Origin of the sequence: Rhodococcus sp. UFZ-B548 (assembly GCF_903819475.1) — a bacterium.
Lineage (GTDB): Bacteria > Actinomycetota > Actinomycetes > Mycobacteriales > Mycobacteriaceae > Rhodococcus_F > Rhodococcus_F erythropolis.
The window spans coordinates 1-54,063 of the sequence record NZ_CAIJDS010000053.1; the positions used below are offsets into that span (position 1 = coordinate 1).

The 54,063-nt window shown below is 58.6% G+C and carries 45 protein-coding genes, 3 pseudogenes and 1 other annotated feature; of the genes and pseudogenes, 38 read left to right on the forward strand and 10 right to left on the reverse strand.

What is annotated here, in order from left to right:
* The first annotated feature begins 248 nt into the window (after positions 1-248).
* A complete protein-coding gene (locus H7C86_RS30300) occupies positions 249-500 on the forward strand; it encodes a hypothetical protein (protein ID WP_084326105.1) in 252 nt (83 codons plus the stop codon).
* Positions 501-578: 78 nt separating this feature from the next.
* Here H7C86_RS30300 and H7C86_RS30305 read toward each other — a convergent pair whose 3' ends face one another.
* The gene (locus H7C86_RS30305; RefSeq protein ID WP_125461381.1) at positions 579-953 is read right to left on the reverse strand and encodes a hypothetical protein; all 375 of its coding nucleotides are present in this window, start codon (positions 951-953) and stop codon (positions 579-581) included.
* An 805-nt stretch (positions 954-1,758) separates the two neighbouring features.
* On the opposite strand from H7C86_RS30305, the gene H7C86_RS30310 reads away from it, so the two are divergent.
* The 10 genes from H7C86_RS30310 to H7C86_RS30355 all read left to right on the forward strand — a co-directional run bounded on the left by H7C86_RS30310 (position 1,759) and on the right by H7C86_RS30355 (position 10,666).
* The gene (locus tag H7C86_RS30310; RefSeq protein ID WP_084326104.1) at positions 1,759-2,859 is read left to right on the forward strand and encodes an ATP-binding protein; all 1,101 of its coding nucleotides are present in this window, start codon (positions 1,759-1,761) and stop codon (positions 2,857-2,859) included.
* On the forward strand, positions 2,856-4,094 hold the full coding sequence (locus H7C86_RS30315; RefSeq protein WP_073513802.1) for a DUF2201 family putative metallopeptidase: 1,239 nt from the start codon (positions 2,856-2,858) through the stop codon (positions 4,092-4,094). The genes H7C86_RS30310 and H7C86_RS30315 overlap by 4 nt, the downstream gene beginning before the upstream one ends.
* The gene (locus H7C86_RS30320; RefSeq protein WP_125053203.1) at positions 4,091-4,285 is read left to right on the forward strand and encodes a hypothetical protein; all 195 of its coding nucleotides are present in this window, start codon (positions 4,091-4,093) and stop codon (positions 4,283-4,285) included. Before H7C86_RS30315 ends, H7C86_RS30320 begins: the two co-directional genes overlap by 4 nt.
* The gene (locus H7C86_RS30325) at positions 4,282-5,469 is read left to right on the forward strand and encodes a hypothetical protein (protein WP_075836621.1); all 1,188 of its coding nucleotides are present in this window, start codon (positions 4,282-4,284) and stop codon (positions 5,467-5,469) included. The genes H7C86_RS30320 and H7C86_RS30325 overlap by 4 nt, the downstream gene beginning before the upstream one ends.
* Before the next feature lie 70 nt (positions 5,470-5,539).
* Positions 5,540-6,841 carry an AAA family ATPase gene (locus H7C86_RS30330; RefSeq protein WP_003941272.1) on the forward strand — a complete coding sequence of 434 codons (1,302 nt, stop codon included), beginning with the start codon at positions 5,540-5,542 and terminating at the stop codon, positions 6,839-6,841.
* Positions 6,842-6,870: 29 nt separating this feature from the next.
* Entirely contained in the window at positions 6,871-7,218 is a 348-nt protein-coding gene (locus tag H7C86_RS37505) for a hypothetical protein (protein WP_003941264.1), read from the forward strand.
* A gap of 142 nt (positions 7,219-7,360) precedes the next feature.
* Positions 7,361-7,576 (forward strand): hypothetical protein, encoded by a 216-nt coding sequence (locus tag H7C86_RS30340; RefSeq protein ID WP_003941254.1) that lies wholly within the window; start codon positions 7,361-7,363, stop codon positions 7,574-7,576.
* A complete protein-coding gene (locus H7C86_RS30345) occupies positions 7,577-7,879 on the forward strand; it encodes a type II toxin-antitoxin system PemK/MazF family toxin (RefSeq protein ID WP_003941269.1) in 303 nt (100 codons plus the stop codon).
* A 28-nt stretch (positions 7,880-7,907) separates the two neighbouring features.
* The gene (locus H7C86_RS30350) at positions 7,908-9,869 is read left to right on the forward strand and encodes a hypothetical protein (protein ID WP_259349332.1); all 1,962 of its coding nucleotides are present in this window, start codon (positions 7,908-7,910) and stop codon (positions 9,867-9,869) included.
* On the forward strand, positions 9,869-10,666 hold the full coding sequence (locus H7C86_RS30355) for a hypothetical protein (RefSeq protein WP_182262816.1): 798 nt from the start codon (positions 9,869-9,871) through the stop codon (positions 10,664-10,666). Before H7C86_RS30350 ends, H7C86_RS30355 begins: the two co-directional genes overlap by 1 nt.
* Positions 10,667-11,074: 408 nt before the next feature.
* On the opposite strand, the gene H7C86_RS30360 is transcribed toward H7C86_RS30355, so the two are convergent.
* Entirely contained in the window at positions 11,075-12,502 is a 1,428-nt protein-coding gene (locus H7C86_RS30360; RefSeq protein WP_182262817.1) for a PLP-dependent aminotransferase family protein, read from the reverse strand.
* A 47-nt stretch (positions 12,503-12,549) separates the two neighbouring features.
* Here H7C86_RS30360 and H7C86_RS30365 point away from each other — a divergent pair, with 47 nt between their 5' ends.
* The 6 genes and pseudogenes from H7C86_RS30365 (at position 12,550) to H7C86_RS30390 (ending at position 19,092) form a co-directional block, all read left to right on the forward strand.
* Complete coding sequence (locus H7C86_RS30365; protein ID WP_182262818.1) at positions 12,550-13,800, forward strand: MFS transporter; 1,251 nt, start codon at positions 12,550-12,552, stop codon at positions 13,798-13,800.
* 184 nt (positions 13,801-13,984) lie between these two features.
* Positions 13,985-14,191 carry a hypothetical protein gene (locus H7C86_RS37510; RefSeq protein ID WP_259349333.1) on the forward strand — a complete coding sequence of 69 codons (207 nt, stop codon included), beginning with the start codon at positions 13,985-13,987 and terminating at the stop codon, positions 14,189-14,191.
* A 389-nt stretch (positions 14,192-14,580) separates the two neighbouring features.
* A pseudogene (locus H7C86_RS30375) lies at positions 14,581-15,714 on the forward strand (IS3 family transposase).
* Positions 15,715-16,224: 510 nt separating this feature from the next.
* Entirely contained in the window at positions 16,225-16,431 is a 207-nt protein-coding gene (locus H7C86_RS30380) for a hypothetical protein (protein WP_220463482.1), read from the forward strand.
* 994 nt (positions 16,432-17,425) lie between these two features.
* Positions 17,426-17,932: a carboxymuconolactone decarboxylase family protein gene (locus tag H7C86_RS30385; RefSeq protein WP_182262820.1), complete on the forward strand. Its 507-nt coding sequence runs from the start codon at positions 17,426-17,428 to the stop codon at positions 17,930-17,932.
* A gap of 920 nt (positions 17,933-18,852) precedes the next feature.
* Complete coding sequence (locus H7C86_RS30390) at positions 18,853-19,092, forward strand: hypothetical protein (protein WP_182262821.1); 240 nt, start codon at positions 18,853-18,855, stop codon at positions 19,090-19,092.
* Between the two features lie 653 nt (positions 19,093-19,745).
* Here the strand turns inward: H7C86_RS30390 and H7C86_RS30395 are convergent.
* On the reverse strand, positions 19,746-20,288 hold the full coding sequence (locus H7C86_RS30395; protein ID WP_397517278.1) for a TetR/AcrR family transcriptional regulator: 543 nt from the start codon (positions 20,286-20,288) through the stop codon (positions 19,746-19,748).
* Between the two features lie 146 nt (positions 20,289-20,434).
* Between H7C86_RS30395 and H7C86_RS37990 the strand changes: the two genes are divergently transcribed.
* The 8 genes from H7C86_RS37990 (at position 20,435) to H7C86_RS30430 (ending at position 28,565) form a co-directional block, all read left to right on the forward strand.
* Complete coding sequence (locus tag H7C86_RS37990) at positions 20,435-20,485, forward strand: hypothetical protein (protein ID WP_397517279.1); 51 nt, start codon at positions 20,435-20,437, stop codon at positions 20,483-20,485.
* 165 nt (positions 20,486-20,650) lie between these two features.
* Positions 20,651-21,118, forward strand: coding sequence for a DUF4242 domain-containing protein (locus H7C86_RS30400; RefSeq protein ID WP_259349336.1), 468 nt, complete (start codon positions 20,651-20,653; stop codon positions 21,116-21,118).
* A gap of 20 nt (positions 21,119-21,138) precedes the next feature.
* The gene (locus tag H7C86_RS30405) at positions 21,139-22,170 is read left to right on the forward strand and encodes an acyl-CoA dehydrogenase family protein (protein WP_182262844.1); all 1,032 of its coding nucleotides are present in this window, start codon (positions 21,139-21,141) and stop codon (positions 22,168-22,170) included.
* The gene (locus H7C86_RS30410; RefSeq protein WP_182262823.1) at positions 22,143-22,871 is read left to right on the forward strand and encodes an ATP-binding cassette domain-containing protein; all 729 of its coding nucleotides are present in this window, start codon (positions 22,143-22,145) and stop codon (positions 22,869-22,871) included. Before H7C86_RS30405 ends, H7C86_RS30410 begins: the two co-directional genes overlap by 28 nt.
* Before the next feature lie 51 nt (positions 22,872-22,922).
* Positions 22,923-24,187, forward strand: a protein-coding gene (locus H7C86_RS30415; RefSeq protein WP_230587585.1) for an IS3 family transposase whose coding sequence is annotated in 2 segments (ribosomal slippage) — positions 22,923-23,226 and positions 23,226-24,187 — 1,266 coding nt in all. Because the reading frame shifts where the segments join, the coding sequence is not laid out codon by codon here.
* Positions 23,222-23,356 (forward strand) — a sequence feature (AL1L pseudoknot). It overlaps the preceding gene by 135 nt.
* Positions 24,188-24,232: 45 nt before the next feature.
* The gene (locus H7C86_RS30420) at positions 24,233-25,399 is read left to right on the forward strand and encodes an ABC transporter substrate-binding protein (RefSeq protein ID WP_182262845.1); all 1,167 of its coding nucleotides are present in this window, start codon (positions 24,233-24,235) and stop codon (positions 25,397-25,399) included.
* A gap of 29 nt (positions 25,400-25,428) precedes the next feature.
* Positions 25,429-26,202 carry an ABC transporter permease gene (locus tag H7C86_RS30425; RefSeq protein ID WP_397517280.1) on the forward strand — a complete coding sequence of 258 codons (774 nt, stop codon included), beginning with the start codon at positions 25,429-25,431 and terminating at the stop codon, positions 26,200-26,202.
* Between the two features lie 1,661 nt (positions 26,203-27,863).
* On the forward strand, positions 27,864-28,565 hold the full coding sequence (locus H7C86_RS30430) for an HAD family hydrolase (RefSeq protein ID WP_259349338.1): 702 nt from the start codon (positions 27,864-27,866) through the stop codon (positions 28,563-28,565).
* A gap of 384 nt (positions 28,566-28,949) precedes the next feature.
* Here the strand turns inward: H7C86_RS30430 and H7C86_RS30435 are convergent, their stop codons facing one another.
* On the reverse strand, positions 28,950-30,191 hold the full coding sequence (locus tag H7C86_RS30435) for a LuxR C-terminal-related transcriptional regulator (protein WP_182262825.1): 1,242 nt from the start codon (positions 30,189-30,191) through the stop codon (positions 28,950-28,952).
* Between the two features lie 196 nt (positions 30,192-30,387).
* Between H7C86_RS30435 and hxlB the strand changes: the two genes are divergently transcribed.
* From hxlB to pgi, 4 genes are all read left to right on the forward strand, one after another.
* Positions 30,388-30,969, forward strand: a complete 582-nt coding sequence (hxlB, locus tag H7C86_RS30440) for a 6-phospho-3-hexuloisomerase (RefSeq protein ID WP_182262826.1) — start codon at positions 30,388-30,390, stop codon at positions 30,967-30,969.
* Between the two features lie 63 nt (positions 30,970-31,032).
* Positions 31,033-31,659 carry a 3-hexulose-6-phosphate synthase gene (gene hxlA, locus H7C86_RS30445; RefSeq protein ID WP_182262827.1) on the forward strand — a complete coding sequence of 209 codons (627 nt, stop codon included), beginning with the start codon at positions 31,033-31,035 and terminating at the stop codon, positions 31,657-31,659.
* 209 nt (positions 31,660-31,868) lie between these two features.
* On the forward strand, positions 31,869-32,771 hold the full coding sequence (gene gnd / locus H7C86_RS30450; RefSeq protein WP_182262828.1) for a phosphogluconate dehydrogenase (NAD(+)-dependent, decarboxylating): 903 nt from the start codon (positions 31,869-31,871) through the stop codon (positions 32,769-32,771).
* A complete protein-coding gene (pgi, locus tag H7C86_RS30455; protein WP_182262829.1) occupies positions 32,768-34,426 on the forward strand; it encodes a glucose-6-phosphate isomerase in 1,659 nt (552 codons plus the stop codon). Before gnd ends, pgi begins: the two co-directional genes overlap by 4 nt.
* A 950-nt stretch (positions 34,427-35,376) precedes the next feature.
* Here pgi and zwf read toward each other — a convergent pair.
* The 4 genes from zwf to H7C86_RS30475 form a co-directional block, all read right to left on the reverse strand.
* Positions 35,377-36,897, reverse strand: coding sequence for a glucose-6-phosphate dehydrogenase (gene zwf / locus H7C86_RS30460; RefSeq protein ID WP_182262847.1), 1,521 nt, complete (start codon positions 36,895-36,897; stop codon positions 35,377-35,379).
* 811 nt (positions 36,898-37,708) lie between these two features.
* Complete coding sequence (locus H7C86_RS30465) at positions 37,709-38,608, reverse strand: dioxygenase (protein WP_182262830.1); 900 nt, start codon at positions 38,606-38,608, stop codon at positions 37,709-37,711.
* Positions 38,605-39,660, reverse strand: coding sequence for a maleylacetate reductase (locus tag H7C86_RS30470; RefSeq protein ID WP_182262831.1), 1,056 nt, complete (start codon positions 39,658-39,660; stop codon positions 38,605-38,607). The genes H7C86_RS30465 and H7C86_RS30470 overlap by 4 nt, the downstream gene beginning before the upstream one ends.
* Positions 39,661-39,870: 210 nt before the next feature.
* Positions 39,871-40,893, reverse strand: coding sequence for a helix-turn-helix domain-containing protein (locus tag H7C86_RS30475; protein WP_220463483.1), 1,023 nt, complete (start codon positions 40,891-40,893; stop codon positions 39,871-39,873).
* Positions 40,894-41,912: 1,019 nt separating this feature from the next.
* Between H7C86_RS30475 and H7C86_RS30480 the strand changes: the two genes are divergently transcribed.
* The 8 genes and pseudogenes from H7C86_RS30480 (at position 41,913) to npcA (ending at position 51,336) form a co-directional block, all read left to right on the forward strand.
* Positions 41,913-42,104 (forward strand): ferredoxin, encoded by a 192-nt coding sequence (locus H7C86_RS30480; RefSeq protein ID WP_182262832.1) that lies wholly within the window; start codon positions 41,913-41,915, stop codon positions 42,102-42,104.
* Complete coding sequence (locus H7C86_RS30485) at positions 42,101-43,243, forward strand: NAD(P)/FAD-dependent oxidoreductase (protein ID WP_182262833.1); 1,143 nt, start codon at positions 42,101-42,103, stop codon at positions 43,241-43,243. The genes H7C86_RS30480 and H7C86_RS30485 overlap by 4 nt, the downstream gene beginning before the upstream one ends.
* A gap of 53 nt (positions 43,244-43,296) precedes the next feature.
* Positions 43,297-44,490, forward strand: coding sequence for a cytochrome P450 (locus H7C86_RS30490; RefSeq protein WP_182262834.1), 1,194 nt, complete (start codon positions 43,297-43,299; stop codon positions 44,488-44,490).
* Positions 44,491-44,755: 265 nt separating this feature from the next.
* Complete coding sequence (locus tag H7C86_RS30495) at positions 44,756-45,166, forward strand: nuclear transport factor 2 family protein (RefSeq protein WP_182262835.1); 411 nt, start codon at positions 44,756-44,758, stop codon at positions 45,164-45,166.
* Between the two features lie 839 nt (positions 45,167-46,005).
* Positions 46,006-46,938: a LysR family transcriptional regulator gene (locus H7C86_RS30500; RefSeq protein ID WP_182262836.1), complete on the forward strand. Its 933-nt coding sequence runs from the start codon at positions 46,006-46,008 to the stop codon at positions 46,936-46,938.
* 778 nt (positions 46,939-47,716) lie between these two features.
* Positions 47,717-48,223, forward strand: a pseudogene (locus H7C86_RS30505) (IS30 family transposase); the annotation flags it as partial.
* A gap of 969 nt (positions 48,224-49,192) precedes the next feature.
* Positions 49,193-49,696, forward strand: coding sequence for a flavin reductase family protein (locus H7C86_RS37995; RefSeq protein ID WP_220463484.1), 504 nt, complete (start codon positions 49,193-49,195; stop codon positions 49,694-49,696).
* Positions 49,697-49,749: 53 nt separating this feature from the next.
* Positions 49,750-51,336 (forward strand): 4-nitrophenol 4-monooxygenase/4-nitrocatechol 2-monooxygenase oxygenase component, encoded by a 1,587-nt coding sequence (gene npcA, locus H7C86_RS30515; RefSeq protein WP_182262839.1) that lies wholly within the window; start codon positions 49,750-49,752, stop codon positions 51,334-51,336.
* Positions 51,337-51,968: 632 nt separating this feature from the next.
* Here npcA and H7C86_RS30520 read toward each other — a convergent pair.
* Positions 51,969-52,415, reverse strand: coding sequence for a hypothetical protein (locus H7C86_RS30520; protein WP_182262840.1), 447 nt, complete (start codon positions 52,413-52,415; stop codon positions 51,969-51,971).
* 113 nt (positions 52,416-52,528) lie between these two features.
* Here H7C86_RS30520 and H7C86_RS30525 point away from each other — a divergent pair, with 113 nt between their 5' ends.
* Entirely contained in the window at positions 52,529-53,059 is a 531-nt protein-coding gene (locus H7C86_RS30525; RefSeq protein ID WP_182262841.1) for an Lrp/AsnC family transcriptional regulator, read from the forward strand.
* A gap of 822 nt (positions 53,060-53,881) precedes the next feature.
* Here H7C86_RS30525 and H7C86_RS30530 read toward each other — a convergent pair.
* A pseudogene (locus H7C86_RS30530) lies at positions 53,882-54,063 on the reverse strand (bifunctional 3,4-dihydroxy-2-butanone-4-phosphate synthase/GTP cyclohydrolase II); the annotation flags it as partial.

The following is a 54,063-nucleotide window of genomic DNA, read 5'->3' on the forward strand; positions in this document are numbered from 1 at the left end:
CCGGTCATATCGAGACGATGCGGGCAGCGCTCCCCGAAAGCCTCTCCTTCGTCCGAAATCTCTTCCAGCCGTAGGTGAATTCATGCGGTTGTCGCAACGATCATCGCCCTGACCGTGCTCGGCTGGGGCCTCCAGTCGAGCGTCTGACATCTTGCGGTTCGTTCAGATGAAAGTGTCGGTTGTGTGGTGGAAATGCGGAGCGGCGACGCCTTCCGATTCACTGGCCACTGTCCAGTAGTGCACAAGAGATGGGCCGCGCGCTCCCACTCGGGCGTGGGGGAGCCTCACGCGCCGATCACGTGAGCATGCGGGTGAAAACGTCCGCGCTCTACATGTCCGGATACCTCGACGGCGTTCTCAAATTCTGGGCACGGATGCACGATGGGCAATGGTTGGCCGGGGTAACCGTGCGCGTCACCGATGCCGGCGGAACCAACCTCGTCGAAATCGACATGCTCGTGACCGCCGACGCCATCGCGGAAGTGCCGGCCACCACTTGAGCGGGGCAAATACGGATACGCGAAAAGGGCCGGTGAGTAATGCGTTCACCGGCCCTACGCGTACGAACTCGACCTATGTCACCAGTTCTGAAGGATGTAGATGTTGTTGTTCCAGATCGCAGGATCGGTGAGCGAGAAGGAGATCTCACCTCGGTGGGACGCTGTTTCCTCGACCAACTGATCGATGCTGGCGTAGACGTGCTGGCCGTCGCCCTTGTAGATCGAGCCTTCGCCGAGGGCGATGCTCCAGTAGTCGTTCGGAACGACCTCGAGGAAATCCGCGGCATTGGTGTCGGCAATGAATTGAGTTTCGTTCGGATCGAATCGAATGCCGACATACCCGTTGCCGGAGTACGGGGTTGCGGCAGATGCGGCACCCGCCCCGAGCAGTGCGACAGCACCGGCCGCGACCGGGACCAACAGCGCAGCTACAGCCATACGTGAACGGGACATGTAAACCTCCTACGACGTGAAGGCTGCATCGGCCGCAACCCACTTTGATGTAACTGACGGTAGCGCAAAACTTGATAACCGAACATTTGCGACAACATGACGTCGGTCACGTCGGCAGTAGCGCGAAAGCCTCGCAATCTGGGCATTCATAGATTATGACTAGGCGAAACAAGGCTGATCGTCCCTAGGTGCGGAGGCGGAAACGGCCCGCTTGCCGCTTTCAGTTCCAGATGAGTAAATGCCTAGCACTCAACCCGGTCGGTCGGATCACCTACTGCATCCGCCTGCCCGGCGGCCGGCCTGCGGTGTCTCCCGAAGAGCACTCCGCTTCGCTCCGCTCTGTACAAGTGAAAAGATCCTTTTTCCTTTTTCTGTCCTTCCGATCCTGATCGACGCGCTCGTCACTTGTGTGGACGCCATCACTGCGGTGCCGGCCACCTAGACGGTTGCGGAGGCGACCGTGATTGTCTCGGGGCTGCGGGATCACTGGTTCTGTCTGGCTCGCTGGGGGTTCAGACGATACGAAGTGTTCCCAAATCCTGGCTCAAGGCCGAACCCAGGCAGTTAGGACCGCAGCTCGATCGAGTGCGAAGAGTTGGCACTCCACGTCGTTGGCGGCCTTTTGTACCTCGTACGCGGTGGTGCCGGCAGTCGGCGAGGTGGTCGTTTCTCACGTCCCCGGCACAGGGTGCGCCGGGGACGTGAGAAACGATTCTAGCGCCTATTTGCGCAGGTCAACCTATATAATTGGGGAGTCTAATTCGGTAGCGGACCTGACCAGTTCGCTCGATTCTGGAGGATTCCTGTGGCTGATTTGGCTACTGCTGTGACTGTGTTGGATGCGAACGGGCGGGCGGGTGTGCCGTCGTTGTTGATTTCGGGTCCGGGGATGGGCAAGTCGAGTTTGGTGCGTGGGTTGGCGGCGGCGGATGGGGTGTTGTGCAAGACGGTGTTGGGGTCGTTGCGTGAGCCGTCGGATTTCGCGGGGTTGCCGGTGGTGCGGGAGCACGGTGTGACGCTGGAGGCTCCGGCGTGGGCGAAGGAATTGGTTGCCGGGGGTGGCGGGTATCTGTTTCTGGACGAGTTGACGACGAGTCCGCCTGCTGTGCAGGCGGCGATGTTGGCGGTGGCGCTGGATCTGACTGTCGGTGATGTGCAGTTGCCGAAGGGAACTCGGGTGATTGCGGGGGCGAACCCTCCGGATTGCGCTGCTGGTGGGTACGAGTTGGAAGCGCCGTTGGCGAATCGGTTCTGCCATGTGGAGTTCACGCCGTCTGTGGATGAGTGGTTGGACGGTATGTCGACGGGGTGGGGTGCACCGCCTGCCTCGCGTGCGGTGGCCACCGATGAGCAGCGGGTTGCGTTGGTGCGCAGTTCGATCACCGGCTTTGTGCAGCGCAATCCTGATGCGTTGGATGCGTTTCCGTCGTCGGCTGCGCAGACCGGTGGTGCGTGGCCGTCGCGTCGTACGTGGTCGATGTTGGCGGCGGTGTTGCCGCATTTGCGGGAGGACGACAACGCGGCGATCAACACGGCGGTGTTCGGGTTGATCGGTGAGGGCGCGGGCGTGGAGTTCTTGGAGTGGCGGCGTAGCGCGGATCTTCCCGATCCGGTTGCGGTGGTGGAGAATCCCGATTCGGCGTTCGATTGGCAGTCGCGTCCTGATCTGGTGTGGGCGGTGCTGTCCGGTGTCACGGCGTGGGCGGCGGGGCGCGGCACGGTGGAGGCCTGGCGCAGTGCGTGGGGTCCGCTGATCGCGGCTGCGGAGGCGGGCGCACCGGACGTGGCGGGCGCGGCGGCGCGCACGCTGGCGAAGGCGCGACCGGCGAAGGCGACTGTCCCGGCGTCTGCACGTCGGTTCGCGCCGATGTTGACCGCTGCGGGTCTGATGGAGGCGGCGGCATGAGCGGGGTTCGGGCGCTCGCGCCGGATGAGTTGCGGGCGTTTCGCCTGGCACGGCTGGTTTCTGCCGAACAGATGCCGTATTTCATGCGGGCGTTGTTCGCGGCGCAGCCTGTTGCTGCACCGGGGTTGGGCACGTTCGCGGTGGATGCGCAGTGGCGGCTGTATCTCGATCCGGCGTTGTTGGTGGGGGCTGGTGCGTGGCCGGTGCCGGTGGCGGGTGCGGTGTTGTTGCACGAGGTCGGGCACTTGCTGCGGGCGCACGGTGCGCGGGGTCAGTCCTTGCCGAAGCCGGTGCAACACGTGGCGTGGAATTACGCGGCGGATGCGGAAATCAACGACGACTTGCTGGCGGCGGGCGTCGGGTTACCGGACGGGGTGATCACTCCACAATCGTTCGGGTGTGAGGACGGCGGAATCGCAGAGGACTACTACACGCACCTGATCGATCCGGCTACGGGGCAACAGTTTCCAGACGACGACGATGTGGGATGCGGGTCCGGTGCGGGGTGCGCGCCGGTGCCGGGGGAGTTGGGTGCGGCAGCGGGGGAGGTCGCGGACGGGTTGGACGGCGCGGAAGCGGATCTGGTGCGCCGTCATGTGGCGCGGGCGGTGCAGGCGGCGCAAGGGAAGGGGCGCGGGAGCGCACCGGCAGGATTGGCGCGGTGGGCTGGTGAGGTTCTCACGCCGCCGACCGTGCCGTGGGATCGGGTGTTGCGTGCGGTGATCCGGCGCGCGCTGGCGGATCAGTCGGGGCGGACGAACTACAGCTATGCGCGTCCGTCGCGGCGCAGCCTGCCGGGGATCGTGGCCCCGGCGATGCGGGGTCCGTCGATCACGGTGTCGATTGTGATCGACACGTCGGGGTCCATGTCGGCGGGTGATCTGTCGGCGGCGATGGGTGAGGTGGCGGGTGTGCTGCGTGCGGGCGGTGTGGCGCGGGAGCGGGTACGGATTCTCTCGTGCGATGCGGCATCGACGTCTGCGCAGGCGGTGCGGTCGGTGGCTGATGTGGTGTTGGTGGGCGGCGGCGGTACGGATATGCGCGTCGGGATCGATGCGGCGAACGCGGCCCGTCCTGCCCCGCACGTGGTGATCGTGTTGACGGACGGGGATACGCCGTGGCCGGATCGGCCGTCGCGGGCGCATCTGGTGTGCGCGGTGATCGGCAACGACACTGCACTGGCACGGACCCCGGAATGGGCGTCGAGTGTGCAGATCCCGGTCGGTGCGTTGTGAACGCGGTGAGCGGTGATCTGTTGCGGTACGCGCAGCAGGTGTTGACCGGTACCGGTCACGCGCCGGATCAGGTGGCGAGCGTGGTCGCCGGTACCGGCGAGGATGCGGCGGCGCGGGCCTTGCGTGCGGGGTGGGAGTGCGCTGCGAATCCGGTGGTCGGGGCGTGCGAACAGACGGAGGACGTGTCGTGAGCGTGGAATGGTTCGATCTGGCTCAGCGTCTCTATGCCGCCGAAACAGGGCGCCCCGTTGCTCGGCTCGCACACACTACGTTCACCCCGTCAGCGTCGGCGCTGGCGGTGCGGGCGACGGTACGCGGCGGCAGTGTGAGCGTGTCCGCTGCGTCGTTCGGTGGAGGTGAGGAAACCGCGTGCGACGAGGCAGGGTTGGCGTTGCTCGCACGGTTGGGCGGCACACTGGCGGCGGATACCCCGGCGATGTTGCTCACCGACGACACCGGCACGATCCCGGCCCTGGTGGGGTTGGCGCGGGCGCACGCTCACCACAGTGACCCGAACATCTCCGGTAGCGCCGCGATGGTGGGGTGGTGGGCAGATCGCGCGGATCATCCCGGCACATCGGCGGTGGTGAATCTTCCGGCCGCCTCCAGTGCCCGCTACGTGCTCGGAGTGGTGCCGGAAGCGCAGCGGTCGGCGCGGGTATGGCGAAAGTGGTTGCAGATCACCGACGAGAGTGTCGCCGGGATGCACGAATGGGCGCGTGCGATCGGCAGTGGCCCGTTGTTACCGCTGCTCGCTGCGATCGGTGAAGACGACGCCTATTCGTTTTCTCGGGCACAGTCCGCACTGGTGGACGGTCACGACTGGTCGCGTCCCGACAACACGGCCAGCGCCGCGATGGGTCTGCGAAGTCGTTGTGACGCAGCAGATGTGATGTCATCAGCCTTGCTCGATGATCCGATGTGGCGCGAGCGCGCATTGCACACCGGCCACGTCGCGGTGGGTGTGGCATCGATGACGCCGCCACCGAAAGGTTCACGTCGGCGCAACGGGTCGTTGTCGGTGACGTGTGAGCGTCTGGATTCGCGCCTGCGGGTCGGATCTGCTGTCACCGGGTGGGTCGGTACACCGCGACGGCGTCCGTTCGAGCAGTTCACTGTCGAGGTCACATCGACCGAGGTTGTCGGCGGGAAGTTGGTGCTCGGACTCGGTTCGGTGGGGATGTATGCGCCGCCGAGTGGCGCGTCGGTGGTGTTGATGCCGCAAGCGGCGTCGCCGCACACGATGCGCGCTGGTCGTGGCCGGTACTGGCGGCTCTACCGAGGGCGGCGGTCCTGGCTTTCGACGGGGCAGACACCCGTCCCTTCCCGGCGTGAAGTGCCGTTGGACGTGCTCATAGCGGGCGCAGAGGAATAGCACCGGCAGCATACCTGCCTTAGGTAAATAGCCAGTTCAGAGACTTTTTTCACGAAAGGTTTGATTCGTCATGCGCATTACTGCCTCGTCGTCCGATATTGCTGCCCCCTCCGGCCCGGTGCCGTCGTCGTCCCGTCCGCCCGTCCCGTCGCTGACGGGGTGGCCGGGGTCGGAGATCATGGCCGACCCGATCACAGCGCGTGTGCTGTTTTCGGTGTGGTCGGGTGATCCGGCGGTGGTGGTGCCGTCCCCTCCCGGTGCGGGCAAGACCCGCTTGGTTGCATTACTGGCTGCGGCATTGGCGCACCGCGCGGATCTGCGCGTGGGGATCGCGGCGCAGACCCGCGAACAGGCGGTGGAGATTGCACGCCGGTTGGGAACACTCACCGACCGCGCCGCCTTGATGTGGAAAGCGAAAGCACCGGCACCGGACAGCGGCGACACACCGGTGGTCTCGGGACAGAAAGTGCGCTGGCAGGGCGACGTCGGTGCAATTCTGATCGGCACGACGGCGCGATGGTTGTTCTCGGACCCAGACCGAGTCGGTGCGGACGTGTTGATCGTGGACGAGTCGTGGCAATGCACCTACGCCGATCTGGGAGCGCTGGGAGCCATGGCGAAACAGGTGGTGTGCGTCGGTGATCCCGGCCAGATCGACCCGGTGGTGACCGGCGATGTATCTCGTTGGGAGGGAAGCGAAACCGCACCCGATCTACCCGCCCCGATTGCACTGTTGGCTGCGCACGGCGACGCGGTGGGGATGGTGCGGTTGGCGCACACCTGGCGACTCGGACCCGACACCACAGCACTGATCGCGCCACTGTTCTACCCCGACCTGCCGTTCACCTCCAAGCGTCCCCCGGAACACCTCACCGATTCGAGCGGAGCCGTGTGGCCCGAATTGGCGCACCGCCCGATCACAGCCTGCGGAGGCCCGTCCGATCCGGCCCTGGTGACCGCATGCGCCGCGCGGGCGGCGGAACTACTGGCAGCGGATCTGGTCACCACCGCAGGCCAGCGGCCAATGACGGCCGCCGACGTGGCCGTGGTGGTCCCGCACGTGACCCAGGCTGCGGCAATCCGTGCCCTACTCAGCGAGCACCCCGACGTACTGGTCGGCACCGCCAACTCGCTGCAAGGCCTCGAGCGCCCTGCCGTCGTGGTGCTGCACCCGTTGGCGGGATACCGGACCGCCGAACCTTTCAACCTCGACGCGGGCCGCACCTGCGTGATGCTCTCGCGTCACCGCGCCCACATGTCCGTCGTCATCGATGACACGACCGCGAGCGTCCTTGCACACGGTGCGCCGTCGCCCGCGCTCGAGGTCCAGACCGCCCTGTTGGCCGCGCTGCACAGCACCCCCGCTGTGTAGCTCACCCGCAAGGGAAAGGGACACAACACATGTCCGAAACAACGAAGCCCGAATACCGTGCACGCGCCTGGGAAGGAATAGACACATTCGACGCAGTCGCGGCATCGACAGCAGGCGGCAGCAAGCACGATGACTTCCGCTACGAGCAAGACCCCGAGTCGCAGATCCACGACAACGGCGTCCGCGCTGTGCGGGCAGCAGACGGAATGATCGCGTATGCCCGCCGCTGCGGAACCGGCACCGAAGAATTGCCCACCGTGTTCGCGGATTTCCTCTCCGATGCGCACCACCTGGCCGACGCGTTGGGCGTCGATTGGGAAGAAGCCACATGCAATGGGGAGGGGCATTACACCGCCGAGTTGTACGGCGCCGAGTAATCGGGGCACTGACGGTCGGACAATCCACGGACGTTCGGCCGGCAGTCCCCGGCACCGGGAGTGTCAGGGGCGGTGGTTGCAAGGAGATGAATGGATGTGGGACTGGTACCGGTTTACATCCCAATTCGGTATCATGATGGTTATGAGTACGCAGATCGCGGTACGGCTACCCGAGGACATCGTGGCGTTTCTCGACAGTGAGGTCAGCGGTGGGCGTGCGAAAAGCCGTGCTCAAGTCGTGCTTCGAGCGTTGGAGCGTGAGCAGCGTCGACAGTTGGCGGTCCGCGACGTGGAGATCCTGTCTGACGGCGCGGGTAGCGATGTGAATATCGCTGCCGCGCACGGGAAGAAGAACTGAGTGCGCCCGATCCACGAGGCGCAACTCGGAGATCTTTGTCCGGTGTTGGTCCTGACGAGGGAATTGGTTCGGCCCCACCTGGGGACGGTCACTGTTGCCCCCATTCGTTCGAAGGGGCGGGGGTTGTCGACCGAACTGAGTTTAGGTGAAGGCAACGGCGTCGAGGACGGATCTGTTGCCGACTGCGACGGGGTGACGACCATCCCCGTGTCGGCACTCGGTGCGAACCGAGGATTTCTCCTGCCGGCTCAGGAAGTGTTGTTGAGCAGGGCGCTGCGATCAGCATTCGATCTCGAATCATGAGGAAATCAGCAGCGAGGATGGGGGAGAGATGGTGGTGAAGAAGTGGGAGCAGATTCCCCTGTTCGACCTCGATCCTCCTCCGGTGCCCGAAGTTCATGGCGAAGGTTCTGAGCTCGATTCTGAACCAGCTCTCTTCGGGATCGAAGACGCCACGGCGCCGGATCCCGATGCTGACGTGATGGATGCCCGTGCGCCGATTGCGGAGGATCGTGTCGCCGCGGAACCAGAGGTCGAACCAGTGGCAGGCGAAAGCGCCCCCATAGCGCGGCAAGGTACGGACTCGTCACGGTCTTCGGATTACAACACGGAAACAGTTGTGCCCCAAAGCGAGCTCACTGCTGAGGTGGATTCGGAACCCACCGAGGCATCTGAACTCGACGCAACCGAATCGGGCACCCTTCCTCCCGCCAGCGAGGCAGCAGACGGCCACGCCGTCATTGTCACAGCAGCCGGCACCTACACACCATCCGGCCACACACTCACCGGCCCAGTCGATTCCATCGAAAAACTCGACAAACTCATCAGATGGGCAACGCTCACCCCGCTGGGCGCACCGGCACAGATCTGGATAGTCGGAATCGAAGCCTGCGAAATGCTCGGATGGATCATCGACCCAGGCAGCGAAGACGATGTCGACGACATGGAAATCCTCCGCACCCGCGCTGCCGAAGAACTCACCGCGATCCTCCACGCCACGCTGACCCCGATGCTGACCGCAGGATGGGAACTCCGCGGAGAACCCGGCCACGTCGTTCACCTCTCCCGCACCACCGGGAACTTCACATCCATGGTCGACATTTTCATCGAACCCTACGTGTGGACCTACTGGAACAAAGACTTCGGATGGGGCAATCGCGTGGGGGACATGGGGATCCTCGGATCACCGGCCGCCGGAACCTACCTCCCCGACGACGACCTCCCCGCTGCCCGCGAACTGGGACGCCGACTCGCCTGGTGCGCACAACACCTCGGCGTGCTACCCGGCCCCACCCCCGCACGCACCGGCGCCGCCATCGTCGACAAGATCAAACGCGACCGCACCCGCAGCGGTAAAGGAATCGTCGTCACTGTCGGTGGACCGGTCCCACCGCTGGACGGCGAACCCCGCGGAGATCTCGAACCTGCCGCCGGATGGACCCGCATCCCGGACCTCGAAGAACTTTCCGACGCAACACAACTGGTATCGATAGACCAACGAGCTGCGTACCTCGCTTCCGCTGGCATGCTCGAATTCGGCTACGGAAAACCTCGACATCTTCGCGGCGAGAACGCGCTCGATGTGGCAGGGCAATCGAAAACCCCGTTCGGGCTCTGGCGTGTAACCCTCCCACCGGGTGACATGCTGGCGCTCCCACCCGCTCTACCGTTGCCTCACCCACACATGCTCGCCGACCAACCTGTGCAGACCTGGATCACCACCGTCAGCCTCGATGCACTTCAATCGGCCATCGCAGATGGCGGAATCGGCGCAGAACTCGACGACCTCGACATCACCGAAGCATGGGTCTACCCCGAACAGGGTCGAGCCCTCGACAAGTGGGCCAAGATCCTCCGCGAAGCCCGCAAAGTTGCCGTCGACACCAGCGACACAGCAATGAAACGGTTCATCGGGGCCTGCTACAAGGGCTACATCGGCCGAATGGTCAACCCCGACATGTGGACCGCCAAACAAATGCAGCACCATCACCAACCGCTCTGGCGGGCAGCGATCATCGCGCACTGCCGTTGGCGGGGTCGCCGTGTCGCGATGCGCATCGCACGCGAAACCGGGCGTTGGCCACTGCGCACCGTCACCGACTCCTGGGTCTACCCCCTGCCCCCGGGTATCGACATCGCAGACAACAGTGACGCACTCGGGAAAATGACTCTGGAAAAGAGCGCCCCGCTCACCGAAAACATAACCGTCATGCTGACCGACGCCCGCGACACCCACGAGATCAACCTCGCACTCAAAGCTGCGTTCACCGACGAAGATGAAGGAAACATATAGTGGCCCTGCATCTTCCGAAACCGCGATCAACCAAACCCGCACAGAAGACCGTCGGCTTGGACGGACTCAACGTATCCGTCTCGACAGCAGCAACAAGCGGTATCGAAAAATCGAAATCGGTCAAAAGTGGGGGATTAGCCGGACTCACCAGCAAAGTCTCCGTACGCCAGATCCGTACCGAAATCGGCAAAGAAGGCCTACGGCAAGCAGCTGTCGACGCCGGAAGAAAGCCCCCCTCGGACCGAACACTGCGCCGCTGGGCGCAGCAAGGACGAATCCCACACCCCGACGTCACCGAACGCGCCAGGCGGCGAGCCGCCATCGAACGCCTCGGCGGAATCGACGCTGTCGCACAGAAAATCGGCCGTTCACGATCAGCGGTCTCTCGCTACCGTTCCGGCGAAACGAACGAACTGCGCGCTGACGCGAAAAAGAAACTCAAAAACGTCAAAGCTCGCGACATCATGGACCGCGCCGGCGTCCTACGACCCGACGGGCAACCCAAAAAAGCCACCATCCGAGTCCGCGGGGGAGTGTCCGTCCGCAACGGCTCCGAAGAAGGTTACGACTATCGAGTGCGTACCCTCGATTTCGCGAACTCCGAGAGCCCCTTCAGTCTCGACGAAACACGAGAACTCGCCATGGCTTTGGCCAACGACGATCATGCCCGGGTGGTTGCCATCCTCGAACGTCACGCCACGATGGATTACCCCGAGAACAAGGGATTCGACCAGTACGGCGACACTTTCGGTTTTCACTTCGATTCCATCGAATCCGTCCACATCGACTGGACATGAAGCGGCCTGCCCCTCGACGTGTTGGCAGGGCCGGGCATCCCGCTCGGCGACGCTTGTGCGAAACACCGGTAGCGATCTCGGCACCAGAGGATGCGTCAGCCAGGTCGGGGACGTATGGCGCTCAGCAGTGCACTCGTGATACGAACCGCGATTGTCGACACCGGTCACCGGCAGCAAGCTAGTCAGCGAGGGCGCCACGGTGCTGCCGGTCACGTGTCCGGGCTTGACCTTGCTGTCGACGGCGGTTGGTGCCTTTGACAGTCAGTTGACACGTGCTGGCCGCTGAATTTCTTAGCCGACAGCGTTCTGGCCGAAATTTTTCTAACGTGAGGGGCAGACCCAAAGCGGCAACACTCCTGGAGTGAGGAGGCGCGCGATGTGGGTGAGATACAGGATGCTTCTACTCCTTCATGGCATCACGCTGCATAGAGCGTGTAGCGCTCCTTCCCAGGCGCTGTCAGACACTGCCGAATAATTGACAACGAGCGCGTCTTGCGCAGTGAAGTGACGGTCCAACATAGGATGGCGAAATTCACCCATACCGCTGACCATTAAACCTTTGTTGGCAGCGGCTTGCAGTACCCAACTCTCGGTTCCCTGAGGGAGTTCCAGCACTGCTTGCAGTCCTGCGGCCATGCCTGTCACACGGACAGTGGGCGCAGTCTGTTTCAGAGCCGTAACCAGATCGTCGCGTCGGCGTCGGTAACTTTGTCGACGAGAACGCACGTGGCGATCAAAGGCGCCGGATGTGATGAATTCTGCGAGTGTCAGCTGTTCGAGTGCGCTGACAGTTTCAACCCTACCCTTCGCTTCTGCGATTAGAGACAGGAGATTTTTTGGCACGACGATCCAAGCGACTCTGAGTGCCGGTGCCAGTGATTTGCTTGCGGTACCGAAGTATAGGACGCGATCAGGGTCTAGGCCCTGTAAGGCGCCTATCGGCTTGCGGTCATACCGAAATTCCCCATCGTAGTCGTCTTCCAGGATTAATCCGTCAGTTGTTCGAGCCCAGTCAAGAACGGACGCTCGCCGTTGAGGGGACAGTGCTACTCCTGTCGGAAATTGATGTGCGGGGGTCAATAGGACAGCACTGACATCCCGCATAGCCCCCAAGTCGCAGGTGCGTGCACCGTTCTCGTCCACAACGAGAGGTGGAATTCTCAGGCCGACATCATTCAGCAGCGCGCGATAAAGACTTAGGCCGTACGCCTCAACGGCAATCGCCTGTGCACCTTGTTCTTTGAGCGCTTGCGCGACTAGCGTCAGGCCGTGGTGGAATCCTGAACATATGACGATCCGCTCGGGCTCGGCGTAAACGCCCCGAACGCGAGAGAGATAGTCGGCGAGTGCGGCGCGCAGTTCGATTCTACCGAGTGGATCGCCATAACCGAAAGCGCTGTGTGGTGCCGTGATCAGAGCTCGGCGCGCGGCGGCGAGCCATTGGGTGCGGGGAAACTCCGCGAAGTCCGCTGCGCCGGGGAGCAGTCCATGGGTGGGTCGGCGCAGTACCCGTGAAGCCTGAGTTTCAACTGTTGTGCTGCGCGGATTAGCCCGCTGGGACACCCTGGTGCCGGAACCCTGTTGAGCAGTAAGCCAACCCTCTGCGATCAACTGGGAATAGCATTCCGTCACGGTGCTGCGGGAGACACCGAGATCGGCGGCCAAGGCCCGAGACGCGGGTAACCGTGTGCCTGGGGTCAATCGGCCTTGACGTACAGCATCTCTCAGGGCATCGGTTAATCCTGCACGTCGTCGAGACCCAGCTAGCTCAAGGTGGAGATCTACACCGGCACCGAACTGATTTGAGGATGTGGAATTGGTATGAGCATCTGGCATGCAAATGGACCTTACATGCACGCCTCTTTGTTCGTAGGGTCAGAACTATGAGCACAGACGAAATTCACGAAGCCTTAGCCGTCACCCCGGGGCGGTCCCGGCTATCGGGCAAGGTTCCCTTGGCCGGTACGGCCCTTGCGTTCACCAGCATGTATCTGGCGGCAGGTGCTCTCACACCGTTGCTGGTGGTCTATCGACAGCAGTGGGACTTCGCGCCTTCGATACTTACGTTGGCCTTTGCCGTCTACGCAATCGGATTTCTTGTCGCGGCGCTCACCCTGGGATCGCTCTCAGATCACCTCGGCCGTCGGCCCGTGCTGATCGGTGCCTTGGCGGTCCAGCTGTTGTCGAATATCTTGTTCCTTGTCGCTCCTGATGTCGGATGGGTAATTGCTGGGCGGATCGTGCAGGGCGTGGCCACCGGTGCAGCAACAGGAGCCTTCACTGCAGCCCTGGTCGAGCATGCCCCTGTCAACAACAAGCGGTTGGGCACAATTCTAGGGAGTATCGGTCTTACCGGAGGTCTTGCAGTCGGGTCGCTACTCACGGGCCTCACTATCCAGCTCACGACTTCTGCGAACACCATCACCTTCGTCGTTCTCAGCGTGCTCACCGTCTGCGGTGCAATTGCCGTTTTTGTATCTCCAGAGACAATCCCGCGTGGAGCAGGAGCGCTGCGCTCGCTTGTCCCCAATATCAAGATTCCACCAGGCGCGCGAGCCGAGTTCTTTGCCGCGGCTCCTGTGGTCGCTGCGGTTTGGATGCTCGCCGGACTCTCCGGGGGCTTAGCCCCCAGCCTTGTTCACAGTGTGTTTCATCTTGACAGTGGCCTCCTTGATGGGCTTGCGGGATTCATAGCACCGGCGGTGTCGGTTGTCATCGGGCTGTCCTTCGCGCGTATTCCTTCTCGCCAGGCTATGACGATCGGGATCTATGCATCCATTATCGGTTCCTTGGGGATTATCTTGGGCGCTTCTGCCGGTAGCCTGACGGCGATGTTCATCGGCCAAGCCGTCGCCGGCGTTGGGTTTGGCGCAGCGTTCACAGCAGCTTTGGGATTGATTGTTCCTCTCGCAGCTGCGGACCAGCGTGCAGGGCTCGTGGCTGCAATTTATGTCGTCTCGTACTTCGGTCTAGGTGTCCCAGTAGTAGTTGCTGGACAACTCACAAACGTCATCGGAGATGTACCCACCGTGGGGTGGTACAGCGCTGTAGTAGTACTCCTCGCGCTCATCAGCCTCGGAGCACAGTTGCGCCTCAAGCAGAGCCTTCTAATGCGCAAGAACGTCGCTACGTGATCCTCGGTGGCGAGCCGAATCTCAAGTAAACAACACGAACGAAGGAAATCTCAAAATGTCCACTACAAAGAATCAGCGCAAAAGCAAGCGTGTGTTTCTTGCTTGAGCCTCCGGAGTTATTGCTCAACGACTGATTCCACTTCTCGTCGAGGCGGGATACGTCGTCGGGGGCATGACCCGGTCGGTGAGCAAGATCGAACTGCTTAAGCAACTTGGAGTGGAACCGATCTTGTGTGATGTATTCGACCGCGCCCGTCTGATTCAGTCAGTTCAAGATTTTGCACCGGGTGTGGTTCTGAACGAACTTACTGACCTGCCAGACGATTTGGTGAACATAGATCCTCACGCCGAGTTGAACGCGCGTATCCGCACCGAGGGGAACAGAACCTGATTGATGCGGCTAGAGCGAGTGGGCGACCGCAGATTTTGGCTCAAACGGTGGCGTGGCAACTGCCCGATGGGCCGGATGCGTTGGCCGTCGCAGAGCTCGAACGATCCGTACTGGCGGAGGATGGGGTGGTGTCGAGTTACGGACAGTTTTACGGTCCAGGAACCTATAACCAAGATGGGGTTCCGCCGGAGCCTCGAGTCCAGATTGACCGCGCCGCCGAACGAACCGTGGCGTTGATGGATGCAGCGTCAGGAGTAGTCGAAATAGTCGATTGAGGACCACGATATCGGCTGATTTCGGCTGAGGCTCAGAAAGCTCTGGAGGACTAGGGGTGTGCACCCGGTTTGGTTGACATCTGACCTGTGAGGATCACTCCTCACCGTGAAAGGATGCTGCTATGCCGAAGCCGTCTTCTCGAGGAGTTCCGCCGCGACGTGGTCGCGGTCGTCCCCAAACGTCAAGCTCCGCTGACCCAGATCGCGAAAGCCTACGGGATCTCCGAGCCACGCCTGCACAGCTGGCTCAAGAAAGCCGACATCGAAGACGGCAACTGACCGGGCATGCCGAAGAAGGAATCCGCTGAGTTGCGCGAACTCAAAAAACGCAGGCGGCTCCTCGAGTAGGAGGATGAGGGCCTGCGTTGGGCCGCGGCATATCTCAGTCAGGAAATTCTCCCAAAATGATGTACTCGCTGGTCCGCGACCTCGCCGCCGACGGAATCGCGTTCTCGACTCAATCGTTCTACAAATGGTGCCAAGATCCTGTGACACAAAGAGATCGGGAAAACGCGCATCTGATCAACGCTGCCTACGACATTCACGCCGACGACCCGGCTTTCGAGTACCGATTCATTGCCGACGAACGACCTGGGCGAGGCATCATCGTGAGTGAGAACCGTGGCGCCCGGTTGTGCTCGCAGCAACGCATCTAGTCGGTGTTCGCGAAGAAGAAGCGACTGACCAGGAAATCGGGGCCACCGGTCCACGGCGACCTCGTTTCCCGAAAGTTCGCCGCACACAAGCCGAACCATTTGTGGCTCACGGACATCACCGAACACCGAACACCGGACCGACACCGGCAAGTTGTACCTGTGCGCAATCAAGGACGTGCACTCGAATAAGATCGTCGGCTACTCGATCGACTCCCGAATGACGGAGACACTGGCCGTGACCGCACTGGCCAATGCTCTCGCTCTTCGTGGCGTGTCCGGGACGATCGTACATAGCGATCGGGGTAGCCAATTTGGATCAAGAAGATTTGTACAAACAGTGTCGGACAACGACTTACGTGGCTCGATGGGCAGAGTTGGGGCATATGGTGACAATGCGGCCAAGGAATCGTTCTTCTCACTGTTGCATAAGAACGTCCTCGACCGGCAACGCTGGTCGACCCAGGAGCAGTTGCGGCTGGAGATCGTGACCTGGACCGAGAAAACCTACCACAGCAAACGCCGGCAACGGCGTCTCGGGAAGCTCACCCCGATCGAGCTTGAGACAATCAATCAGACCGCTCACGCGGCCTGAAACTATCAACCCCACAAGTCAACCGAAGTGGGTGTAGACCCAATTTCTGGAGTCAGCATCGGTTCACTGTGCGAGGGAACTCGAGCCTAGCCACCGCGGGGTACTCCTGCACCGCAGGTGCTTTGGGCCATAGTCCAGTTCATCGAGGACATGCGTGCACAGAATTTCAGGGTCGAGTTGATCTGCCGGGGGGCTCCACGGCCGGCCAAAGACCACTGCTAATCTGCGTCGGAAGGGCCTCTTGACACGGCATAAGCCCTTGACCGCTGGATGTGCGAGGAAGGGTTAGCGGGGTGATCAGAAGTAGGTAGCACAGAACGGCGATTCCCGGCGGCGAGGACAGTCAGCGGGCACCTGACGTGCTCGATCGCGGCATCACTGTCGACGCACCGAACCGCACATGGGTTACCGATTTCATCTAGTGTCAATCGGAGGCGGGGTTCGCCTACCTGTCATTCGTGATCGACTGCTTCCCCACGCGATCGTCGACTGACAGCGAAGCGCACAGCCATGGCTACCACGGTATTGAAGATGGAATTGTGGCAAAGCGATCACGGCGGATATCTTGTCGGTGGTGGGTTGATCCATCACAGGGGCGCCGGCAGTCAATGCACATCAATTTCGTTCGCGGAAATGCTTGTGATGGAAGGTATTGCAGCTACCGTTGGAAGTGACGGCGACGCCTACGGCAACACCGTCGCGGCGTCCACGAGGTGATTGTTCAAGACAGAAGCCGTCTCCAAGATGAGTTCGTTTCTGCGTGGCCCGATCAAGACGATCGACGACATGGATAGACCGCACCACTGGGTAGTCCATTCTATTCTTTGGAGGTCGAACGTGATCCGCGATATTGATCATTTCCGGCCTGGTGCGTGCGTTGGGTTTCGGCTGTGACCCATGATGTTGTTGCGGTGAGGTTTTGGTGGAGTGCTGGAACGGTCTTGTGATGCCCGGGCGCGGTACTTGTCGAATCGGGTTGTCCGCGTGGGTATGCAGTGGCTAAGGGTGCCCATCTTTTGTGGCCACGTCAGTAATCGGACAACTATGGTTGTGCGAAGTTTCATGGCTCACGGGTTGATACGATCCGTCCCTGGCGGCCCATCCTCAATGGGCGGACTACTCCCTGACAACTGCCATATGATCCCGTAGCGTGGCTTTGTTGGCGCACGGCAATGTCGTTGACGCGCAGGGTGTGTCGATGATCCTCCATTGCGTGTAGTAGCACGGAGTCGGAGACTCCGATCAGTGTGCCATCCGATGAGACTCCAAAACACGCAGTCTGCAGCTGTTAACGAATAGCGCACTCACCCTAGTGGATTGGAGAGGATATCAACGCTTTTCGAGAATCCGAGGTCGATCTCCGGCTGGCGTTCTGCCCACGCACTCGTGTCAGTTCGGTACGGAGGGCAACCCTCGATGGTTGGTGGCCGCCGCGGTGGGATGCGACGTAGTTCGTCGGCACTTCAGCGCGTGAGGATAGTGGCGTTATCAGCGAAACTTGAGCCCCGATCGACCGCTTGGCGGGACGGGGTCGGCCGGACACACGTCTGAGTCTCAGGAGAAATCTGCCTTACCGAAGCTTTGGTCCGAGGGAGGGGGCTCTGCGTTCCACCCCCCCGGTGAACGCAATCACACAAAGCAAGAAGTGGTCTGCAAAATTTTGATGGAAATGGCCCTTACATGCATGCCGTGGCGCCCGTAATCTAGGAATATGACAATTAACGAGACCGATAACAGTCAGGCCCTGCTAACTGAGCACTCACCGCGAGCAGACTGGATGGCACTTGCCCCCGATGTCTTTAAAGCTATGATCCGCCTCGATACAGCCGCGAAGGGTGGTGTCGACACCACCTTGCTCAATCTCGTCAAGGTTCGTGCTTCGCAGATTAATCATTGTGCATTTTGTTTGGATATGCACAGCAAGGACGCACTGGCTGCCGGGGAGTCCGTAGAGCGGATCGTCCAGCTCAACGCGTGGACTGAATCGCAGCACTTCTACACGGCGAAAGAGATTGCTGCTATCGAGCTGACAGAAGCAGTGACCGTGCTTACGGACGGGTTCGTCTCGGATGCCGTGTATGCGAAGGCCGCCAGCGAATTTGAAGATACCGAGCTGGTTTACCTGATCTCGGTCATTGTGGCGATCAATGCGTTCAACCGATTCGGTGTCTCGACTCGGATGGTCCCCGGCCATTACACTCCGGGAGCCGCACACTAGGACTGGAGCGCAGCACTCAGTGATCATGGGATAACTTCGCGATAATCTAACGCGCCTAAGATCGCGAGACGGTAGGTCGGGTAACCGCCAAGTCGGACGGTTGCACGGTGTCGGGCAGGTCGGATGGTCTTCGAATGAAGGCCTCGGCCTGCCCTTCCTATTCTTTGGCGGTCATCATAGAGATGTTCGACGTGAAGGGGAGCAGCGTAATCGCTGGCGCGCGGAACTGTGGTGTCCACATTTTCATGAGGCTTGTCGGTCTGAGGCCAGTGCTCGGCGAACTTGTGCGACGCGTCCACAGCTAGGGGCCATATCGGGTTAGCTACGTGGAACTTCGAACATTGCAAAACGCACAGAGTTCATCTTTAGTTGCATCGGCGGCGAAGTCCGCGCAAGCCCGGAGCGAAGTGGTCTGCGTAGAACGTGGCCTCGTGGGATTTCACATGCTCGAGTACCGATCGATGAGCATCGCTCAAGGGGCTCGGGGAGTCGGATAGCTCTACGTTGGTACTGGTGCGCTTGTGGTAAGTCACGGGAACGTGCAATGCCACGACTCATTGAATGTAGCGAGCAGGATTGGATCCTTACTCGCACGGTGTTCGGCAAGCCACGACTTGTATCGAGCGCCAGTCCGGGTCCGTGGCGGTCGGTGCCCGGATGCTCCGATGAGCGAGCCAAGGACGTACGGGACGGCTTCGAGAACGATGTCTCGCGGGCTATGATAACAATCCTATGTGACCGTCGGGGTCGAATGGAGATTCGTCCTGAATGTGCCTCAGTCGTTCTTCACAATCACGCTTCGCGCTGGTCAAGCCTGCGCTGAATGCGCCACGCAGGCATGGTAACCCTAGCCTGCACTCAGGTGCGAAGAATCGCGCGAGTAGAGACTTTGGGAAAACTGCTCCGGTGTGGGGTCCCCGTTGAGCAAATTCCGTCGTGACGCAATGCTGCTCGCCGTGTACCTCGCGCAATTCGAAGCCACAGTGGAAGCAGCTTCTGCTCCGGCGGCTTCTGTGACTTCCCTTACTGTGGATCAAATAGAAGAGTGGCGACTCGACTACATCACAGTATTGGGACTGGTCGACGTAATCACCTACGACGACAACGATATCCAGGTGCTCGGCTTGCTACAGCGACGGTACGGATTTCCCTCGGGGTAACTGAGAAAATGTGAATGATCGGGCGTTGGTCCGACCGTACGGTAAGTGTCAGCGTTCGAACCCTCTCGACTTTTGATCTGCGGGCCATTCCACGCCTAGCCAAGGTTGCGCTTCTGGATTGTATGTCTGTTGCTGGCCGTGATCTGGGGGCGTCCCTGCAGTTTCTGTCGAACCGCTGCGGTCCTTGACGTTATCCACGGTGTCGAGAACATCGCACGCGAGTGGGCGAGGCTACATCAGAGCCGTGTTGTCTGATTGCCTCAGTCCATCCTAGTAGGAGCTACTCGGTCAGGTGGCGAGCGGCTCTGAGGAGAAGACAGTGCGTGTTAGAACCCTGCGGTTCTTGAGTGTGAGGTGGCCCGGCGATCGAACAGTTAGATCTGCGGACTGTCTGTAGAGTACTTGCGCAATCTCGGCGTAGGTGGCAGGCGCTCGCGGATATGAAGACCGACCTTCAGTAATCTCAAGTTAATCCAGCTGCAATCCTGATCCCGATACCGGGGCATCGAAGTCACTTGTCATATGTACCGCCCTCGTAACTACATGGTTCCGGAATTGCAGTGGAGTGCGCCAGTATGTGTTTTTTCAAAGCCGTCTGTCTTATAGCTGGTTTTTAAGCTTCAAGCCGCCGCTACGGAACCTGGCGAGGAGCGTCAGCATGCCTGAGTGATGGCGATTTGCGCCAGCGATCGTCCAAGTCTGATCGGCTCCGAAGAGTTCTCAAACTTGGATCCCACGAGTGCGCCGTCGTAGATCAGTCGTAACGAATAAGCCACCTCCGTCGGCCGTGGACAGCCGAGTGATGTGAGCAGGTTCTCTATCGTGTCGAGCACCCATGCGCGATGGGCTTGAACGGCGGGCGGTGGGTCGTCAGGGAATTCTGTTGCGGCGTTGGAGTATTGACAACCGCGAAATCCTCGGCCCGGCGCGGAGTCAATAGCGAGATCGAAGAAGGCGAGGATTTTGGCACCTGGGTCGACGATGCGGTCCGTGGCGTTTTTCCAGCGCCTGCGGTCCTGCACATCCAGTCGCTCGAGGTAGGCGGCGATCAGAGCTTCTTTCGAACCGAAAATCGTGTACATGCTGGCCCGTGCCACACCTGCATCGGCGAGGATGCGATCAATCCCGACGGCGCGGATACCGTTCCTTGAGAAGAGCTCGGTTGCCGCGTCGATCAGTCGATCGGCAGGGCTCACCTTTCCTGTCTGAGATGTCTGTGTAGGTGGATATCGATTGGTGGTTCGCACCAGCATAGGCTAGCTGAACGAGCAGATGGACAGAACGATCTGTCTATCGTATTGTGGTCTTCGTGACCCACAGCTTTCTGACCCGCCGCTTGCACGTGGACCTCGTGCGCCTGGCCGGTTCTGTGTGTCGCTCAATCTGCGGCTGACGATTGCGCCGCATCCTGGCGTTCGTCGTGTGACGAAGTTCCCTGGTGAACTTTGAGGACCTGACGGCGCCCTACCTTTCCTTTCTTCTTCTGCCGGAAGGCTTTATTGTGTCGCTCTACCTTTATGAACTCGTTCCTGGCGCTGATCAGCGCGCGGAAGCAAAGATTTCGATCGAGGAGTTTTCTCGGCAAGCGGCACGCGCTGGCGGCGAGCTGATCGAAACTCAAATCACCGCCGGCGGCGAGCGGATCTTTGCGATCGCCGAATTCGCTTTCGGTACGGCTCCGAAACTTGAGGCTGACTTGTTGGAAGTCTCAGAGTTGGACGGACCTCACGAGGTTCGTCTGGTCGGAGTTGACCTTGACCAGATCAAGGCTGCCCGTCCTGCAGCTGGATACCTTGTCGAGTGGGACCTTCCCGCAGACCTTGACATGGAGTCCTACCTCGCGCGCAAAAAGGCGAACTCGCCCAAATACGCAAACGTACCTGAGGTAAATTTTCTGCGTACGTATGTCCGCGAAGACATGGACAAGTGCCTGTGTTTTTACGACGCACCGGATGAGGCTGCAGTGCGGCGGGCACGGGACGCGGTCAGCACGCCGATTGATCGTGTTCACACCCTCGGAGGCTAAGTCCCGTGGCCGAAGCAGATATGAAGTCGAAACTGGAAGTGCTAGAACAGGTTTCGTTGAGCATTGACGGTCGCGCCGAAGCCCTAGACCGAGGTGAGGCAGATACTCGAGCTGACATCACCTCGGTTGGGAACGCCGGACTTCTTGAATTGGGTGCGACTGACTTGTGCCAGATAGTCACAGTGCTAGAGGAGATCTCCGGGCGCAGTTTGGCCGCAGGGTTCTCATTGTGGGCGCAACGCATGGCAATCGAATACATCGCACGCGCACCCTTACAAGTGCGTCAGAGGTACTTGAGTGACTTAGTAAGCGGGACGAAGATAGGAGTCACCGCCATGGCGGCGGGGCTCAAACAGGTTGCGGGGCTGGGGAAAGTGCCTCTGATCGCGACGGCGTCTGAGGTAGGCATCTCGGTCACGGGCCCGATTAGTTGGGCGTCGAACGTCTTCGACAGTTCCCTCATCGTGTTTCCGGCTCGGTCGGAAGACGGCCAAACGTATATTGCTGTCGTTCAATCAGATTCCGCTGGAATCACGATCCACACTCCTCCCGATTTATTGGCCCTGGGTGGAACCGCGTCGACGTCGATCACCTTCAACGATGTGCGGATTCGGGAGGCGGATATTCTCAGCAAAAACCTATCGCGCTTCGTACTATCGATCAGACCAGCTTTTCTTATCCTGCAGACATCATTTTGCAGCGGGATTACGCGAACAGCGCTGAGCGAATCCGCGGAACTGCTAACTGGACTCGGCGCTCAATTTGTGGATGACTACAAACTGCTTGCAGCGCGATACGACACCCTGAGATCGGACCTGTATCGGTACGCAGGTGAACCCGATTCGGCTAAGGTCCGCGACCTCGTAGCAATGCGACTGGAAGGCTCTAACCTTGCTGTCGCAGCATCTCGCCTCGAAGCAATGTTGCGAGGTGGCGCCGGCTATGCAGCGACGAGTGCAACTAGTCGTAGGTTCCGCGAGGCAGCTTTTCTTCCCATCCAATCTCCCTCGGAAGGACAACTACGGTGGGAACTCGCGAAGTACGAATCATAGCCGGACACAAGAGATTTCAAGGACGTCGAAATCCTGTCCTGAACGGACTAGACCTTGATATTGATCGGGGCGAGTTCCTCGCGGTTTTGGGCGTGAGTGGCAGTGGAAAATCCACCCTACTTCGCATCCTTGCGGGGTTGGAGTCCCTCGATTCAGGTTCCGTGCAGTGGGATCAAAGTGCGGGTGAGTGCCAGCCCCACACTGGCGTGGTCTTCCAACAACCATTGCTGATGCCATGGCTGAATGTTGCCGATAATATCGCATTTGGAGGAGCATTTGGTAAGAACAAACAACGGTTCGATCGTTCCTACGGCGAATCCATACTGCGAACATTCGGACTCGGTGATCTTGCAGACGCGTATCCTGACCAACTTTCAGGTGGGCAGGCCCAGCGCGTCGCGGTGATACGCGCAACCGCCACTCGGCCACAATTACTTCTGTTAGATGAACCGTTCAGTGCTCTCGATCCTGTGATTCGAAGTGATCTGCAGCAATGGCTCAAACAGGTCACTGCGGCGTTGGGAACCACTGTGGTCCTGGTGACCCACGACGTGGATGAGGCAATTCTTCTAGGTAGCAGAATAGCGCTCCTGGGCACATCGGGAACGATCCGGCAAGAATGGGATGCTGCCGACGACGCAAAACATATGCGAAGTGAGATCCTCGGCCAGTACCGAGACCTTCCCCAGGAAGCGGTATGAATCGCTCTGGGTTCGGTGGAGACTTCTGGCCTTGGAAACGAGGATGGAAGCATGCCGAATGAACGGGTGTCAGGGAGGCCGACGATGCGGCGGTATTCGCCGGAGGAGAAGGCCGGTGCGGTGCGGATGGTCCGGGCGTTGCGGGCCGAGCTGGGGACCGAGCATGGGACGACAGCGCGGGTTGCCTCGCAGTTGGGTTACGGGGTCGAGTCCGTCAGGTCGTGGGTCAAGCAGGCCGATATCGATGACGGTCTGACTGTGGGAGTGAGCACCGCCGAGGCCGATCGGATCAAGCAACTCGAGCAGGAAATCCGAGAACTGCAGCGCGCCAACGAGATATTGAAGCGTGCGGCGTCTTTCTTCGGGGCGGAGCTCGACCGCCAGCACAAGAGATGACCGCGTTCATCGATGCCAATCGCGGCGATGTCATCGCGGGTCGGAGGCTTGGGGTCGAGCGTATCTGCAAGGCCTTGCAGATACCTCCGAGCAGCTACTACGCCACCAAAAGCCGACCGCCGTCAGCTAGATCGGTCTCCGATAGCCGGTTGCGGCCGGCGCTACGGGGGTTGTGGGAGGAGAATTACCAGGTATATGGGGTGCGGAAGCTGTGGAAAGCAGCCCGAAGATCGGGCATCGATGTCGGCCGTGACCAGGTCGCGCGGCTGATGCGTGCCGAGCAGATCGCTGGTGTGCGGCGAGGGAAGAAGGTGCGTACCACCCGAGCAACGGCCGGGGCGGATCGGCACCCCGATCTGGTTGGGCGGGATTTCACTGCGACTGAGCCGAACCAACTGTGGGTCACCGACCTCACCCACGTCCCGACCTGGGCGGGAATGGGCTACGTCTGCTTCATCACCGACGCTTACTCTCGGATGATCGTGGGCTGGCGCGTCGCGGCAAACATGCGCACCCAGGTAGTGCTCGACGCCATCGAGATGGCCCGCTTCAGTCGCGGCACACGGTTGACCGGGCTGCGCTGCCACAGCGATGCGGGCAGTCAATTCACCTCGGTCCGCTACGGCGAACGGCTCGCCGAACTCGGTGCAATACCGTCGATCGGGACCGTGGGCGATTCCTACGATAATGCTCTCGCCGAGAGCGTGAACGGCTACTACAAGTACGAACTCATCTACGGCCCAACGCATCCTGGTCCATGGCGCAGCATCGACGACCTGGAACTGGCGACACTGTCGTGGGTGCACTGGCACAATCACAGGCGGCTGCATGGTCACTGCGGCGACATCCCGCCAGCAGAGTACGAGAAGACGTTCTACGCTACTGAGCAGGGTGAGCAGGCCTTGGTTGAAATCAAATAGCCAGAGCCTCCATCAGACCCAGGGCGATTCAGTATGACGAGTTATATGAAGCGCAGCTTAAGCCGTCGATCCCTCTTGCAAGGGGTAACTGGTATCGCCGCTGCGGGAGGGTTGGCAGGCGTAGTCGACCTTGCCCGCGCAGCCTCGGCTGACAGATCGAATGCTACCGAGCGCCTTCGTGTTGGGTACCTCCCGATCACGGACGCAGCGCCCCTTCTAGTCGCTCACAGTGAAGGCCTGTATCAGCCGAATGTTGTCAGTACCTCGAAGCCAGTATTGTTCAGAAGCTGGGCTTCATTGGCTGAGGCATTTGTCTCTCGTGAGGTCGATATAGTTCATTTGCTGATGCCGATGGCCATTCAGTTGCGGTACTCGCTGGGATCTGACGTCAAGATCCTGGGATGGAACCATACCAATGGGTCAGCATTTACCGTCGCACCGCATATACGCGAACTCGGCGATCTCGCGGGTCAGCAGGTTGCGATTCCGTTTTGGTGGTCCATTCACAACATCGCAATCCAAAAACTGTTCCGTGCACACGGCCTAATCCCAGTCGTACGACAGCGCGCTTCGAAATCAGGCCGAACCGTGGAGCTGATCGTGATGAGCCCATCTGACATGGTGCCGGCCTTGGCCGCAGGCTCGATAGGCGGATACACCGTCGCCGATCCGTTCAACGCGGTTGCGGAGATTCGCGGAATCGGGCGGATCCACTCGTTCATCGGGGACGTATGGAGAGAACATGCCTGTTGCGCGCTGTTGGTGCATGCAGACCTCATCGAGCGCAATCCGACTGCCGTGCAAGGCATCACCAACGCAGTAGTGGCAGCCCAGATAAAAATAGTGGGCGACAGGGGAGCTGCATCAGCTATGTTATCGGATGGAAAGTACTTGCCACAGCCGCTTCCGGCTATCACCAAGTCCTTGACCTATCAGGCTGATAAGTACGTCGTGGCTCATCCGGAATGGGAGCCCCAACGCATTGGGTTTCAACCATTTCCGTTCTCCAGCTTCACCGCAGAGTTGGTCGAAGCGATGCACAACACAGTGGTCGACGGAGACACGCGATTTCTAGACAGACTCGATCCGAATACTACGCATGACGATCTGGTTGACGACAGATTCGTCCGCCAATCAATTGATCTGTACGGCGGGCCCGGTGTAGTAGGTCTGTCATCCTTTAGTCGAACAGAAGAAGTGGATGCGTCATGACACAGTTGTTTCCATTCCGGCGCGAAACGATGTGGCCACCTCTCGCTGCACTGGCTCTCGCTGTCCTGGTGTGGTGGTTCGTCACCAGCGTGACTGTCGGCAGTGACTCACTGATCCGAGACTTCGCCCCACAACGGGTCTTGCCTGCACTCAGGGAACTGATCGAACGCGGTGTTCTGGTCGACGATGCGATGGCCAGCATGTGGAGACTACTCGTAGGGCTGCTGGTCGCGATCGTTATCGGCCTCCCGCTCGGATTGCTGATTGGACTCAATGTCACCCTCGAACGCGCGAGCATGCCCATTGTTCAGTTCCTGCGTATGATCTCGCCGCTCGCCTGGGCTCCAATTGCCGTTGCACTCTTCGGGATTGGTCATCAACCGGTGTATTTCTTGATCGCCATGGCTGCGGTGTGGCCGATAGTCATCAACACCGCGGCAGGTGTCCAGTCGATAGACCCTGGACATCTGATGGTGGCGAAGTCTTTTGGTGCTACTCGGTGGGAGCAGATAGGTGCTGTGGTTTTGCCTGCAATCAGGGCACATGTCCAGACAGGAATTCGAATCGGCCTGGGTATCGCATGGGTGGTCCTGGTCCCCGCTGAAATGCTTGGTGTGCGATCCGGGTTGGGGTATCAGATCCTGAACGCGCGTGATCAACTGGCTTATAGCCAGGTGATGGCGGTAATTCTTGTGATCGGGCTACTCGGTTTCATTTTGGATTTGGTTGCTCGGTACTTATTGAACGGGGAACGATCTGGGGCAGGGGCGCGTGTCGCACGGGTTTCCAGTAGATCGGACTGACGTAATGCATGCCAGGTCGCTGGGCATTCGGTAGCGCTCTATTCCGTCCATGCCACTCGAGCAGTTGCGGTATAACTCCCGGATAGTCAGGCGGCGGCGATGTGTTAATTCTGAGGTCTTCTAGCCCGGTGCGACAACCCATACGCCCGTCCAGTCAATGTATTGTCAAGATACTTTCTGATGGTACCGATCTAACCGCCGCGCCTGGATTCGTTCATAGCGCCGGTAAGGCAGTGAACTGGGCTGTGATGAGTTCACACTTCAAGGTTCGTTCGGTCGGTCCGAAGGCGGGGCTCGGTTAACGCACTCGGTGGATAATGTGCGACCCGGACCAGGGCTGCTCCAACTGTGCGGCGGCTCGACATCATCCGACCGATCTCATCCAGGTAGAGAGCGTGACTCGCCGATTTCGCAACCGAGGTGGTCGCGTTTTCTGGGTTGCGTATGCGTAGAGCGGTCTTGATTCCGGGTTCGCGGAGCACACCTCAGGTCGGGTGAACCCGAAACGGTGATGCTATATTTTGGAATTGTCAACGCTTACCGATTTCGTGTCGGCCATTTCAGCGGTATTGCGTTCCCCCTTGGTTGTTGCGTGTGCGACGTAACCACAGCACCACACGTTGCCATCAGTAGCCGCAGGTGATGACCGAGATCATCCCCACCCAAACACTGTCAACCAGATGACATCCTCTCGAACACACGGGGGCTCGTCAGGGCTGTTTCGCCGGCACACCTTTACACAATGACAAGTTGTCGAACACCTCTCAATTTGCAGCCGAAACGACCCATCACCGTCCGGGACGTCCTTCCGTGCCTAGTCGCCAGGGCAGCAGGTGATCTGTCGAGCCCGCCACAAACCGCCGACGAGCGTCCGAGGTGGGTACGGCAGACCCACCGAGGTAAAGGTGGTTGTGCGGGGGAGCTCGCGGCGCGGTGTTGCTGCCGAGTTCCGCGGTTTCCACGTCGGCAGTGCTGAACAGTTTTCGTCGGCCGCAACATCAGTGTTGCCATGGGCTTTGCTGGCATGGCGGAAGAAGCGCAGGCTGTGGCGGTCAGAACAGTCGCCAGGGCAGTCATGGCGGGCTCGTACCCACTGATGGCATCGGAGTGGGGAGCGTGAGTTCACTAGGCTACGCAGTGCTTAACCGGCGTCAACTCCGGTTGCGGGATTGACGGGCGAGTGGCGTGTGCTTGGATTCGCCTCTCGTTAGCTTCGCTAACGTGATGGCCTAAAATCAGAGACGACATCGGTTGTGGGGTGCCGATAGGTGTTTGATGTCCTCGACCACAACATCTGCCCTCCAGTGCCGAAATTTCACCAGCGAGATGGAAGGTCAGCACACCAACCTCATAGTAGGGGTGCCGCATACTCCGCCACCTTGAAGTATCTAGGCCAGCAAGGCTGGACATACTTCGAACTTGCGCGGCGCACGTCTACCGCACGAAGGTCGTCCGTAGGTTCTCGAAGTACGTGTTCTTGAATTTTGGAGGCGACGAACCTCAGGCAGAGACGAAAAATGGAAATTTCCAATCCCGCCTGAAGGTTGGGAGTGACTGGAGGCATCCGGAACGGTAAGGTCTAGTCACGAACCCGAATCTGAACTACAGAAATCAGGGTGACGAATTTTTCTGGCTCACATGAAGGTTGAGGCGACACCATCATAAAGCACGTCTTTTTTGATTTCTTCGGCACTCTGGTCGATTACGACCCTAGCCCGGTAGGGGCAACTGTTAATGCGCCGTTCGAATATATCTCTCGTGCAGGGATGGAGTGCAGTGAAGAGCGTGTGGATGAATTATGGCTGTCAGCGTGGCGCGAACTCGAAGTGATATCGGAATTAGACGGGTCAGAATTCTCCATGTCTGACGTGGTTCGCCTGTTCCATAAGGGCCTAAGCTGCGCTGACGTCACTGAAGACTCCCAAAGAGACTTGATTGCTGCTTATCTGGAGGCTTGGACTAGTTCCATTTCGCCCGTGGCTGGCTTGGAAGCTTGCTTGCGGGAAATCGGAGAATCTCATGTTTTATCCGTCGTCTCGAATACTCACGATTCGGATCTGGTTCCGAGTCTGATCGAAAAATTCAAAATCGAGGATTACTTTGAATCCGTGACCACCTCGATTGATGTGGGTTGGAGAAAACCGCACCCAGAGATATTCAGGATTTCCCTTGAAGCGGTGAACGCCCGTGCGGAGGAGACACTTTTTGTCGGTGATGCTTGGATTCCGGATGTCGTCGGGCCTCAATCTGTAGGCATGGGGACTATCTACATAGGATCACCCCCGGTTAATTCGAGATTTGTTTCGTTGTCCGTTTCGGAATTCGCCGAACTACCTGGGCTCATACATAGCATATCTAGGTAGTATCTGGATAGTAATGGAGGTATGGATTAAACAGTGCGACTGGGTCTGTGGGAGTAAGCTCGCCCAGCGAATCTATATTCAGGGCTCGAAGTATTTGCCTATTTTCGTCTGGCATGTCACTCTGGCCTACTTCATATGACACGAACCGGTTTTACGTCAACGAGATTCGGGTGCGACGGATACCGATTGAGCTGCTGATTTATTCACGTTCCAAATTCTTGAGACGGGCTGTCAGATTGGAAAGGGCAGTGCGCGGCGCATCCCTAATTTTCCGCATTTGTACTTTCATAATGTCGGGTTTATATTCTTTCGGTGCGGTTGAGTCGTCCGCTGTGTTTGTGAAACTTTGAGTTGGACGCCCCGCGATTCACAGGTGCATAGTGATCATGCGGGCCGTGTCTTGTCCGCGCGAACGATCCCAGCGCGGATCGCGATCGCACCTGCCTCGCCTCGATTGGTGACACCGAGTTTCCGCAATACGCTGGTGACATGGAACTTCACGGTGCTTTCTGCGACACCGAGCTCGGCGGCTATGGGCTTGTTTCGCATTCCAGCCGCGAGATGGGTAAGAACCTCTAGTTCGCGAGGATTTAGCTCCGCTAGCGGGCTTTCATGGGGTCTCACTACTGGCGGATCCAATGGGATCGTGAGTGTGATACGGCTTCCCCATCCAGCAACCGAGTCGATATCGATTTGCCCGTGCAAGGTTTGCAGGCGCCCGGACAGTTGCCGGGCAAGCATGCTGCGGTCGATCGCACCGGGACCCTGGTCGCGGACTTCTATGAGCACATTGTCCCCATCGCAGTCCCACGCGATTCGCATCCGAGATAGTACTGGTTGCTCCCCGAAGGTGAGCACGATCGCACGAACCATCGCCCGCGCGGCGTGCGCGATCTCGCCTGGCAGTGGCCGCCCGTCTGCGGGCGGTTCCACGTAGTCGACCTTGACATTCCGGTGCCGCAATAAGGGGCGCAACTCGCCTTGTAGGCGGGCAAACGCGGTTGTGACGGCTTCTTCGGAAAACGCCCGATCTACCGTGCCGGCGGTCCGAAGTGCGATTAGTGCGGAAGATGCCGTCTCACTGGCAGTGAGACGTGAGCGACGGTCATCGAGATCATGGGAACGCAGAGTTCCGAGGAGAGACGACAGCGTCGCTGCGTGAAGTTCCGTGAGTTCAGCGATGGTACGGGCTCGTTCAACCGACGCCGCTCGCGATTCGGCCAAGTAGTCAGGGCTGGCCTGGGCTACCTGTTGTTGGATCGATGTTGCGACGATCCCGAATGCGGCGGCGATTGCGTCGGGGTCGGGCACATCGAGTTGGGTCTGTTTGGGCAGGATCACCAGGAGCGTATCGGTGATATCGCGAACCGCCCATACTTGACGACGAACACCCCCGAAAGTGTGAAGACCACTGGCCATTTCGCCGGCGGCAATCGTCAGTTTCAACGCGGCTAGCTCGTCAACGGTTACCCGGTCGACAACGTCACAATTGCCGGCCACTTTGCGGGGACGTCCAGTGCACTCACGGGTATAGATCACCAGTGCCTCATGGGGCCAGATCTCCGCGATCAGTTTCGAGAAGCGGAACGCGATTTCCGGGAGTGGGCCAGAAATGACCGTTCGCATGCCACCCCAGGGGTGCATGTGCGGTTGATGCGTTGGGATCCCTTGATAGCTGACCACCATGCAATGCTACGGCTTTTGGTGACGGGGGGAACTATCCGAACAGGTAGAAGGAACTCGCCGACAGGCGGGGTGCTACGACAGGCTCGGATGGGGACGATTGCCCTTGGAAGAAATCCCGCAGTAACTGAGGAGGACCATGACAGCCATCGTTGAACAAACTCCGGTCAAGTTCAGCGTCGGCCGCCAGATCGTGCTTGAGGAGAACCACCGACTTCTTAACGCCGTATCGGCGGAGGCGTGGGACCGTGCTGGCGTGCTGATCACCTCGTCTCTCGCGATTTTCGTTATCGGCAGCGGGCGCAGTGGTCTAGCCGTCCAGATGGCCGCGATGCGACTGATGCATCTAGGGCTGCGTGTCCATGTCGCCGGTGAAGTAACCGCACCGGCGATCGCTGAAGGCGACTTATTGATTGCGGTGTCAGGATCGGGAGGGACAGGAATCGTGGTCTCTGCCGCCGATACCGCCAAAGAGGTAGGGGCTTCGGTCCTCGCCATCACGACTGCACCGGAATCTTTGCTGTCACACCGTGCGGATGAGGTTTTGGTCCTACCGGCGGCAGACAAACAGGACCACAGTGCCGCGGTCACTCTTCAGTATGCGGGCAGTCTATTCGAGCAGTCTGTGCTCCTGGCCTTCGATGCTCTGTTCTTCTCACTGTGGAGCAGCGCGGATCAGACCGCGGAACGGCTCTGGCAGCGTCACGCCAACATCGGCTGACCGGCCTACGCCAAGCACACCAGTATTTTCCGTCACAACACACCCAAATCAGGAGAATAGTTCATGACAAAGTTGCAGGTTGCTGTAGATTTGCTCACCACTGCAGATGCGCTGGCGCTCACCCACAAGGTGGCCCCTTATGTCGACATCATCGAGCTCGGAACCCCTCTGATCAAGAGTGAAGGGCTCAGCGTCATCAGCGCCGTCAAGGCGGCACACCCGGACAAGGAAGTCTTTGCCGACCTCAAAACTGCCGACGCTGGATTCCTCGAGGCGGACATTGCATTTTCCGCAGGCGCGGATCTAGTAACGGTGCTCGGTGCCGCTGGAGATGCCACCATTAAGGGTGCTGTCGAGGCCGGGAAGAAGCACGGCAAGAAGGTTGTGGCCGACCTGATCGGTGTGGAAAATCGCGTCGAGCGCGCTCGCCAGATCGCAAAGCTCGGCGTCGCTTTCGTCGAGATTCACGCCGGTCTCGACGAACAAGCTCAGCCCGGCTACTCCATCCAGACCCTTCTCGATGACGGCAAGATTGCCGGTGTGGCCTTCTCCATCGCGGGTGGAGTTAAGCTCGATACAATTGCAGCCGTGCGCGATTCAGGCGCGGAGGTCGCTGTTGCCGGCGGTGCGATATACAGCGCTGAAGACCCGGCCGCTGCGGCCAAGGCACTCAAGGATGCGTTGAGCTGACAGCTCTATTTGACCACGGTGGTGGCCCTGAACTTTCTATCTACGGTTCTGGGCCACCACCGTTCTTGGTGTTGTTACGACCTCATAGGGAGACGCAGCGGCGTTCGTTTACACAGTAGGTGTGCACGCCCCCCGCGGGAAGACCCAAAACACAAACCGAACTGGACGCGGAACGAGGAGGCGTTCGGTACGAAAAGAACGGTGGAATAATGGAACTGGGATTTGTCGGTCTCGGAAGAATGGGCTTGAACATGCGAGACAGGCTGCGTGAGCATGGTCATGATGCCCTCGGATATGACCCTAACCCCGCTGTCAGCGATGTGAGCACCCTGCGCGAACTGGTGGCGTCCCTGACAACACCGAGAAGCGTGTGGCTGATGGTTCCTGCGGGGGAAGCGACCCGAGATGTCGTCCGCGACCTGTCCGAGCTTCTGGAACCGGGAGATCTTGTTGTCGATGGTGGCAATTCGCGTTTCTCCGACGACAGCATCAATTCCGATATTCTCGCCGAACATGGAATCCGCTACGTCGATTGCGGAGTCTCCGGGGGCATCTGGGGACGAGTCAACGGATACGCGCTGATGGCTGGCGGCGACCCCACCGATATCGCACATCTGATGCCGATCTTCGATGCCCTGCGCCCTGGAGGGGATCGTGGCGACTCCTTCGTCCACGCCGGCCCAACCGGAGCCGGGCACTACGCCAAGATGGTCCACAACGGCATCGAATACGGACTAATGCAGGCTTACGCCGAAGGGTACGAACTACTCGCTGCCGAAGATCGGATCGCCGACGCGGGTGCCGTCATGCAGGCTTGGCGCAGCGGAACGGTCGTACGATCGTGGTTGCTCGACCTCCTTGTCGATGCGCTGGCAGCGGATCCGGGGCTCACATCTATCAGCGGATTTACTGAAGACTCCGGCGAGGGCCGTTGGACGGTCGAAGAAGCCATCACCCACCGCGTTCCGGTGCCGGTTATCTCCGCTGCCCTCTTTGCTCGCTTCGCCTCCAGACAGATCGACTCGCCAACCATGAAGGCAGTTTCTGCGCTGCGTCAGCAGTTCGGAGGGCATGCTGTCCAGCCCGCCGAGGTACCGGGCGTAGAACTATGACAGGCGCTACTCAGCCGGACATCACCACCTCCGAAACGTGGAGGCGGCTCGGTGTTCGCCATGCGAAGACGGTGGATACGGATCTGCGAGCGCTGTTCGCAGCGGACCCCAGTAGGGGACAGAATTTTGCTGTGCAAGCCGGGTGTCTGTACATCGATTACAGTAAGCACCTGATCGATCGCTCCACCCTCGCACTACTTGTTGATCTTGCGCGGGTCGTCGGCGTTGAAGTACGACGAGACGCCATGATGCGTGGGGAACATATCAATACATCCGAAGACCGAGCAGTACTGCACACGGCCCTGCGGTTGCCGCGAAGCGCGTCCCTGATTGTGGACGGGCAGCAAGTGGTCGCGGATGTCCATCGGGTTCTCGATCGGATGGCAGCTTTCACTGATGATGTCCGCACCGGAAAGTGGCTAGGCGCGACCGGCGAACGAATCAAAACTGTCGTAAACATCGGCATCGGTGGTTCGGACCTTGGACCACAGATGGTTACCCGAGCGTTGCGCGCCTATATCGATCCTGCGTTCGCTGTACGTTTCGTCTCCAACGTCGACCCTGCTGACTTGACCGCCACGCTCGTCGAGCTCGATCCCGCCAGTACTCTATTCATCGTTGCGTCGAAAACGTTTTCCACACTTGAGACACTTACCAATGCGACTGCAGCACGTCGCTGGGTAACAGACCACTTGGGTGAATCAGCGGTCGCTAGGCATTTCGTCGCAGTCTCTACCAATGCCGAACGGGTAGCTGCCTTTGGTATTGACACCGCCAATATGTTCGAGTTTTGGGACTGGGTTGGCGGCCGCTACTCTGTGGGGTCAGCGATCGGGCTCTCGGTCATGGTTGCGATTGGCGTAGAAAATTTCCACGACTTACTCAGCGGTATGTACACGATCGACCGACATTTCGCGACAGCCCCGCTTGAAGCCAATGCACCGGTATTACTTGGACTGTTAGGGTTTTGGTATTCGAACTTTTATGGCACAGAAACTCGCGCGGTACTGCCGTATTCGAATGACCTCGCTCGTTTCCCGTCCTACCTTCAACAACTCGCTATGGAGTCAAACGGCAAATCAGTGACGGTGACTGGCGACCCGGTGCACACCCGGACTGGGTCGATCTTTTGGGGTGAACCGGGTACCAACGGGCAACACGCTTTCTACCAATTGCTGCACCAGGGTACCCATCTGATTCCTACGGACTTCATCGGGTTCGCCGAACCTACACATGATCTACCTACCATCGACGGCACCGGTAGTGTGCATGACATCCTTATGAGCAATCTGTTCGCACAGTCGAAAGTGCTCGCGTTCGGCAAAACCGTGGACGAGATCGAAGCGGAAGGCTCAACCCCGAGCCTCGCCCGTCACAAAATGATGCCAGGCAACCGGCCGTCAACTACTATCCTGGCCCCGAAACTAACACCCGAGTCTCTCGGTCAACTCATTGCTCTGTATGAGCACCAAGTTTTTGTTGAAGGCGTACTCTGCGGTATCGACTCGTTCGATCAGTGGGGTGTTGAACTCGGCAAAGTGCAAGCACTCGAGCTTGAACCCGCCCTCTCTAGCAATTCACCCTTGACGAACCTCGATAGCTCGACGCGTGCTCTCGTGCAGCGCTACCGGCAGATTTCACGAGGCAGCGTCTGAAAATTGTGGCTGCCCGAAGGAGGCGACCTATGCAGGCTCAGGCGGTGATCCGTTAACCTCGATCTAGTATAAGGGACTCAATATTTGCATTCGGATATGAAGAAAGACCCATGTTTCGCTTAGTCCTTCTCCGAAGTCATATTCAATCTGCTTCTGCCAAAATTAATCTTCCGGATCAGATCGGTGATAGCAATGGTTTGACTCTGGGTTGATACGGACGTGATCAGCCGAGGGGGTGTGCGGCAGGCTGACGGGCGCAGACCCCGTGGTCTTGGAGAGAGAAACACGAGGACGAGCGATGGAAAATTAGGTGATTGGGAAGCCGGTCAGTCACGAACGAGTCTAGTCGACCGAACACAGTCTTAAGCGCTGAATATGGTCTTACCTTGTATGCGCAATCCCTTTCAACAGCATGAGGATACCGTATAGCGAAACGAGTCCGTCGGTTAGCGGTTCATGCGGCGTTGACAAACTCGTTGCACAAATCCCGCCCCGATATCCACAGGTGTTTCATGGCCGGCTTCGGTCATCTCGTTGGCCAAGTTGAGCCCACTGCATCTTGTGGGTTGCGGTGCCGAGTCGATTGCGTCGATACGGCCGGGGGTGTGGCGAGAGCGGCAATTAAGCGGGACACGGTTGCGTCGGATACACGGTACGACTATGGCAGTTGCACTCAAACTGTATGGCCCGATCATGTTGGCGGTGTGTGCAGAACTCTGTTGGTGGTAGTTTTATTGATTGCCTACGACCGCGCGGTCGGTGGCGTATCTGGGGTGTTAGGGTAACTGGATGTAGATATAAGCACGTGGTTTTCTACGTTACTGAAATTATTCACCCGCAGATGTCTGAATTCAACCAGGTTAAGCTCCAATTATCGTTGCGCCATGGATTTACCGCGAGTTCTTGCGTAAGTCCTTGGAATAATATTCCATCTCGTTTTTAACTGGAAGCTATGGGCGCCACGCTCGCCCAGATCTTGAGAGGACAGCATCCGCAGAAGCAGGACCAGTACTGCCTGACTCGTACAAGTCGGGTCGACTGGTAGACGTGGCCCAGTGGGTGATGACGGGGTCCACGACAGCCCATGAGGCTTCAATCTCCTCCTGTGTCGGAAAAAGCGACGCATCACCACGGAGAACGTCTAGGATGAGTCGCTCGTATGCCTCCGGTGATGCCCGCTGAAATGACTCTGCGTATGACATATTTAGATCGACGTTTTGGATTTCCATTCCGCTGCCCGGCACTTTTGCGCCGATCCGTAGTGATATGCCAGCGTCGGGCTGCACACGCACAACGAGGGTGTTCTGGGGCGGAGCATTATCCCCGGTGCCATGTAGTCGATGTGTGGCGCGGAAGGTCACTGCGATTTCGGTGTATTGCCTGCCCAGCCGTTTGCCGGCTCGTATGAAGAAAGGCACGCCCGCCCATCGGCGATTGGCAATTTGCACGGTCAGCGCTGCGAAAGTTTCGGTAGTGGAGCTTCCATCAAATCCATCTTCTTCAGCCAAGCCAGGAAAGTAGGTGCCGTTGCGGGTGGTCGCGGTGTACTGGCCACGGGATGTCGTTTCAGAGAACGGCCCTATTGCATGCGCAGCGGAGAGTACTTTGACCTTCTCGGTGGACATTTGCTCGGCCGAAAGCGTCACTGGCTCTTCCATAGCGATCAGTGCCAAGATCTGCAATAGGTGGTTCTGGATGACGTCCCGAGTTGCTCCTACTCCATCGTAGTAGCCAGCACGGCCCGTAACACCGATCTCTTCGGCCATTGTTATTTGAACATGGTCGATGTGGTGATGGTTCCATAGCGGTTCGAAGAGACCATTGGCAAACCGTAGGGCAAGAATGTTTTGCACGGTTTCCTTGCCGAGGTAGTGATCGACGCGGTACACCGACTCGGGCCCGAACACCGAACTAACGGTATCGCCGAGCGCTCGTGAGGTCGAAAGATCATTACCGAATGGCTTTTCGACGACCACTCGTCTCCAACCAGTATCGTCGCGATGTAAACCCACGGCCTTGAGTTGCATGCAGACTTGAGCGAAATGGTCCGGTGAGATCGACATGTAAAACGCAAAGTTGCTTCCGCCAGGGTCAGCTGTGCATGCGAGTTCGTCGCGTAGCGTCTCGAAGGAGGACAGATCATCGAATGTGCCACGTACATACCGAAATCGCTCAGCGATTTGGTTCCACACGGACTCCTGGAAGCCGTCGCCAGCGCCGGCTTCCATTGCCTTTCGGATGATCCCGAGAACTTGTACAGGCTCTTGTCGACCGAAACCTAGAAGTGAAAATGTTGGAGGAAGTAGGCCTCGCTCAAATAGCTGATAGACCGCTGGCAGTAGTTTCTTCCGCGCCAAGTCGCCTGTGATCCCGAAGATCACTAGAGTCGAGGGCGCCAACGGAATGCGGCTTGCTACTGTGGGCCTGAGCTTTACAGGTACGGTCTTGGAGTCGTCGATGGTGTTGATCAGCGACGGCTGGGTCGGTGCAGTCACGCTCACGAGGTGGTCTCCCGATTCGAAACAAAGTAACTTCGTCTAATCGCACCTCAGCCGGTAGGCAGGTACAGTTTCCCAGTGTCGCCCGTCGCTGCGGTCTACACACCAGTCCAAATGGGGGATTGCTACTGGTCGGATGGGTAGTGATCGGTATTACTGCCGTGGTTTACCCGCGAAAACTACGACGATTCGGCAGAGGCGGGAACCGGTGTAGTCCAGGCTGGGCAGGGTAGCGTCCGTTGTCGTGACACGGAGCGCCAGACCGACTGGGTGGGAATTTGAATGCGTCTGCGAACCTGAAATGGTGGGCACCCGAGATCCTGCGACTACGACTGTTGCTATAGACCCGGTGCTGTCACTAGGCACAGTTGAATGTGGTGTTGTCCGATTGCCAACAGTGAGCCCTCCACTTCCTGATCCGAACCGTGTTACTAACTACTGTCGAGGCACCACAGACGACCCGGCGGTACCGGAACTCGATCACTTTCGCTCTTCGAATAGTGTTGCCTGGCTATCGAATTGGTATTGACCACGAGATATCGCGAGTTGCATCAGTGAATTGGGTTCCGAACACGTGTGGTGGTTCTTACGGTAGTCAGCAACTCTCCGAGGGTGACCACTATTGGACAGGGTGATTCCTGCCTGCTTACACCGAGCCTGGTTCCGGTTCGACGCGATTGTAATTGACTTGCGACCGAACAGACTCTCCTCGGGGCAAGGCCAGGGCGCTGTGTCCCTACATGTCCCTACATCCCACCAAGATTGCAGCATGAGGGTGGGTGTTTCAGGTTGCGACTGGGGCGAGGACGATATCGAAACGCGTTCTTGCCCAGGTACGATAACCGAGAGCGCGACCGTCAGGGGTAGGTGTTCCTGCGGACTGTTGTGCGAACTGCTTTATGAGCGAACTCTTTACACCGAAGACACTGTCACCGATGACGAGTTGAGGGTCCCCTTCGACGAATATATGGGTAACGAGAGTTCGGAGTTCGGGCGCTGTAACCATGAAATGGAGATGTGCAGCCCGGACGGGTGAGCGACCGACCGCCTCAAGCATCCTGCCGACCGGACCATCATGAGGGATCGGATATGGGACCGGGGTAAGCCCCCAGAATCGGTAAGATCCGTTCTCGTCGGTGAACAGGTGAGCGCGGCCGGCCATTCGTCCATCGCCATACTGAACGTCGTAGAAGCCGTCTTCGTCGCATTCCCAGACTTCGATCCGTGCGCCGGGGATCGCGTTGCCGTCGGTGTCGGTCACGGTGCCTTCGATCCAGCAAGGCTGTCCCGCTGCGCCACCCGCGATGTCTCCCCCGAGTGGGATTTGAGGTGCGTCGTCGACGAAGAACGGGCCGAAGACCGTTGCTTCTGTTGCTGCTCTGTAGGCACGGTTGTTGACGGCAATGGTCTGCATAGAGGCGCCAAGGACATCAGACAGTAGGACGAATTCCTGACGCTTATCGTCGGTAATTTGTCCTACCGCGGTCAGGAACTCGATAGCAGTGGTCCATTCTTGTTCGGTGAGGCGCACGTCCCGGATGAAAGCATGCAGGTGCCGGGTCAGTGCTTGCATCACCTCTCTAAGTCGTGGGTCGACAGCCTTCTCGAAGGACATGACGACCGTGGCGACCAGGTCGTCTTCAAGAACGCGTTGCTCAGCTCCAACGTCGGGAGTTTTGGTCATGATGGTTCGGTTCCTTCCAAGGCAGCTCGCAGTAATGCGCTGATGTTTTCTGTGGTTGCAGCGGTGGGGTTACTCGGCGGTACAGCGAGCAGGACCGCGGCAGTAGCATCGGGCAGATCGGCCTCACTAAACCCGTAATCACGCAGTGCCAACGGAGCATCGAGGGTCTTGCGCAGCGACTGGAGTCCTGACAGGGCGGTTGCAGATCCGAAGGCAGCTTTCAGCTGGTCAGCAGCGGCCGGAGCGTTCGGTGCATTGAATGCGAGTACGTACGGGAGCACCACTGAATGCATCTGTGCGTGCGGAAGGTCGTAGCGCCCACCCAAAACGTGGCAGATCTTGTGGTGCAACCCCGATCCGGCTGACGCGAAGGCCACAGCGGCAAGGTATGCGCCGTACAGCGTTTGTTCGCGGCCACTAATACCGGTCGGGTCTTGCGCGATCAGCGGCAAGCCGGCGGCTAGTGCTCGCACCCCTTGCACCGCGAGCGCAGTGTTTATCGGATCCGCTTTCGGAGCCCACAGTGAGTCGACGCAGTGCGCCAACGCGTTGAGCCCGGAGGCTATGGCGATGTCTCGCGGCAGCCCGAAAGTAAGCTCTGCGTCGTAAATTACAGCCCGCGGGAGTACTCGTGCGTCCCTCCCCGTCGATTTGTGTACACCTGAGGTCAGCCCCCATACATCCGTGGCTTCGCTTCCTGCATACGTCGTCGGCACCGCCAGTATCGGTAGTCCAGTAGTCAGCGCTACAGCTTTGGCCAGGCCTGTGGCGGAGCCGCCCCCAATCGAGACCACAGCGTCAACATGATTCTCGGCTGCTGCTACACGCGCGCGATTCGCTACTTCGACCGGCACATGCATAACCACCTCGTCGTGCCACAGCGCAATGGGAAGCCCCTCCGTGATGGTTCGGGCCAGCGCTGATCCCCGTTGTCCGGCGATCACCATCAGACGTGTTGCCCCGAGGCGCTCGACTTCTACAGCCAGCGAGGATGAGGCATCCCGGGGAGCAAACACGACCCGCTGGGGAAGGGTTTCGTGAATGAACCGCATTACACACCCCTTTCTGGTAACTCGGTGCGCCTATCTAGGTGCGTTGACGTGCGATCATTCGGCAGACTCATCACGCCACTACCCGAGGCGTCGCCCCACACGAGGCCCCTCCGGACAGATTTCACGTCATCGGAGGGGGTCTCGGATTGGCCATTGTCGAACATGGGCATCGGACTCCATTCCCCTAGCTGAACCCACTGTCAAGGTCTTCTAGCCTGAGTATTCGGTAAAGGGAATGGAATCCGGTACGCGTGATCCCAAGGTTGGCGGAAATGAGTACGCGCAATTACGTGCGCGGCTCACATCACCGGCGTCGGCGCCGAATCTGCGCTTGAAGGCTTGCGAGAAGTACGCAGTCGAGCCAAACCCGCAGTGCACGGCTACATCGGCCGTACGGATTCGGGTACCAGCGGACGCGGAGAGCACACTGTATGCCAGGTCCAGTCGCCGGGCGAGGATATACCGAGGGACGCTGGTGCGAGAGTCAGCGAAAACGCGCGACAATGTCCGTTCACTGATGCCAGTTGCGGTGGCGATCGTGACAGCGCCAAGATCTGGATCGGTGAGATGGTCTTCGATGAACACCTTGGCAGCCGCTCGATGCGCTACGGCGAGCGGTGTCCGTTCGCCTGTTACGAGGGCAGCGGCGAGCTCAAGAATGGACGCCTCATCGGCGGGTACTGGTTCCCTCGGACGAACCGCTTGTCCGACCATGCGTACCAGGGCACGTGCATAGGGGTGAGAAGTGCTATGACTGTTGACGACAACGGAATCCGACGATGCCGCGATCCCAGCTGTCGCCTCGAAGACAGGCCTCGGTACCTTCACCACGAGCTCCTCCAGGCCGTGCCCAAAAACCCGTGTGAATGGTTGGTCTGCGTCGCAGACGAGGAGGTGTCCGGGATGGAGACGACGTCTGTGGCCAGCACGCTCGAAGATCGCCTCGCCGCGAAGCGCGGTGTAAATCATGACCGAATCGGAAGGATACGACTCTGCCATGGCCGCGGACCGTTCGACTGCATGCCGACTGCCGCGAACGAGCGCGAGGTGCAGTGCACCGAGTTGGAGGTTCGACTCAAGTGCGGTGAACGGTTGGTCGGTGGGGGCGTCATGGTGCTGCGCAATGAGGGCTTCAGCATTGTGGCGCTCCCACAGTTGCACCTGGAGATCAGGTGCGAAATGTGCTGTCGTGAATACTCGAAGTGGGGGCGGTCTGCCGATTTGGCGTTCCACTTCTCACCTCCCTTCTCCCAAAACGCAAGCCAATTCTGCGCCAGATCGGTTGCCTTGGTCAGGCGCTAGGGGATTTGGCGGTCATATGAGGCAGCGCTGGCCACTTCACGTTGAAGCTGCATTCACTCACCATCTGCCTAGCTCGTCGAGCTGCATCGATATTCCCTAGTCGGTTCGGGATCAGACAGTCACAGGATTGTCTGCGATGCTCAGCTGTGCCAGGTCATCCGATGACGCCCTGCCCGTAGCCTCGTGTGGCTAATGTCCGGCGACAGAGTAAATCGCCGAGACCAGCGGGTACGCTTGACCAAGCCCTAGTGGCATCGGCAGTTTCTTTAGCAGCAACTGCTTGGGGTGTGGTGTGGAAATCCTTGGTGACCAGGATGTCGCGATACAGGTACTGACACTCCAGCTTCACTTTCTTTGCGAGTGGCGACTCGACCGGAAAGCCAGACGTGTATCGAGCCTCGGAGCCGCGGAAGCGTTTCTAGAGAATCGCACTACGAGATGCTCGTCGCGCTGGGCTCGGCGTGACCCAGTGGATACGGGGGGGATATCGGGAGCCGTGTCACCACACTGCAGTTTACCAAGGACGGATGAAGGTTCATCGCGCGGTATAACCCCCCACGCGTGACTGCTCTGAAACCCTGCGTTCAGCGCATTGGTCGAACTGATTGCGTACGGGAGAAATGGACACGGACGCTTGGTTCAGTGAGCGATCAGCCTTCCAGCCGGCACCCAAGACTGTCTGCCATATTCGTTTCACCGATAGCTCCCATCAGTGTTATCTGTTGGTGTATGTGCCTTACATCACCGTACGGTTGTCAGAACCGGGTCCCGAGATGTCGTCTCTCCGGAAATTAATCGAATCGAATTACAGTCGCAGTGTCGCACCTGTAACCACGCGCGGTAGGTCAGTGAATCCGCGGGTCCACCGCCGTTGAGCTAGGAAACCAACCTTCCGGTCGGTGACCGATCGTGGCGAGCAGAGTATGCATTTGCACGGATCAGGAGTAGCCATGGAGTTGTCTCTTCACGCAGGTCGCTGCGAAGGGTACGGATTATGCGAAGAGCTCGCTCCCCGAGTTTATCGCCTACCGGATGACGACGACGTCGAGATCCTGCAACCGCAGGTACCCAGTGAACTTGAAGCCGAGGCCGCAGCGGGAGCTCGAGTCTGCCCTGTGGCCGCCATTCTGGTCAGTCGATGAATTCAACTGGCGTTGTTGTAGTCGGAGCATCCGCAGCCGGAGTCGCGGCTGCCGAGGCTGCCCGGCGCGCGGGTTTTGAAGGCCCAATTACGATCATTGGGGCCGAGGCCCACCCGCCCTATACCCGGCCGGCGTTGTCGAAAGCGTTGCTCTGTGGGGACGAACCCGCCGAGTCGGTTCACCTCCCCATGCCGGACCAGGGTATCGAATTTGTTTCAGGACGTGCGGCAATAGGTCTAGACATTGAACGCAATCGGGTGATGTTGTCAGGGGGAGACACACTTGAGTACTCAGGTCTAGTACTTGCCAGTGGCGCTCGGGCCCGTCGGCTACGGCCTGATGGCGAATCAGGCGAGATGGTGCTGAGATCCCTCGACGACGCTGTCAAACTGCGGCAGGCGATCCGAGGCGCGAAATCCGCAATTGTCATCGGCGGCGGCTTCGTCGGAGCAGAAGTTGCTTCGGCGTGTGTCGAGGCGGGAGTCCGAACAACTGTGGTCAGCCGGTACGCCGGGCTCGTTCCGAATTTGGGGCCGGATCTTTCTGACATGGTTACGCGTGCCGCGCTCGAAGCAGGCGTCACTTTCGTGCAGGCGCCGTCGCAGTTCCAGCTCACTGGTTCAGACCGTGTGACTGGCCTCGTCATGCCGGACGGCTCACAATTGGAAGCCGATGTCGTGGTAACAGCTATCGGGTGTAGGGCGAATATCGAATGGCTTTCGGACAGCGGCCTCCCGCTGGCGGAAGGCGTGGTGGTCGATGAATACTGTCGTGCTGCAGCCAATATCGTTGCTGCAGGCGACGTCGCTCGCGTGCGTGGTCCATTCGCTTTGGCACCGCGAACGCCGTTCTGGACAGCGGCCCTTGATCAGGCCCGGATCGCCGGTGAATCTCTGATTCTCTCGGACTCGGCAACTCCATATATTCCGGCGCCGTTCTTCTGGACCGAAGCATTCGGACTGTCAATCACGATATCCGGAGCGATACCGGCGACCGGGTCGCGTGAAACTCTCGCTGGCGACTTTTCATCTGGCGCAGGTCTTTTCCGGTGGAGGAGCGACGAGGGGGCGACTGTTGCCGCAGTCAATCACCGAATTGCCGTTCGTAAGCTTCGCGCGTTGGCTAAAGAAGGCAACTGATCTGATCGAACGGGCCCGAGTATTTCAATATGTCTGTAACGAAAGGTTCTACCATGACTACTGGCACAACTGAAAATTCACTGATTCCGAACAGTGATATAGACATCTTCACCGACGAAGCGCTGGCCAACCCTTATCCGCTCTACCGCGAACTTCGCGACATTGCTCCCCTCGTCTACCTCCCTAAGTACGAGATGTACGCACTGACGCGGTATGAGCAGGTCAGGGGGGCCCTCGATGACTGGGAAACATTTTCCTCAGCGAAGGGAGTTGGACTCAATCCTGCGATTAATGGCGCTATGGCGGGGACCATCATCAATTCGGATCCTCCGGAACATACCCAACTAAGGAATGTGCTGAAGGAGAGACTAGCTCCCCGCGCTCTCGCTGCTCTTCGTCCTGAAATTCAAGCGAAAGCGGACAAGCACATCGAGGGGTTGCTTGCTCGTGGTGAATTCGACGCGGTAGCAGATCTCGCTCGTACCTTTCCGATCTCAATTGTTTTGACAATGCTGGGTTTTCCAGAAGAAGGGCGCGACCAGTTATTGCATTGGGGCACCGCCAGTTTCGATGCGATGGGCCCCGCCAACGCTCGCTCCGAAAAAGCCCTGCCGATCGCTGGGGAAATGTTCAACTGGCTCGCTGAAGTGTGCACAGCCGACCGCATGCTCCCCGGCGGTTTGGCAACGACGATCCACGAGGCTGCGGCCAGAGGAGATATACCGCAAGAGGCGGTCGTTCCGCTCATGGCGGGTTACTCCATACCTGCCCTGGATACTACGATCAGTGCTATCGGGAGTGCCGTTTGGTTGTTGGCCCAGAATCCTGATCAGTGGGATCTCGTTAGGTCAGATCGCAGCCTGATCCCGAATGTGTTCAATGAGGTACTCCGAATCGAGTCGCCCGCGCAGATGTTTGCACGAGTAACTACTAAGCCGTATGCCGTTGACGGACTGGAGCTTCCGCCAGGCTCGCGCGTCTTGTTGTTGTTCGCTTCGGCAAACCGCGACGAACGAAAGTATCCAAACCCAGACAGCTTTGACGTGAAACGTGATGCGAGTGACCATGTCGCCTTCGGGTACGGAATGCACGGGTGTCCCGGTCAAGGATTGGCCAAGCTCGAGGGGCATGCAGTCCTCGATGCCTTGGCGCGCAACGTGAAACGATTCGAGCTACATGGTGAGACTGAACGCGACCTCAACAATATGACCCGCACACTGTCCGCGCTCCCCGTCACGATTAGCTAGGTGCATTCTTACCACCCGGCAGAGGCTCTTGGTAAGGGTTGACTTGTGATCTATAAATCTGCCGGCTGGGCCTGAATTTAGGGTTCTTTTCGTGGTGACTGCGAATGAAGGTGTGGCTGGCAGGCGTATGAGTAACCATGAACTGCGGCCGTAGCACCATTGTGTGGCGACTCTGAGCATCGTTACGGGCCGGTTCGTCTAGCGCTTCCGCCCAAACTGTCGCACGCCGTAAAATAAGATAACGGTCTACCTAGGAGATTTTCGGATGGGTTCCACACTCCAGCTCGTCACAGAGCTGTACCAGGCCTACAACAGCCATCGACCCGATCAGGTAGCTGATCTGTATGCGCCGATCTGTCGACATCGTGATATTGCGGTCGGAGCAGACCATGATTCTCCGGAGAAGATAGCAGTGGGACTTGCTGGTTTGTTCGAGGCACTACCCGATGTTCAATGGAGATACGACGAGGTCCTCATTGACGGAAATCGCGCTGCAGTGGCTTACGAACTCGTTGGCCATCTGCATGGACGTCTTGGTTCGTACCGCCCGGTCGGTCAAAGCCTGCAGTTATCTGGTGTTCAGATCCTAGAAGTGAAAGACGGAGCCATCACGTCGAGTGTCGATTATTGGGACGGTGGAGCTTTGCATCGTCAACTCAGCGTGACTGCCGACTGAAGGACTATTGGTCGACACGCGGAAACAGCGATGGATGCAACCGCATCTACCAGGATGTTGCCTAGCCGAATTCAAGCCAGAGGGTTACCTGTCGGCTGAGGTGGCCACTACGCCTCGTGAGATTCGGTCTATAGATGGTCGACTGCCAGAGCTGATACTGGTCGGCTATATGGCAGAGGCTAGATGATTATTTGGCCGTGGCGCGAGCGGAGAGCCCGTAACAGTAATGGTGGAACGTTTGGTGTTGTCTATCGATATCGCGCCGGTGGGTATCGTTGGAGGTCGGTCAATGTTCGTTGGTTCAGTCGTGCATTATCTTCCGGGTGTTGAGCACAAAACCGAAATCATTGCGAGGCCATTTTATCGGTCCTTGAATACGATTTCCAGTATGGCTACTGCTGTAGTTCTAGGAGATGGCGCTGAACACAAGCTGTGTGGGCGTACGCGCGATATAATCCCCACGTGCAATATGGCGGTAATTGGATGAGACATTTTGTGATTGCGCGCTTTCCGTGAATCTGAGGAAGTAGCAGGAGTCGCGGTCGTAGCATGGCATGATGAGCAATGTTGCACCACGGACCCAGGAGAAGCCGGTTGTGCTTGCCCCGTGCAAGTGCAGATTCTCGTACGTCACTGTGAGGTAGTCGATCGCCGATTTATGAGGGAAGGTAGAAATAGGGGGTGGGAGTGTGATTCCCAACTCGACGTTCACCGTTTTTCTCATGTTCTCGACGGTCACCATTTGTCGTGAGAGCAAACCCTGTACTGCGACTTGGGTTCTCGGATCTTAGGGCAACGGATACTGGTGCATCGATCGACGCTATCGATATGCTGTCCTAATGAACGAGCTGCGCAGCATCGACTTAAATCTGCTAGTGGACCTCGATGCCTTGCTTAGTACACAGAGCGTCAGCGAGGCTGCCCGCAGAATGAATCTGAGTCAGTCGGCGATGAGCGGATCACTGTCACGTCTGCGGAGACTTTTCGATGATCCACTTATGGTGCGTAGCGGACGTAGTCTTGTGCTTACCCGTCGAGCAGAGGGTCTCATTCTTCCACTCAGGGAGATACTTGGCAAGATCAATGAGGTCTTCACAGACAGTGATGAGTACACGCCGGAGACAATGGCTAGGTCATTCTCAATCAGTGCGTCGGACTATGCGACAGCTGTTGTGCTTGCCCCTCTCCTCCGTGCACTCTCGGTGGAAGCGCCGAACGTCACAATTAACGTCTTGCCGCGCTCACCTGATGTCCAGGCTGTGCTTCGCCTTGACACAGCAGACCTCGTCATCGAACCGCAGGAGATGATGCAGGGCACCTCGCGGTTTGGCATCCCACTCGTTTCCGACCGATGGGTCTGTATGGTTGACGGCAGTATGCATGATCCTGCAGTGCTAGATCGGTTCGACCGCAGCGACTACCTGGCGTTGCCCCACCTTGTTTATTCCATTGGGCAAGATAGGCAACTCAACCTCGCCGACCGTCATTTAGCCTCACTCGGCGTAGAGCGGCGTATAGAGATGACGGTCGAGAGCTTTCTCATGGTGCCATTACTTATTAGGGGGACATCGCTGGTGGGATTGGTTCTTGAACGAGCGGCTGCAATGCAACCGCTGGACGGCCTGCGTTTGGTCGAACCCCCCATCCCAGTGCCAGGCATAAATGAAGCGATGTATTGGAATCCCCGGCATACGGAAGAGCCTCCACATCGTTGGCTCCGGGATCGTGTGGCCGTAACGGCAGCGAATCTCGATTCTTCAACCGGTCTGTAGAGGTGTATCCGAGTTTAAGCACCTGTGCGGTTAACGCCGAATGAGTGCATTCTGATGAGGCAAATGTGTCGGACGCAGACACCTCCATCAAGGCAATCCCGTTCCGCGACTTGAGTATCAGAACCTCGACTGCCGCCGGTGTCGGAATTCAGGCCGTACATTAGTACTGCTAAGACGATTGACGGATTGGATGAGGTGAACAGTACCCCCGACTCCCCATGGAGGATCTTCGTCACTTGCGAGTCGGCCGGTGGAGAGCGCCTCGATACTCTGGCTGGTGGGGTGGGTTACGCACTGGTGCCTTGGGGAGGGCTCAGCCGGTGATTGCAACGGCCCTGATCGGGTGAGATGACAGATGGCGAAAGCCGCCGGGTTCACTAAGCCCCACTGGGCAACGGTGGATCGATAAACGCGATTCCTCTCGCTGGCAGATCGAGAAGAGATCGCGATCGGCCTCGCGTCGCATCTGTCGTTGTGGCAGACCAGGGATCGGATCGGCCGCCACAAGTCGGTTGGGATCTCTCGCGGCTACTCGGCGCAGCAACGCGCCCGCTGCCCCGAAACCCACCAACTTGGTCGTCAACGTCGAACTCCGTAATCAGGTCATCGCATGGCGACAGACAAGTGGTCACCTCAGTAGATCTCAGTGATGCTCACTGTGAGGATCCCGTTCAGACCGGAGATGCGCGTGTCCCACGAAACGATCTACCACGCCGTCTACGTGCAGTCGAAGGTGCACTGAAAAAGGAAGTACCGCAAGCGCTTCGAACAGGGCGAACGCACCGGGAAGGCGCATGGACGGGTGTCGAACAGTGTCCACTACATACCGGCCAAGATCCTGATCGCCGATCGGCCGGTGTCGATCGGGGACCGCGCGGTCCCCGGACATTGGGTGAGATACCTGATCATGGGCAAGAACAACAAATTTGCGATCGGGACTCTCGTCGAGCGTCAATCTCGATATGTGATGTTTCTGCATCTGCCCGGTGTCAGAGACCTGATCGTGGTTCGGGACACAATGATCAAGTCAATCCTGACGTTGCCCGAGGTGACGCGAAAGACGGTCACATGGGATCAAGGAATGGAGATGCGTCGTCATGCCGACACCACACTCGCGACCGGAGTCGACATCTACTTCTGTGATCCATCAGTTCAAACTGCCGGATCCGGACCACTGAAAATGGGAACGGTTCGAACAATCGGAAAGACAATGAGCGCTCGTAAGTATTTAGGGTCCCGTTCAACTCCTGATGCCCTCGTCGCTGGACGGGACAGTCACCTATGAACACCAATCGCGTATCGCCCCGCTAGTTTTCGCAAGGGACGGTGTGTCTATCGGCACGGACTAACAATGATGTGTTTCCGGTATCTCTAGGCGAGGAGTCCAGTTGTACCGGGCCCGGAACGACTCCTGCTGTGATGACAATTGGCAATCGCACCGTTCGCGACTACGAAGATGCTTCAAAGAGGGTTGGTGGGAGGTATCCCACCAGCCCTGGGGAACCTCGACCGCGCGTATTGTCGCATACCCAAATCGCCTCAGGGGAAGGGAATCAGCTTCTGTGAACGTGGGAAAGAGCCACCTGCGGTCGAATCTGCTGAACTTGTGCGAGCAGGGTCGTTGCGGGTCCGCGCGCGCAAGTTTGTTTCGCACCCCTGTCGCATCCATACAGGGGCGCGGTCGACCTATGGGCATTTTCAACCTGAACCTCTAGTGGATGGACGTGTCCGAACGATGCTGTCGCTCCGGCGACAAATCTTCCCAGTTGAACACCACGCAGGTATTTCTCGTGCTCGGGGTCGATGTGCCCAGTCGCTCAAGGATGCGAACTGCTCAGTATCGACGGGCCATTCGTATCGGACAGCGGATCGCCATGTGCACGAGGCTTTTACGGACGTGAGCACTTTGGGGACGACCTGAATCAGCGGCGGGGTTTGCACCGGCACGGCTTCTACTTGTTGTCAGAGTGGATGTCCTCACCTGCCGGCCTGAGGTTCGGTGTTGCGGCCGTTCTCGCACGCGCATCCTCGGCCACCTATCGGCGCGGCCGATGGCTTATATCCGTGACATCCGTTGGACGGCAGATGATTTGCGTCATATCTTTTCTAGGTCAGATGAATTAGGTAGCAAGCACTTCGCGGGGATAGATCACTCCACTCTGCTGTTGCAAGCATGAGGCGCATGAATTGAGGGTCTGCCCAGACGAAGCAACCCCGACTAGCCGGCAGTCAATGCCGAATGTGGGAGGACCACATGGATCACAATGCCGTGCAGCCCTTGGATCAGTCCGAATTTCGTCATGTTGTCGGCCACTTCGCAAGTGGAGTCACAATTGTCACAACCGAACACGACGGGATTCGGTACGGCGCAACAATCAGCGCAGTGACTTCGTTAAGTGCGGACCCACCCATGGTGCTGGTCTGCGTTAACCAGCGGCTAGGAACACACGCTGCAATCGTCAATGCCCGCAGATTTACCATCAACATCCTCGGAGAGGAACAAGCTTCTCTCGCTCAGACTTTCGCGACACCAGGCGCGAACAAGTTTGTCGGAGTAGGCGTCGTCGAGGGCCAGCACGGCCTTCGGCTAGCGGAAGCGCTAGCGTTCCTCACGTGCCGGGTTGTTCATGAAGTTGAAGGTGGTACACACCGCATCTTCGTAGCCGAGGTCGTGGAGGCCCAAGCCGGACCTGGGAGCCCACTTTCATACTTCCGGGGCGCCTTCGGTCAGTTTGTTCCTCACGAAAAGGCGTCCTGACATTTCGTGCCGCCCGAAAAAATCACTTCTCACTATGTAACAGGAGGTTCTCAATGAGGACAGGAAAGCAGTATCTGGAGTCACTCCAGGACGGACGACAGGTTTACGTGGGTGGTCAGCTCATCGATGACGTCACCACTCACCCCAAAACTAGCGGGTATGCCAAAGCGATTGCTGAATACTATGACTTGCACCTGGCTCCAGAGCACGAAGATGTACTGACCTTCGTCGATGACGACGGTGTCCGAAAGTCGATGCACTGGTTCTTGCCGAAGACCAAGGCCGATGCTGCACGTCGTCGCGCGTATCACGAATTTTGGTTCAGGCACTTCCAGGGTGGAATCTTCACTCGGCCGCCGGCCGGAATGAATGTCGTGATGTACGCCCAGGTCGACGATCCTGAGCCTTGGGAAGACAACGCGATCGTCGCCGATGGCCGCAAGATCCCATTTGCGGATAATATCCGAGCACAGTGGCAGCGAGTTACCACTGACGACGTGGCACTCTCGCCCATGTTCGTCGATGTGCAGTATGACCGTGGGCGTGACGACGCACTTGGTGAGACGCCGATGCTGAGCATCGTCGAACAGAACGACAAGGGAATCGTCGTCCGCGGCTGGAAGGCAATGGGAACTTCACTCCCATTTGTTAACGAGTTGCTGGTTGGTAATCTCTGGCGGCCCGGCCAAACTTCGGATCAGACCGTGTATGCAATGGTTCCGGTCAACACCCCCGGACTTTCACTGGTGTGTCGTGAGTCTAACGCGACTCCCGATGCAGATCCCTATGACCATCCGCTATCGACGATCGGTGATGAGCTGGACGGGATGGCGTACTTCGATGACGTCTTTATCCCTTGGGAGAATGTTCAGCACATTGGCAACCCCGATCATGCGAAGTGGTACCCGCAGCGCCAGTTCGACTGGGTTCACATCGAGACCCAGATCCGGCACGCGGTCCACACCGAACTGATCGTTGGGCTCGCGCTTCTGTTGACCAATGCGCTCGGAACTAACAACAACCCGATTGTTCAGTCCCAGCTCGCCGATCTTGTCCGCTTCCGCGAAACGTGTAAAGCATTCGCTATCGCTGCCGAGGAAACCGGGTTTACGACAGCGGGAGGGTTGTACAAGCCCAACAACATCTATGTCGACCTCGGGCGCGCTCACTACCTCGAAGGTATCCACGACGCCGTCAACCAGCTGATCGAATTCTGTGGTCGTGGTGTCGTAATGTCGCCGACTAAGGCAGACTTTGACCACCCGTACATTGGACCCAAGCTGGAAGAGGCCCTCCGCGGCACCTCGATTAGTGCTCGGGACCGCGTCTCCATTTTCCGGCAGATCAGTGAACGTTACCTCACCCAGTGGGGTGCTCGTCACGAGATGTTCGAGAAGTTCAACGGTACCCCGCTCTACTTGGTCCGGTTGTTGACGATGCAGCGCACCGAGTATCAGGTTGACGGACCGTTGACTGATCTTGCTCGTCAGGTTCTTGGATTCGGTGACACTGCAGCGCTCGCCGCGCGCGCGGCTGAGGTGGAAAAGACCTCCAACTGGGCGTCTGTTTTGTACCAGCCCGAGTACGCACGAGAGCAGGACGTGCGGGACGGATACTACAAGCCGGTTGAGAAAGTCTGACCAGCAGCTAGCTTCCGGGCCGGATTATTGTGCCGGCCCGGAGCTAATTGAGAGTCCTTGAATCACGGAGGATTTCATACGGCACCCCACTTTCCAGGGGCGCTCATCATTCCTCAGAGGCTACTAAGTACACGATGAGCCGATGGTGAGCCATCGTGCTGGTCCTGAAGTGGCACAAAGGATCTCAACTTTACATACTGGGCATTGCAGCGGTCGAATGTTGTCTGTTCATACGTTCTGCTGGTGCGGTGTGAAGCGGCATGACATCTCTGACTGACATGGGTCTCAGGATTCACGGATATATGTATCATCCGATGGAATCTTGATGACCTGTCGGGGGTGCTTCGCGTGGTGACACGTCATCGATCCTCACGGTTACGTGTCACTACGCCGGAGCGCAATTCTCTCGGAAACACTCCGTGGCGGCAAAGTGCGACTGAGTTATTGTCGAATTGCGCGAGCCCTGGCGCGGGTGAGTTCCGTCTAGCTCGTCCGACTCGGAAACTGGATGGTAGCTGAAACAGTAGGCTTCATCTTTCTTCTGATGCGGTGTGGTCCGGCGACTTCGGTGTCCGGTGATAGCCGTATTGCTGTCGGTAATGGTCGAGCAAGGGTTTGCTGTTGCTCGACCATTAGTCGTGCTGGTTGACGGTGCCGCCATTGGCGTGGGGCTCTAGTGGACTCGTGTGCATCGCACACGAGTCCACGGCCGGGACGCTGAGTGCGATATAGCGGATGCAGTCACTGTGACGGCTGTGATGTTCGATCAGCTCGCTTGCCGGATTCACAGCGTCATTGACAACAGAGGGCGCTGTGTCGCTCTTGGGTAGAAACATGTAGTGGCTGCGATTCCCGTCAACGGGTAACGAATATGCCACTATTTCTATGCCGAATGCGGGCTGGAAGAAATGTGGGGCCTGGGTGCCCGTTTCGACGCTCCATTGGAGTCCGCCCCAACCGCTCACGGTGAAGGCATTGTAATCGTTGTCGTATGCGACCAAGCCGACAAACTGGCGCAATTGCTCCAGATCCAGGCTGGCCAATTGTTTGTCGTCGGGGAGAGTCTGTTCGACAGCCATACCGACCCGCTCTGAATGTGATGGATTGGGCGGTCAACTGAGGTAGTTGACCCAGGCCTAGCGCTGGTGTTCGAAGATTTTGGCAGTGTTTTGTAGGCAGTTTGCATAGCTGAATGACGGGGGGAGCAGACGTGAATCTCGATGCGGTGGATCTGGCTCTGTTGGATGCGATGCACAAGCATCCACGCGCTGGTGCATTGGAGCTCTCGCGTCAGGTCAAGGTGGCACGGGCGACTGTGCAGGCGAGATCGAAAAGAATGGAAGACGCGGGAGTCATCGCCGGATATGTACCGCACGTCAATTTGGCTGCAGCGGGTTTCGGGGTCCAGGCCTTCGTAACTTTGCAGATCGCTCAGGGAGCACTCGACACAGTCACAGCAGAACTCGAGGCAATCCCCGGTGTGCTTGAGGCGTTCGCTACCACGGGCTCCGGCGACGTACTGTGCCGGATTGCAGCGGCGTCGCACGAGGATTTGCAAACGACTCTGCTCGAACTGAATCGGTCGGGAGTAGCTACCCGGTCGATCAGCGTCATGGTTCTCTCGGTTGTAGTGCCGCTCCGATCGATTCCCCTACTACAGACGTTGCAGTCCAAACAACCACCCAAAGCTCCAGCCTATCGACGGGATGGTCCGTCTCGGTGACGCCCGTGGCCTAAAAGCCGAGGACGATTACAAATACCCACATAATCACGGCGAGGGGGAGTAGTAGTCCCTGGTCCAGGCCTTTGATGGATGACTCACAGGTGAGTGTGGCTTTTGTTCTTTTGACACACCTGAGGGTGATGCACTGAAGAAGTTATGGTGTGCACGCCACAACCGGTGAGCCACCCGTTGCCGAACAGACCCCTCCAAGTGGGTGCGCAATGGTGCAAGTCTGGGACGGTCTCCATGTGCCGCGATCGCTAGCGTCACGATAAGAGTCGGTATCGTGACGGGCAACAGCGTCGAAGATATGCAGCACGCGGAACTGGCCTGTCAAAAATTTGGATTGGCATGTGTATCTGCCACCAGCCCCGTCAGGATCGGCGGTTTCGAAACAACGTCTGCTCCAGGGTATTTGTGAGTTGAGCGAAGGGCAGGCTGTGCTCACACAAGTGGTGTTCGCCGTTATGCGAACAGGCACATTGAGCTCGGGGGTTGGAGGTTCCAGGCGAGGCGTGGGACTGTTGTCGAGGCGCGACATCAAGAGTTTTTCGCAAATCTGATCAGCGGCTCACAGATATATCGAGGGGTTGGGTCGTACGGTTGTGTGGGGGCGGCATGGTTGATTGCCGTATCGGGCCGTGGAGGTTCGACGCTCAGTAACACTCCACGCGAGCGTGAATCTGTGCAGCATGCTTTACGAGATTCAACGTTAGCGTGGTGGGTAGTCAGTGAGCCAGGCTAGGTACGTATAGCTCGTTGTTCGTCTGAGCTCTGACTCACGGTACGGCCAAAACCCATATTCAGACCTGCGGATCCTGGCTACACCTCGTCGAGTCCGATCAGATCGTGACCCATCCGGTCGCGCTTGGTGCGCAGGTAGGAGAGGTTTTCGGCGTTCGCGCGCAGCGGCATCGGAACGCGATCGGTGATCTGCAGGCCGTAGCCCTCCAGACCCACACGCTTGGCCGGGTTGTTGGTCAGCAGACGCATCGACGAGATCC

Coding starts and splice junctions, on each gene's coding strand:
- H7C86_RS30300 (WP_084326105.1), top strand. CDS start 249: ATGGGCCGCGCGCTCCCACTCGGGCGTGGGGGAGCCTCACGCGCCGAT.
- H7C86_RS30305 (WP_125461381.1), bottom strand. CDS start 953: ATGTCCCGTTCACGTATGGCTGTAGCTGCGCTGTTGGTCCCGGTCGCG.
- H7C86_RS30315 (WP_073513802.1), top strand. CDS start 2,856: ATGAGCGGGGTTCGGGCGCTCGCGCCGGATGAGTTGCGGGCGTTTCGC.
- H7C86_RS30330 (WP_003941272.1), top strand. CDS start 5,540: ATGCGCATTACTGCCTCGTCGTCCGATATTGCTGCCCCCTCCGGCCCG.
- H7C86_RS37505 (WP_003941264.1), top strand. CDS start 6,871: ATGTCCGAAACAACGAAGCCCGAATACCGTGCACGCGCCTGGGAAGGA.
- H7C86_RS30340 (WP_003941254.1), top strand. CDS start 7,361: ATGAGTACGCAGATCGCGGTACGGCTACCCGAGGACATCGTGGCGTTT.
- H7C86_RS30350 (WP_259349332.1), top strand. CDS start 7,908: ATGGTGGTGAAGAAGTGGGAGCAGATTCCCCTGTTCGACCTCGATCCT.
- H7C86_RS30360 (WP_182262817.1), bottom strand. CDS start 12,502: ATGCCAGATGCTCATACCAATTCCACATCCTCAAATCAGTTCGGTGCC.
- H7C86_RS30365 (WP_182262818.1), top strand. CDS start 12,550: ATGAGCACAGACGAAATTCACGAAGCCTTAGCCGTCACCCCGGGGCGG.
- H7C86_RS30380 (WP_220463482.1), top strand. CDS start 16,225: ATGGCTACCACGGTATTGAAGATGGAATTGTGGCAAAGCGATCACGGC.
- H7C86_RS30385 (WP_182262820.1), top strand. CDS start 17,426: ATGACAATTAACGAGACCGATAACAGTCAGGCCCTGCTAACTGAGCAC.
- H7C86_RS30405 (WP_182262844.1), top strand. CDS start 21,139: ATGAAGTCGAAACTGGAAGTGCTAGAACAGGTTTCGTTGAGCATTGAC.
- H7C86_RS30420 (WP_182262845.1), top strand. CDS start 24,233: ATGAAGCGCAGCTTAAGCCGTCGATCCCTCTTGCAAGGGGTAACTGGT.
- H7C86_RS30425 (WP_397517280.1), top strand. CDS start 25,429: ATGTGGCCACCTCTCGCTGCACTGGCTCTCGCTGTCCTGGTGTGGTGG.
- H7C86_RS30435 (WP_182262825.1), bottom strand. CDS start 30,191: ATGCGAACGGTCATTTCTGGCCCACTCCCGGAAATCGCGTTCCGCTTC.
- hxlB (WP_182262826.1), top strand. CDS start 30,388: ATGACAGCCATCGTTGAACAAACTCCGGTCAAGTTCAGCGTCGGCCGC.
- hxlA (WP_182262827.1), top strand. CDS start 31,033: ATGACAAAGTTGCAGGTTGCTGTAGATTTGCTCACCACTGCAGATGCG.
- gnd (WP_182262828.1), top strand. CDS start 31,869: ATGGAACTGGGATTTGTCGGTCTCGGAAGAATGGGCTTGAACATGCGA.
- pgi (WP_182262829.1), top strand. CDS start 32,768: ATGACAGGCGCTACTCAGCCGGACATCACCACCTCCGAAACGTGGAGG.
- H7C86_RS30465 (WP_182262830.1), bottom strand. CDS start 38,608: ATGACCAAAACTCCCGACGTTGGAGCTGAGCAACGCGTTCTTGAAGAC.
- H7C86_RS30470 (WP_182262831.1), bottom strand. CDS start 39,660: ATGCGGTTCATTCACGAAACCCTTCCCCAGCGGGTCGTGTTTGCTCCC.
- H7C86_RS30480 (WP_182262832.1), top strand. CDS start 41,913: ATGGAGTTGTCTCTTCACGCAGGTCGCTGCGAAGGGTACGGATTATGC.
- H7C86_RS30485 (WP_182262833.1), top strand. CDS start 42,101: ATGAATTCAACTGGCGTTGTTGTAGTCGGAGCATCCGCAGCCGGAGTC.
- H7C86_RS30490 (WP_182262834.1), top strand. CDS start 43,297: ATGACTACTGGCACAACTGAAAATTCACTGATTCCGAACAGTGATATA.
- H7C86_RS30495 (WP_182262835.1), top strand. CDS start 44,756: ATGGGTTCCACACTCCAGCTCGTCACAGAGCTGTACCAGGCCTACAAC.
- H7C86_RS30500 (WP_182262836.1), top strand. CDS start 46,006: ATGAACGAGCTGCGCAGCATCGACTTAAATCTGCTAGTGGACCTCGAT.
- H7C86_RS37995 (WP_220463484.1), top strand. CDS start 49,193: ATGGATCACAATGCCGTGCAGCCCTTGGATCAGTCCGAATTTCGTCAT.
- npcA (WP_182262839.1), top strand. CDS start 49,750: ATGAGGACAGGAAAGCAGTATCTGGAGTCACTCCAGGACGGACGACAG.
- H7C86_RS30520 (WP_182262840.1), bottom strand. CDS start 52,415: ATGGCTGTCGAACAGACTCTCCCCGACGACAAACAATTGGCCAGCCTG.
- H7C86_RS30525 (WP_182262841.1), top strand. CDS start 52,529: ATGACGGGGGGAGCAGACGTGAATCTCGATGCGGTGGATCTGGCTCTG.